Raw genomic sequence first — 45,945 nt, forward strand, 5'->3', positions numbered from 1 at the left:
CGGCCGCTGGTGGGTCCGGTTGATGCCGCGCCGCGCCCGTGCCGCCGGGCCGAGCCGGCTGACGTCGCGTCCGACGAAGCGCACCGTGCCGCGCTGTGGCCGTGTCGTCGCGCCGAGCACGCTGAGCAGTGTCGTCTTGCCGGCCCCGTTGGGCCCGATCAGGGCGTGTCGCTGACCGTCGTGCACGCACAGGTCCACGTCGGTGAGCGCGGCGAGGGAGCCGTACCGCACGCTGATCTTCTCGGCGCTCAGCAGGCAGTTCATACGCGCAGCTCCGGCGTCGCGTCGCGGTCGCGGGTGGGCGCGACGTCCGGTGGGCGCGGCGCGGGGACCGGACGCGGGCGGCGGGCCCGGGTGACGCCGGTGGGCAGCAGGTAGACCGTCGCCACGAACAGTGCGCCCAGCACCAGCGGCGCGTGTCCGGGCAGCACCCCGAACAACCAGTCGCGGACGGCGATGACGAGCGCCGCCCCGACCAGCGCGCCGCCGACCGACGCGGTGCCGCCGATGACGACGCCGAGCAGGAGCAGCGCGGAGGTGTCGAAGCCGAAGTCGGCGGGGGAGATGTACTGCTGGGCGACGACGAGCAGGGAGCCGGCGGCGCCGGCGATCGCCCCGGCGGCGACGTGCGCGCCGGACAGGTACAGCGGCACGCGGTGTCCGCTGGCCCGCAGCCGCATCTCGTCGTCGCGGCCGGCGCGCAGCAGCACGCCTGCCCGGGTCCGTAGCAGCAGCAGGACCGCGCCGACGAGTGTCGCCACGACGACGAGCGTGTAGAGATAGCGGGCCTGGTCGGTGGCCAGGACCGGCAGTCCCCAGAAGGGACGGACTCCGGCGATGCCGGCCAGGCCGTCCGTGCCGCCGGTCACCGACCGCCAGCGCCCGAGGACGGTCACGACGAGTTCACCGATCGCCAGGGTGATCATCAGGACGATGACGCCCCGGGCCGGGACGACCAACGGCAGGGTCACGGCGGCGAGCGTCGCCCCGGCCAGCGCCGCCACGGCGACCTGCACGACGCCGACGTCGGAGACCTGGCTGCCGAGCACCGCGCTGGCGTACGCGCCTGCGGCGTACGGGGCGGTCTGGCCCAGGGTGGGCATGCCGGCGACGCCGGTGAGCAGCGCCACGCTCACCCCGACCAGGCCCAGCGCCAGCGTCCGGGCGAGGATCGCCGCGGTGTAGTCGTCCACCACCCACGGCGCCACGAGCAGGCCGGCCAGGACGAGCGTCGCCACGGCGGCGCGTACGCGACGGAGCACCTCGTCCCTCACGTCGCCGCCCACCGCAGGGCCAGGCCCCGTGCCCGCACGGCGAGCACGGCGGCCATGGCGGCGAACAGCAGGAACGGGGCGGCGGACGGCAGCAGCGCCACGCCCAGGGTCTGGATCTCGCCGATCGCCAGCGCCGCGAGCAGGGTGCCCACCATGGACCCGAGGCCGCCGAGGACGACGACCACAAGCGACAGAAGCAGCACCGTGTCGGCGGTGTCCGCGCCGGGGCCGATGATGGGCGCGCCGAGGACCCCCGCCGCGCCGGCCAGCGCGCCACCGGCGGCGAGCACACCCACCCTGATGCGCGTCGGGCTCACGCCCAGGCAGGCGACCATCTCCGGGTCGTCCACGGCGGCGCGGACCAGCATCCCGGCCCGGGTCCGCCGCACCGTCAGGTAGAGCCCGGCGGCGAGCGCCGTGGCCACCACGATGAACACCAGCCGGTACGCGGCGTAGCGGTGCCCGGCGACCTGTACCGACCCGTCGAGGGCGGCGGGCACCAGGACCTGCGGATCGTCGGGGCCGAAGCCGGCGACGAGCAGGCTGCCGCCGGCCAGCGCCACCCCGAAGGTCAGCAGCGCCTGGGTGAGGTGGTTGCCGGTGGCGACGGGTGTGAGCAGGCCGGCGAGCAGCACACCCGCCGCCGCGGCGGCCAGCACGCCGACCCCCAGCGCGAGGGCCAGGCTCGCCCAGCTGCCGTCGAGTACCGCCGCGGCGGTGTAGCCGCCGATCGCGTAGAGCATGCCGTGCGCCAGGTTGAGGATGTTGGCGACGCCGAAACAGAAGACCAGGCCCGCCGCCGCCACGAAGACGAGCAGCCCGTAGGCGACACCGTCCAGCGCCGGGATGACGTACGGGTCGATCCGGTTCGGGCCGGCCGCCACCGCGATCACCGGCCGATGGTCGCGAGGTCACCCACGACGGTGTTGGACAGCGCCCGGCCGTCCTGGCGGACCTGACGCAGGTACCACTTCTGCACCGGCGAGTGGGTGACGGTGGAGAACTGCCACGCGCCGCGCGGGCTGGCGATCTGACCGAGCTTGCCGATCTGCGCGTTGATCGCCTCCGGCGTCGGGTCGTCCCCGGCGGCCCCGATGGCCCGGTCGAGCACCGCCGCCGCGTCGTACGACGCCAGGGCGTACGTCGTCGGCGACCCGTCGTGCTTGGCCTTCCACGCCGCGACGAAGCCACGGTTCTCGGCGTTGTCGAGGTCGGGGGAGTAGTTGAGCACCGAGAAGATGTCCCGGGCCGCCTCGCCCTGCGCGTTGAGCACGCCGCCCTCGGTGAGGAACCCCGCCGCGTACAGCGGAATGTCCTTGATCTCGGACTGCGCGTACTGCTTGACGAAGTCGACTGCGGCGCTGCCGGCGTAGAAGGTGTAGACGGCCTGCGCGCCGGACGCCTTGATCCGGGCGAAGTACGGCGTGAAGTTGGTGGTGGCCGGGAACGGGGTGAAGGTGGTCTTGCCGTCGGGGTTGGCGAGCGTCCCACCGGCCTTGGCGAACGCCTCGGTGAAGCCGCGCAGCTCGTCCCAGCCGCCCTGGTAGTCGGGGCCGATTGCGTACACCGAGCCCTTGACGTTGTCGCGGACGTGCTGGGCGATCGCGGCGCCCGGCTCGTCGGAGAGGTACGAGGTGTGCCAGACCCGGGAGACGTCCTTGATCTCCGGCCGGCCGTTGGAGCCGACGAGCGGGACCTTGGTCTCCTGCAGCAGGGGGTAGACGCCGGCGACCGAGCCGCCGCCGACGATGCCGGTGAGGGCGGCCACCCGGTCCTGCTTGAGCAGCTTGGTCGCCGCCGGCACGGCGGTCGCGGCGCCGTTGCCCTCGTCGGCGACGACCAGATCGACCTGCCGGCCGCCGAGCTTGCCGTCGTGCGTGTCCAGGTACAGCTCGAAGCCGTCGCGGATCTCCTTGCCGACGGACTGGTACGTCCCGGACAGCGAGGCGAGCAGACCGATCTTGATGGATCCGCCGCCGGTCGTGCCGGGCTCGTCGGCGGCGCAGGCTGTGCTCGCGGTCAGCACGAGTGCGAGCAGCCCGGCGGCGAGGGCACGGCTGCGCGCGGGGGTGGTGAGGGACATGTCGTCTCCAGGGGAAGGGGAGGGGTGTCGGTGGGGTCAGCGGCTGCGCGCGAGCGCCGCACGGGCCGCGGGGGTCAGCGCGTCGCCGATCCGGTTGGCCAGTTCCGTCATCTCGTAGGAGACCTTGCCCACGTCGCACTCGGGCGCGGCGAGCACCAGCAGCGACGCCCCGTCGTTGAAGGCCATGGAGAACATGAATCCGCCTTCGAGCTGGGTGACGTTGGAGATCACCGCCCCGGCGTCGAAGAACGCCGCCGCGCCCCGCAGCAGGCTGACCAGGCCGCTGCCGGTCGCGGCGAGCTGGTCGGCCCGGTCCGGTGGCAGGTCGCGGGTGGCGGCCACCATCAGGCCGTCGCTGGAGATGGCGATCGCATGGCTGACCTCGGTCGCGCGCTCGGCGAAGCTGTCCAGCAGCCAGCCGAGATCCTGGTGGTCGGTCACGTGCTCTCCCTGTCGGTCATGAGTTGCCGAGGTTGATCGGGGTACGCCGGCGGGCCGCCACCCCGCGCGCGTACGCGGCCATCGCGGTGGCGACCTGGGCCGGGTCCCGGTATTCGGAGCGTTGCTGTTGCTGGGGAACGGTGACGCCACCGGGCACCAGGTGCCGCTGCGGCTGTCGTTTGGGCAGGCCGGAGTTGGTGGTCGCGGCCACGTCGGGCGTGTGCGCCTGCGCGGCGGTACGCCAGGCGTCGTCGGCGGGGCTGGACCACTGCCGGCCGTCGGAGGCGTCGACGACATCGGCGTGGAACCAGTGGTTGACCTGTTCGAAGATGAGCAGCTCGTCGGTCGGCGCGTCACCGGGGTCCGCGCGGGGCGTCGGGCGGAACACGGGCGCCGCCGGCAGGGTCCTGGCCGCGGAGGCGTGCCCGGCGGTCGGCCCCGGCCGGTACGGCGGTGGTGCAGACGTGCGGGCGGCCCGCCGCGACAGCCGACCGGGTGCCAGCAGGTACTCCTCCGGCGGCAACGACCGGATGATCGCGGCGGGCAGGGTCGCCTCGGCGAGGGTGCCGCGGCGGGGGCCGCGACGCAGTTGGACGCCGGCTCCCAGGCGGGCGGCGAGCTGGCCCACGACGACCAGCCCCATGGCCCGCACGGCGGCGACGTCGATGGCGGGTGGCCGGGCCAGCAACTCGTTGAGCTGCTGCAACCGCTGTGGGGGCAGGCCCACGCCCTCGTCGCTGATCTGGATGATGACCCGGTCGCCGAGGCTGCGGCCGCTCACCCACGTCTCGCTGCCCGGGGGCGAGTACGCGGTGGCGTTGTCCATGAGTTCGGCGAGCAGGTGCACGACCTCGTCGACGGACTTGGCGGCCACGGCGACGTCGCCGTCGACCATGCCGAGGCGGATCCGCGCGTAGTGCTCGATCTGGGACAGGGCCGCCTGGAGCACCTGTTGCAGTGGCACGTCGTGTTGGCGTACCCGGCCCACGCCGACGCCGCCGAGCACGAGCAGGCTGGCGTTGATGCGGCCCATCCGGGTCGCCAGGTTGTCCAGGGTGTAGAGCTGGTGCAGGCGGTCGGGGTCGGTCTCGTCCCGTTCGACCCGGTCGACCTGGGCGAGGACGGCGTCGACCAGCCGCTGTTCGCGCCGGCTGAGGTGGATGAAGATGTCGGCGGTGTTGGCGCGCATGACGGCCTGTTCGGCGGCGGTCCGCACGGCGGCCTGGTGCACGGCGCTGAACGCCTGACCCAGCTCGCCGATCTCGTCGTCGCTTGAGGGTTCGAGGGCGGCGGTGGACTGTTGACGGGCCAGCTCGTCGGGGTCGACGCTGGCGCTGTCGGGGCGTTGCAGCCGGGCCACCACGGCGGGGAGCTGTTCGAACGCGACGGCGTTTGCGGCGTCGCGCAGGCGTCGCAGCCGGCGGGTGATCTGCCGGGCGACGGCCCAGGTCACCAGCGCGGTCAGCAGCAGCGCCAGCAGCACGCCGACCGCCTCGGCCACGGCCCTGCGGCGCTGGTCGGCGTGGGCGGCCCGCACGTCGTCGAGCACCGCGACGTCGACGCGCCCCCGCAGGTCGGCGAGGCGGGCGGCGCGCTGCTGTGTCGTGGACACCCAGTCGGCGGTCTCCAGGCGCAGTGGCGTGCCCGGCTGGGCGCGGGACACCTCGTCCTGCATCCGTTGCAGGGCGAGCGCCTCCTTGCCGCTGCCGGCCTGCTCCCACCAGATGCTCCACTCGGCCGGGGCGAGGGCCAGGAACGACAGGCTGGACTCGGTGTAGCTGGTGCGGGCCGCGGTGATGTCCTGCTGGGTGGCGGGGGTCAACTCGCCGGCCGCGACCGCGCGGAGCACGGCGACCTGCTGTTGGCCGATCGCCTCGGCGGTCTTCGACAGCGCCGCCGAGGCCCGGATCCCGTCGGCGAGCCGGGCGTTGACGACGCCGTGCGAGACGTTCTCCCGGAGGGTGATCAGGTCGGCGATCGCGATGCGGTAGCTGAAGGTCATCGCGGACACCGAGGCGTGCTCGGCCGTGCGGACCTGGGTGCGCAGCGGGGACAGGCCGTCCAGTGCCGCGTCGACGCGGCGCAGGAGCCCCGTGTCGGCGTCGGTGGGCACCCGGTCGCGCTGTCGGCGGTACCGCTCGACGGCGGCGTCGGTGGCGGCCAGCTCCACCCCGAAGGCGTCCTGCTGCTGTCCGTCGGGGTGGGTGAGCAGGTCGGCGGCGGCGGCCCGTTCGCGTTGCAGCCGGTACGCCAGGTCACCGGCCTCGGCGCCGAGGCGTGCCACGACCTCCAGGTCGCTGGCTCGGGTCGTCTGGCGCGCGCTCTCGGTCAGCGCGAGGCCGGCGAACCCGATGACGGCCACCAGGGGCGCCGCCACGATGAGCCGCATCCGCCCCGCGATCTTCCAGGCGCGTCGACCCCTCGGGTAGGGTCGGGCCGCGTGGGACCTCGTGCTCGACGCCAAGATTGACTCCCACGACTCGTCGATGACGGTCTATACGCACCTTGCCGAATGCAAGTCCCATTCCGCCGGAACGCAGGCTCGGAGGCCAGACCTGGCGGTGGTACAAACTGGCCGTACCAGCATCTGTACCCAGAGTCAGCGGGCGGTGGCGCGCGACGATCGGTCGCGGGGGCCCGCGCTCAGCGCTGATCGTCGAGGTGCTCGGGCGCGCGGCGCGGCCCGGAGTCGTCCGCCTCGGGTTGGCTGCTGAGCACCTGGCCGATCAGCTCGCGCAGCTCGTCGATGGCGTCCACCACGGCGCCCGGGTCGCGCGCGTCGCGCCGGCCCCGCTGGCGCGGCACGGGCGGATCGAGCCGCGCCTGCTCCGCCGATCGTGGGCCCCGCCGGCCGTCGGCCGCCAACTGCTCGGCCGCGACCTGCGGCCACAGGGAGGCCAGCAGGCCGCCGGTGTCGAGCACGTCGTCGCAGCGCACCGCGAACTCGTGGCTGCCGAAGCGGCGGCCCGACTCCACCGCGGCGACCGTCTCCCGGCTGAACCGCACCAGGTCCGCCAGGGCCCGCTGGGTCAGTCCCCGTCGGATCCGGCAGCTGCGCAGCTCCCAGCGGAACTGTTGGCTGGCCGCGGAGTGAGCGGCGCTCGGCGGGGGCGTGTGCTCCATGCGCTCACCTTCGTGGCACCCGCGAATCAGCAGCAGGCGTCAGATCGAGATTGGCCGATGGGCTGAACATTCATAGGGGGCAATTCTTAACCCTGGACACGATGGGTGTGAAGACGTGCGCCGAGATGGATCGCCGCGTAAAGCGCACGAGGCCACGCGCCCGACGCGCCCGAAGGCGTCGGGGTGCGTCGCGCGGAGCCCACCCGGGCCGCGTCGGTTGGCCCGCAGGTCAGCGCCACCGGCGTCCTCGTCGTCAGGCGGCCCGCGCCTCGGTGGCGGCGGCCGGGGCTGCCGTCGGGCCGTCGGCGGGCGCGTGAATATCGATTGTCGCGACGAGTGTGTGGTGTGCGCGAAACGAAACATTGGGCTTGAACGAACGGCTGTGCTCGGGTGCCAGTCGGAGGCCGGGAATGGCCTCGGCGAGTCGGGTGAGAGCCACACCGGCCTCCAGTCGCGCCAATGCGGCCCCGATGCAGAAATGCGGCCCGTGGCCGAACGACAGGTGGTCGGCGGCGTCGGGGCGGCGCGGGTCGAACCGGTCCGGGTGGGCGAACACCGCGGGGTCCCGGTTCGCCGCTCCGATCATCAGCAGGCAGCGCGCCCCCGCCGGAATGGTGGCCCCGCCCACTGTGACGTCGCGGCGCGTCACCCGCAGCCAACCGTCGATGGCGGGCGCGAACCGGAGGGTCTCGGTCACGAAGTCGGGCACGGATCGTGGGTCGGCGACGAGCGCGCGCCACCGCTGCGGGCGGGACAGGGCCTCGTCGAGCGCGTGGGCGAGCAGGCCGGCGGTCGTCTCGTGCCCGGCGACCAGGAGGTTGAAGGCGAGGCTCGCCACCTCGGTCACCGTCAGCACCGTGTCGTCGTCGTCGCGGTAGGTCAGCGCCCGGCTGATGAAGTCGACGCCGTCGCGGCCACTGTCGAGCCGCCGCCGCACCAGGTCCTGGCAGTACCGCCAGAACTCCAGCAGACCCCGGGCCAGGCGTACCTGCTCGTCCGGGTCGGGCTGCCCCCAGATCAGGGCGACCTGACCGTCCGCCCACCGCCGGATCTGGTCGACGTCGGCGTCGGGCACCCCCAGGATGTCCAGGATGACCAGCAGCGGAAGCTCGGTGGTGAACTCACCGACGAGATCCGCCCGCCGGCCCGCGCGGTCGACGAGTCGGGACACCAGCTCGTCGACGCGGCGACGGACGATCGCGCCGTACTCGGCCTCGGCCCGGTCCGCGGTGTTGGCGAAGGTGGCCCGCAGGGCGCGGCGGGTACGCGGGTGCGTCGGCGGGTCGGCGGCGGCCGTCGTGGGTGGCGCGTCGATCTGCACGATGACGCTCATCGCCTCCGGGCAGACCTCGTAGATCGGGGCGAGGGTGAGGGCGTTGCCGAACGTCGCGGTGTCGGCGAGGGCGTGCCGGACGTCCACGTGCCGGCTGATCAGCCACAGGCCCAGATCCTCGGCGTAGGGCACCCGGTCGGGGTCGTCGAGAATGCGTCGCCAGGCGCTGGCGGGGTCGGTGAGATAGACCCCGGAAAACGGATTCAACTGCATCGAACGCCTCCTGACGCGCCGTGCGAAACCAGCGGCGCTCGCATTCCGTACGTCGCCGAAGGCGGGCCGACAATGGTGCGCATCTGCCGCGCGTCCTTCACGGTGCGCCGGCCCGATGCGCAAGTCAAGATAGGCCGATATCTATTTGCCGGCCGTGCCAGTTGTCGGTCGCAGAACCATTCCGACCCTGGCCGTCCGCACCTTGCACCCCGGTGCTTGCCCGCTCCGTCCCCAGGCGCAACCCCGATCGCGTCTCCGCCATCCGCAGCGGCCGATGGGATTACCACATCGTGCAATCCTCATTTGCGACAACGATTCCGTGGCACCGAACGTGACGCCGGAGCGGGAGGCGCAACGCAGGGGACGGGCGCTCAGCCGTCGGCGCTCCGGCCCGCCGGCGTGGTCAGGTGGGTCAGCCAACCGCGCAGGCGCTCCAGCGCGCCCGTCGATTCGAGCAACGAGAGGCCGCCGCCCACCATCGCCACACCCGCCGTGGCGGCGACCATCCCGACCGGGTACTCCCGGGCCGGGAACGCCAGCAGGCCCAGCACGGTGACCGCCGCCCCACTGAGTGCCAGCAGCGCCCCGGCGAGGGCGTCCCGCCGCTCGGCGAACACGAAGACGAGCGTCACGCCCAGCCAGCACAGGCCGGCCACCGCGACCAGGACGGCGGTCACCACGGAGCCCTCGCGGGCCAGACCGACGCTGGCCGGAACGCTGAGCACGCCCAGCACGCCGGCCCGGGACCAGAACACGCGGGCCTGGCGCAGCAACGCGAGGCCGGCACTGTCCGCGCCGAAGAGGTGCCGGCGGTGGCGCAGGACGAGAAGGCCCAGCAGCACGGCGAAGGTCCCCAGGGTCACCCCGACGAACCGGGCCCCGGCCCGCTCGACACGGAGGGCGTCGGTGACGACGAACAGCCCCACGGTGCAGACGCTGATCCCCGCAAGCGAGGTCAGAGCTGTCGCCCGGTCCCGGGCGACAAGCGCGGCGCAGGCGATCGCCACGACCGACACCAGGGTGAGCGGCCCGGCCCACGACGACGGCGTCGTGACGGCCAGCGCGACACCGGCGACCGCTACGGAGAGCAGGATCCGGGGCAGCGCCTCGGCCAGCGGGGCGCGCTCGTCGAGTCGATTGTGGCCGTACACCACCGCCACGACCAGGATCACCGCGCCGACGGCTACCGGTGGGAGAACGGTGGCCAACTGGTTCAGGGCCACGGCCGAGCCCGCCGGGCCCAGCCACCCGACCAGCCGCAGCCGCCACCGCCCCGTCCCGGCCCGCGGCGGGGAGGGCTGCGGTTCGCGTACGGACGACATGCCGCCAGCCTCGCACCCGGGCACCAGTCCGCACGAGTGCTCGCCGCCGGCCGAGGTGCGGCCGGCGGCGAGCGAGGGGATACGGATCAGGAGTAGGGAAGGCGCAGCACGGACTGGTTGCCGACGCCCAGGGTGGTGGGGTTGTTGCCGATGGCCGACCAGACCTCCACCCGGACCGTGCCGTTGCTCAACGTGCCCAACGAACCGGTCGCCGAGGCCAGGCCGGCGGCCTGGGTGTAGTGCTCGTAGCCGGCGACCGGGTCGGTGGCGAAGTAGCGCCACGTCTCCGTCCGGTCCCAGCTGCCGTTGCCGGTCAGGTCGTAGGACACGCGCACCTGCACGCCGTTGCCGACGGCCGCGCCGGCGTCGAGGAACAGGTCGAACGTGGTCTGCGCTCCGGAGTAGGCGAGGTTGAGGCCGGTCGCCGTGAAGACCTGCGGGTTGGTCGGCGTACCGTCGTGGTTTCCGTTGGCGGCCGCGACGGTGGTCGTGGCCGCGCTGCCGGCGGCGCCCAGCCCACCACCGGACAGCAGGTAGCGCGTGGGCGAGCCCGAGCTCGGCGGCGGCGTGGTGGGTGCGGCAGTGGTGGGCGGGGGAGTCGTCGGCGGGGCCGTGGTGGGCGGCGCGGTGGTGGGTGGCGCGGTGGTCGGCGGGGTCGTGCTCGGCGGCACGCCGCCGGAGGCGTTGCCACCGCTCCAGGTGTACGCCCCGGTGGTGGCCGTCCGGCCGGCCGCCACGGTGAGCCGGGTGCCGGTGGAGAACGTGACCGTGATCGGGTTTGCCGTCGGGTTCGACGCCACGTAGGTGCGTGCCCCGTTGCGGGAGAAGACCGCGCTCAGCGGGTGGTTGGCGGTGACAGTCGTGTCGACGGTGCCCAGCGCCGCCAGGTTGCGGATCCAGTGGAAGGTGTGTGCCCGGCTCTCTCCCTCCTCGGGGGTGTAGCCGGGATTGGCGCGCAGGTTCGCCAGGGCCGCGTCGCCGTCGCCCAGGGCCTGGAACTGCCAGAGGATGTCCTGCCACACCGTCGGCTGCCCGCCGTTGTTGCGGACCAGCTCGGCGTAGTTGGTGCGCACGTACGCCGGGTTGTTGCCCAGGTAGAGGTGCCCGCCGGTGACCGGCAGCAGGTTGATGCCCTGGATCATCTCCGGCTCGCCGCTGAACCAGGTGGCGTACGCGCCGCCGTCGCCCCAGACCATGCCGACAGTCGAGTGCCCGAAGGCGGCGGGGAAGTTCTGGTCGCCGGCGTCGAACCAGTACTCCTGGATGGCGGCGGCCTGCGTCGTGTAGAGGAAGATGCCGGCGTCGCGTACGGCGGTGTCGCCGGTGACCTGCCCCCACTGGATGAGGGCGTTGGCGAAGTTCATCCCCTCGGACGACGACTCCTGGTTGTTGCCGGAGCCGAACGAGCCGTGCCCGGAGGCCCAGTCGTGGCCGGCGTAGATGTCGAAGTCACGCAGGTAGGGAAAGCGGGTGTCGTCGCGGCGGTAGTTGTTGGCGTCGCGGATCAGCAGGTCCACCATGCCGCCGTAGCGGCTGGTCGCGGCCCACGACGGGTCGAACTTGGCGAGGGTCGCGGCGGCGGCGATGAAGTAGCCGTAGTGAAAGTGGTGGTCGTTGAGTTCCTGGTCGGAGCCGTACGACGCCGGGTAGCCGATCAGGGTGCCCCAGTTGGCGTCGTAGTAGAAGAGCCTCTGGGTCTTGCCGCTGGACGCGGTGAACCAGTCGGTGAGGGTGCTACGGATCGCGTTGAGCGCGCTGTCGCGGGTGGCCGTGTCGTTGACCAGGTCGGCGACCTCGGCGAGCCGGGCGGCCCGGCCGAGCCCCTTGCCGGTCCAGTACGTGTCGTTGCCCCGCTGGTCCATCGGGTTGCCCCGGGCGGCGGCCAGGTGGCCGGTGAGCGTGGCCAGGTCCGCGCCGCTGCCGTCGCCGACGGCCGGCAGTTCGGGCAGGACACCCTGGAACGCCATGGCGGTGCGGAACTGGTTGACGCCGGTGAGGACCTTCATCCGACCCCGCGCCGACGGGTAGGTGGGCGTGATCGGCGTCGAGCCGGCCAGCGACTTCCACTGGTGCGGGTAGAGGCTGACCACTGTCTGCGTGGCGGTCCCCTCCCGGGCGGTGGTGGTGAACGCGTACGTCGTGCTCAGGCCGTTCGTCGACGGGTCGTACGAGTAGGAGACCCGGGTGCCGGTGACGTGGGCGTGCGCGTACCGGCCGTAGGTGGCGGCCAGGTCGGCCCGCTCGGTGGCGTTCGCCGTCGGGGGCAGCAGGGCGACGGAGAAGTAGCCGCGACCGGCGAGGGTGGAGGAGATGCGACCGCCGCTGACGGTCCAGGTCGCGCCGCTGGGGGCGTACGCCACGTAGTCGTGGCCGTTGACCCGGAAGCCGATGGTGGCGCCGCTGCTGGACCAGACGTCGGGGGTGCCGGACGTGCCGATCACCGCGTCGCCGCCGCTGGCCTGGAAGTACGCGAACGGCAGGCCGTGGCCGATGGTGGCGCGCAGGGTGCGGGTCCCGTCGCTCCAGTACGGGCTGACCGTCCAGTCGGTCCAGCCGTCCACAGTGACCTGGGGTGCGGCGAGCCCGGCCACGCCGACGCGGATGTCCTGCACGTACGGGTAGTGGTACTCGCCGACGCCGGTCGCCGTGCCGCTGATGGCGGGTGTGGAGTTGGCCGAGAAGCCGAGACCGTCGGTGAACGTGTCGTACGAGGTGGGGTGGGCGTGCAGTGGCTCGCTGAAGGCGCAGTCGGTGCGCTTCCACAGCAGCGAGGACCACCAGTCGTTGGTGGGAACGGCGCCGGCGGGCGCGTTGGCGGTGGCGTACTGCCGGGGGTTGCTGGACATCGCGCCGCAGCCGGTGGGGAGCGCGCCGACGGGGGTGGTGGTGTAGCTGCCGGCGCCCACGGGCGCGGCCTCGGCGGCGCGGGTGACGGGGATCGTGAGGCCACCGACGACCAGGGCCAGGGCGGTGGCGGCTGCCAGGGCCCAGCGGCGGTGGGGGACGGGAGGTTTCATGGTGCCTCCATCGCGCGTCCCGGTACGGACCGTGCCGACCCGGGCGCGTAGCGTCTGAATTGTGGAAAACGTCGATCGAGAGAGCGCTCTCTCAGCCGGCACGGTAATCGACCGTCGAGATCCCCGTCAATGTGTCAGTCCGGTTGCGTGCTGATGTCGCAAACTGATCGCCCGCTGTGCCGGCTACCTCTCCGCCGCGCCGACCCCGTCCAGGTCGGCGTGCAGCGCGTCCGGCGCACGCATCCGCCACGCGTCGGTCACGAGTTCGCTCAGGCGCTCGACGTCGACGGCCACCAGGCGCAGCAACACCAGCGGCAGTCCCTCGTACCCGGAGGTCGTGAAGAAGACCTCGGGTTCGCCGAGCAGGAGGGCCTGCTTCTCGGCCTCGTCCCCGACGAACAGCACCGCGATGTCGCGCCGGATCACCCGCGGCCTGCCGGGCCTGCGCTCGGGATAGGACCAGACGAAACCCTTGTCGGCCACCCGGAAGTCGAAGCCGTCGCTCTGGATCTCGACCGTGTGGGGCAGGGACAGGGCCAGGCGGCGTACGTCGTCGGCGTCAGCCACCGAGACCCCGCACCGCGCGTGCCATCAGCATGCGCCGAGGTTACGCACCGGGACCGACAGCCGTCGGGCGGGCCGCCCGACGGTGGCGTCAGCCGGTCGCGACGGACAGGTCGACTGCCGTCGCGCCGAGGACCGCCCGGTCGCCCTCGCGCTGGACGTAGCCGATCACCGTGGCGCGGCGACTGTCGAGATTCGGCGGCGTGGCCAGCTCCACCCGGCCCTGCTCGGCGTTCAGGGATACCGAGGCGAAGGCGCGCACCACGTTGTCCTGCCGCAGCGTCCGGCCGGCGTTCTCGCCGCGGGCAATCTCGCTGTCCAGGCCGCGCTGCACGACCGCCACGTTGACCACGGCACGTTGCGGCAGCGGCCGCACGCGATAGTCCACTGCCATCCCCTGTCCGCCGTCCGCGGCGTCCGACACGGACAGCGTGAGGGGCGCGGTGACTGTCGACGTCAGGGCCGACGCGATGGCGCTCGCCGCCCGGCGACGGTCGGAGCCGACGAACTCCACGGTGCCGTTGACGATCATCTGCGGCGTGTAGAGCCCTCCGGTGCCGAACCCACGCGCGTACGCCTCCTGCCGCGCGGTGTACGCCGCGTCCGCGAACTGGTCGGGCCAGCCCAGGTCGTCCCAGTAGTCGACGTGGAAGCCGAGGGCGAAGACGGGCTCGCCCCGCGTCCGGGCGTCCTGGTCGATCTCGGTCAGCAGCTCCTCGGCCGGAGGGCAGCTGTTGCAGCCCTGCGAGGTGAACAGCTCCACGACGGCGACACCGCCGCCCGTCGCCGAGGACGGCGGATCCGGCGAACGGGCAGGGTCCGACCCGTGGGGCGACGGGTTCGTCATGGCGTCTCCTCCCAGAGCTGCTGGCGACCCCTGCGATTCCCGTTACCGCACCGACAACGCCTGGTCAGCGGGGCCGCGAGGGCCGATGGGTGCGTCCACGGCCGGCGGGTGCCGCACTACCACGAATCCACCGTCGCGCCCGGCGGTGCCACTTACGGGTAAACACCATCGAAGCGGCGTACTCCTCCGATAGCGTGCCAATGAGAGGAAACCTCGTATTCCTTCCACAAAGCGGCTAAGGAGTCAGGAATGAAGCGCAGCGTAGCGCTAGCGGCGGCCCTCCTGGTGGGCCTGACCGGTGCCGGAACGCTCCCCGGAGCTGCCTTCGCCGACGGCGGCGGCCCGGCCGGCAACCACGACGAGCGCGGGGGAGGTGGAAACCACCAGGACAGCGAGGGCGCGGTCTTCGTCCAGACCAACAAGGCCGAGGGCAACACCATCAAGGTGTACGACCGGGACGAGGACGGCCGCCTCAGCAAGGCCGGCGAGTACGAGACCGGCGGGCTGGGCGGCTTCACCATCGGCGCGCCCCTCGACGCGCTGGCCTCGCAGGGCTCCCTCGTCTACCACAAGGGGCTGCTCTTCGCCGTCAACGCCGGCAGCAACACCGTGACCGTCTTCCGCGTGGACGGCACCCGGCTGCACAAGCTCCAGGTCATCTGGTCCGGCGGTCTACTGCCGGTCAGCATCGCGGCCCGCGGTGACCTCGTCTACGTGCTCAACGCCGGCGGCGAGGGCTCGGTGCAGGGCTTCGAGCTGCACAAGGGGCGCCTGTCGCGCGTCGAGGACGCCAACCGGTCGCTCGGCCTGCACAACGGCAACCCGCCCGCGTTCGGGACGGCTCCGGCCCAGGTCAAGATCGACCCGGACAGCGAGTTCGTCCTGGTGTCGACGAAGGGCGCCAACGTCATGTTCAGCTACGAGATCGGTCGCGACGGCGAGCTGGCCCGCAACCCCGTCGTCAGCGACGCGGGAAACACGCCGTTCGGCTTCACCTTCGACACCGAGGACTCGCTGCTGGTCACCGAGTCGGGCGCGAACGCGGTCAGCCGGTTCGAGCTCGACGACGACGGCACGCTCGACCAGGTCGGGCCGTCGGTGCCCAACGGTCAGCAGGCGCCGTGCTGGATCCAGCGCGTGGGCGACTACTTCTTCGTCGCCAACGCCGGTAGCTCCACCATCAGCTCCTACCGGGTCGACGACGACGGCAAACTCCAGCTCGTCAAGGAGGTCGCCGCGGACACCGGTGGCGGGTCGATCGACATGACCACCAGCGACGGCTTCCTGTACGTGCAGAACGCCACCGCCGGCAACGTGCAGGGCTACGAGGTGCACGACGACGGCTCCCTGAGCCTCGTCACCACCGTCGAGGGCCTGCCGAAGTTCGCCGACGGCATCGGCATGGAGGGCATCGCCGCCTCCTGACGGTCGGCACACCGCTGGTCCCCGTCGATCCCGACCGGGACCAGCGCTGGTTTCGGCGGTGCCCGGTCCGGGGCAGAAGAGCGTCGCTGACGACAACACCTTCGGAAGGGACGGCCTCGTGGAAATCCAGGGCTTCTTCACCGCGATCATCATCGGCCTGGTCATCGGCGCCCTCGGTCGGCTCGTGGTGCCCGGCAGGCAGAACATCTCGATCGTGCTCACCCTGGCGATCGGCGTGCTCGCCGCGATCCTCGGCACCCTCGTGGCCGGTGGGCTCGGCGTCGACGAGACCGCCGGCATCGACTGGATCGAGCTGCTCCTGCAGGTCGTGTTCGCCGCGATCGGCGTGGCCGTCACCGCCGCCGCGTACGGCCGCCGCCGCCTCTGACGTCCCCGGGCCGGCCCGCTCCGCCCGGCGCGGAGCGGACCCGCCCGCGCGCCGCGGTGACCGCGGGTGGCCGCCACGGGTGCTGTGCTTGGATGGTCCGGTGCAGTTCACCGTGACAGAGGCGCCGACGCGGGAGCGGTTCGAGGCGCGCGACGAGACGGGCGCGGTCGCCGGGGTCGTCACCTACCAGCTGACCGGCGCCATCATCGCCTACACCCACACCGAGGTCGATCCCGCGTACGAGGGCCGCGGCGTCGGGTCGACCCTGGCCCGCGCCGTCATGGACGACGCGCGGGCCAGGCGACGCACCGTGGTGCCGATCTGCCCGTTCCTCGCCGAGTGGCTGGTCAAGCACCCGGAGTACGAGGACATCGTCGTGCGCTCCACCCGAAAGGTGAAGTAGCGCCGGCTCGACGCCGGTCGCTGAGCGGGATGGCCCGTGTCTCCACCGGCTGGCCTCTCATTCTCCCTGGTCGTCGGTGCGGTGGCGTTCGATCGTCTCGGCGATCCGCTTGATCCGGCGGAGTCGGGCGTCCCAGGCGTCGCCGACGGCGGTCAGTTGGGCGACCGCGCGGGCGAGCTGCGCCTCGTCGACCCGGTAGTGACGCTCACGACCCGCCGCCGCGGAGTGGATCAGGCCGACCCGGTCCAGGACGGCCAGGTGCTTCGAGACGGCCTGGCGGGTGACGGGCAGCCGCTCGCTCAGCGACGTGGCGGTGCCGGGCCCGCCGGCGAGCAGCAGGTCGATCATGCTGCGCCGGGTCGGGTCGCCGATCGCCGACCACAGGGCGTCGTCCACCGCCGTGGTCATGACGCGGCGACCAGCTTCGCGACGTACACGCCCAGGGCGGGGACGTAGTGGTTCCACCCGCTGACGTGGTCCTGGTACTGCTTCTCCAGGACGGCGACCTCCCAGCCCATCTCCCGGAAACCGGTCTCCGTCATGCGGATGCGGGTCCCGGCTCCGATGGGGACCAGGTCGAACGTGACGAACAGCGACTGCCCGCCGCGGTCGGGCTCGGTGAAGCACCACCGGAAGGAGAACCGCTTCGGCGGGTCGACGTCCACGACGGCGAGGTCGACTGTCGTCGTCTCGCCGGTCTGCGCGTCACGCCACACCAACTCGCCGGGCGCGCCCTCGACCGGTTCGAACCGTGCGTCGTCGGGCCACCACTCCCGCACGTGCTCGGGCTGGCTGATCACCTCGAAGACCACCTCGGGTGAGGCGTCCACGTCGATGTCGCGTTCGATGACTCCGTACTCCATGCGTACCACCCTTTCGCAACCTTTGGTTGCGTAAGGCTATGCCACCCTGGCGCGTCGCGCAACCCTTTGTTGCGCTTTCGGGGACGGTTCCGGGCCGGCGCACAGGAAGTGCGACGACGGTACGGTTCATGATGGGTAGCCTGTCCGGCCCGCAACGTCCCCCGGGAGATCCGAACGATGACAGCGTCCTCCTTCCGTGCCCTGCACCACGACCGCGCCCCCGGTGACCCGCTCGTCCTGCCCGGGCCCTGGGACGCGGGCAGCGCCCGGGTCTTCGCCGACGCCGGCTTCCCGGCGCTCGCCACGCCGAGCGCCGGTGTCGCCGCCTCCCTCGGCTACGAGGACGGCGCCACCCCGCCCGCCGAGATGTTCGCCGCGGTGGCGCGCATCGTCCGGGCCGTCTCCGTGCCGGTGTCCGCCGACGTGGAGGACGGCTACGGGCTCGCACCCGGCGAGCTGGTCGAGCGGCTGCTGGAGGCGGGCGCCGTCGGCTGCAACCTGGAGGACTCCGAGGGGCACGCCACACTCAAGGACCCGCAGCGGCACGCGGACTGGCTGGCCGAGGTGCGAGCGGCGGCGGGTGACGCGCTGGTCATCAACGCGCGCGTCGACACCTTCCTGTTCGGTTCGGGCGACCCGGCCGACGCCATCGCCCGGGCGAAGCTGTACGTCGCGGCGGGCGCCGACTGCGTGTACCCGCTACTTGCGCCCACCGAGGTCCTCCCGACCCTGCGCGAGGGCATCACCGGCCCCCTCAACATGGCCGCCGGCCCGAGCCCGGACTCCGTGGCCGAACTGGCCCGGCGCGGCGCCACCCGGATCACGTTCGGCCCGGGCATGCAGCGGTACGCGATGGGCGCGGTCAGCGACCTCGCGGCCAACCTGCGCGCCTGAGGTCGCGGCCAGCCGGTGTGCCCGAGGTCGCGGCCAGCCGGTGTGCCTGAGGCTGCGGCCAGCCGGTGTGCCTGAGGCTGCGGCCAGCCGGTGTGCCTGAGGCTGCGGTCGACCTGCGCGGCTGCCCTCGCGGTCGCCGCTCCCGAGGTGTTGTCGGCCGCGCCGGAGGCGTGCGTGCCGCGCCGCACGCGCACGGCCCGCGCGTGCGTCCCACGCCCACGCGTTGCGTCCCACGCCCACGCGTTGCGTCCCACGCCCACGCGTTGCGGTCCACGCCCACGCGTTGCGGCCCACGCGGGTGTGCCGCGCGCCCGGCGGTCAGGCGTCGGCGCGGGCGGCCAGGGCGTCGACGAGGCGGCGGGCGGAGCCGGCCAGGTTCCACCGGCCGGCCAGCTCGAGCAGCCGTTCCGGGTCGGCGGCGGCGGTCGGCAGCGCGGTGGGCAGCTCCGGCAGCGCCACGTCCAGGGCGACCCGGACCACTGTCGGCGCGACGGCCAGATAGTCGCGGGCACCGGCCAGCTTGGTGCGCAGCCCCGGGGCGAAGGACGAGTCGGAGTCGTCCAGCGCGGCCAGGATGCCGTCGATGCTGCCGTACCGCTCGATGAGCCGCGCGGCGGTCTTCTCGCCGACCCCCGGCACGCCGGGCAGGCCGTCGCTGGGGTCGCCGCGCAGGGCGGCGAAGTCGGCGTACCGGTCGGCCGGCACGCCGTAGCGGGCGCGGACCGCCGCGTCGTCGCAGTCGTCGAGCTTGGCCACGCCGCGCCCGACGTAGAGCAGCCGCACGTCCCGGGTGTCGTCGATGAGCTGGAACAGGTCCCGGTCGCCGGAGACCACCTCGACCGGGCCGGGCTGGGTCACCGAGAGCGTGCCGAGCACGTCGTCGGCCTCGTAGCCGGTCGCGCCGACGGCGGGGATGCCGACGGCCTCGAGGACCTCCAGGATCATCGGCACCTGCGGGGAGAGCGTGTCGGGCACGACCTCGCCCCCCTGCGGGGCCACCCGGTGCGCCTTGTACGACGGCAGCAGGTCGACGCGCCACGCCGGCCGCCAGTCGTAGTCCAGGGCGCACACCATCCGGTCGGCCCCGCGGCCGCGGATGAGCGTGGCGAGCATGTCGAGGAAGCCGCGCACCGCGTTGACGGGCTGGCCGTCCTCGGTGCGTGCGGCGGACTCGGGGATGCCGAAGTAGGCCCGGAAGTAGAGGCTGGGTGCGTCGATCAGCAGGATCGGGGATCGGTGTGCCACGCCCGACAGCCTGGCACAGCCCCCCGACGATCAGCGGTACGCCCGGCCGCCCGGCGGCGTCAGCGCCGCTCGTCGGGTCGGTAGACGGTGGCCCGTCGGGCGAGGTGCTGCACGACGTAGCTGGTCACCAGCAGCAGGATCGCCACCAGCACCTCGACCCAGGCGGCGACGCCGTCGGCGACGGTGAGCCCGATGACCAGCAGGACCAGCCCGACGAGCGCGAGGACCCCGGCCCACAGTTGCCGGCGGCGGCGGGTCGCCGTCCGGTTCGCGTCGTTCGCTGTCACGTCGGCCCTCCCGGTCGCGGCCACCCGCGCGGGCGTCCCGAACCCAGGCTATGGCCCGCCGAAGCCGCCCGAGCAGGGAAATGGCCGTGCGGGTGGGGCCAGGTACGGCGCAGACTGCCGGGGTGGCGTTCCTTCCCGGCCTGGTGCTGGCCCGCCGGTACCACGACGAGGTGGTCGCGCCGATCCTGCGCGGTCGTCTCCCCGGCCTGCGGTACGCGGCGGGGCTGCTCGACGGTGGCTCGGAGGTGCTGGGCCTGGACACGGCCCGGTCCACCGACCACGACTGGGGCCCGCGCGTGAACGTCTTCGTCGGGACGGCTGACGCCGCGGCGATCCCGCGGATGAGCGCCGTGCTGGACGCCGACCTGCCGGCGGACTTCCTCGGCTGGCCCACGCGTTTCGCTGGCGACGACGGACGACTGGGCGTCGCCGACGCCGCCGGAACGCGGCACGGGGTCACCGTCGACGAGGTCGCCGGTTGGTGGCGCCGCCGGCTCGGCTTCGACCCGATGGCCGGTGTCGGCACGACGGACTGGCTCGCGAGCCCGACCCAGCGGTTGGCGGAGGCGACCGGTGGTGAGGTCTTCCACGACGGCCTCGACGGGGCGTTGACCGCTCGACGGGCGGCGCTGCGGTGGTACCCGCCGGACGTGTGGCGGTACGTCCTGGCCGCGGTGTGGACGCGGATCGCGCAGGCTGAGCACCTGCCCGGCCGGTGCGCCGAGGTCGGCGACGAACTGGGCAGCCGGATCGTGACCGGCGGCATCGCTCGTGACCTGCTCCGGCTCGGTCTGCTGCTGCGTCGACGCTGGCCGCCGTACGACAAATGGCTCGGCACGGCCTTCGGCCGGCTGCCCGGCGCGGCACCGGCGGTCGCGGCGCTGGCCGAGGCGACCGGCCCGGGCGACTGGACCTGCCGCCAGGCCGGCCTGGTCGAGGCGCTGGAGACCATGGCCCGGTGGACCGACGAGACCGGTCTGGCCGCGCCGGTACGCGCCCGTGCCGTGCCGTTTCACGGCCGGCCGTTCCTGGTGCTGCGTGCCGAGCGCGTCACCGCCGCGCTACGCGCCGCGGTGACCGACCCGGCGCTGCGCGACCGGCCGCCGCTGGGCGCGGTCGATCAGTACGTGCACAGCGTCGACGTGCTCAGCGACGCCACCCGAATTCGCGGGGTCGCCGACGGCCTGTGGTCGGGTACGGTCACCGACCGATGATGACGGCCGGACGCGGGCCCTCGTCGCGGTCGTGGTCGCTGAGGTCGCGCAGGTGGCGGACGGGGGAGAGCACCAGCATCAGGGGCGCGCAGATGAGGGTCGCCGCGAAGACGAACAGGGTGGCGCGGGCGCCGAGCGGGCCGGCGAGCGCGCCGGCGACCAGCCCGCCGACCGGGATGGCGCCCCAGGAGACGAACCGCACTGTCGCCATCACCCGGGAGAGGAGTTCGGGTGGGCTGGCGATCTGCCGGTACGTCCGGGTGGTCACGCTGAGCACGACCGTGCCGAGGGAGAAGACGATGCTGCCGGCGGCGAAGGCGACGTAAGCCGGCCAACCGGTGCCCCCGGGGATCAGGAACGCTCCGGCGACCGTCGTGAACCCGGCGGCGACCAGCGCGCGGGCGCTGCCGAGCCGCGTGGTGATGCGGGTGGTGAGGGCCGCACCGACGAGCGCGCCGACACCCTCGACGGCGAGCAGGACGCCGACCAGGCCGGCCGGCGCGTGCAGCTCGCGGACCAGGTAGAGCGGGTGCAGTGCGAACTGCGCGCCGCAGACGAAGTTCATGGCCGTGGCGGCCCCCATGCACGGGCCCATGACCGGGTGGTACGCGACGTAGCGCCAGCCCTCGCGGATCAGCTCACCGACCGGCGGCCACTGCGCGGGCGCGTCGACGCGGCGCGCGGGCAGGGTACGCAGCAGAGCCGCCGAGACGAGGTAGCTGGCCGAGTCGACGAGCAGGGTGGGCACCGCGCCGAGCGCCTGCACGGCGAGCCCACCGAGCGATGGGCCGCTGAGCAGGGTCGCGGCGTGGGTGGCCGAGGTGAGGCTGTTGCGCGACTGCAACTGCTCGCGCTCGACGATGCTGGGCAGGAAGGTCGAGTTGGCCACGTCGAACAGCACGTTGGCGAAGCTGACGACGAGCGCGGTCACCACCAGGTGGGTCACGGTGAGCTGCCCCCACCACCAGGCCAGCGGGATCGACGCGACGGCGAGGGCGCGGGCCAGGTCCGCGCCGACCTGGGTGCCGCGCAGCGGGAGGCGCTGCACGATCACACCGGCGGGCAGGCCGATCACGATCCAGGCGACGTAGCTGGCCGAGGCGATCAGACCCATCTGCCAGGCGGAGGCGTCCAGGACGGTGAGCGCGGTCAGCGGCAGGGCCACCGCGCCGACCGCCGACCCGACCAGACTGGTCGTGCCGGCGGTCCACCAACGCCAGAACACTCCGGCCCGTTCGTCGACGTGCATGTCGTCGGCCCCCGTCCGTCGCGCCGATGCGTTCCAGGTGTCAGTGCGTTGCCGTTGGCGGCATGTGCCGTCCCTGGTGCGTTCCAATCTGGAACGGACTATAGTCGTGGCGGGTCGGAGGGAGGAAGAGGGTGCGACGAGACGATCTCGCGGACGCGGACTGCGGCATCGCGCAGGCGCTCGGCGTGCTGGGGGACTGGTGGACGTTCCTCATCGTGCGCGACATCGCCGGCGGCACGACCCGCTTCGAGGCGCTCCAGCGCGAACTGGGCGTCAGCCGGCGGGCGCTGACCGAACGCCTCGCCGCCCTGGTCGAGCACGGCGTGCTGGAACGCCGCCCGTACTCGGCGCACCCGCCCCGGCACGACTATCTGCTCACCGCGAAGGGCGAGGGGCTGTTGCCGGTGCTCATCGCCCTACAGGACTGGGGAACGAGGCACCTGATGGGTGACGGAGAGTTGACCGCGACCGCCGACGACGCCTCGGCCGAGGCGCGACGGGTACACGCGCTGGTGGGCCGACGGCTGCCGGAGGTCGCCCTGGCCGGCACCGACGGCCGGCCGGTCGCGTTGACCGCGCCGGACGTCTGGAGCGTCCTGTACCTGTTCCCGGGGGCGTACGCGCCGGGAACGCACGCCTACCCGCCGGGCTGGGCCGAGATCCCCGGCGCCCGGGGCTGCACTCTCGAATCGACGACGTACGCCGACCGGTACCCGGCCTTCGCGGCGGCCGGGGTACGGGTGCGCGGGATCAGCACCCAGCGGCCGGATGAGCTCGCCGAGTTCGCCGCGTACGCTCGGCTGCCGTTCCCGTTGCTGTCCGATCAGGACGTTCGACTCGCCGCGGGGCTGCTGCTGCCGGTCTTCTCCGCCGGCGGGGTGACCCGGTTCAAGCGACTGACGATGCTCATCGACCCGACGTCGGTGGTGCGGGCGGTGCAGTTCCCGGTCACCGATCCGGCCGGCTCGGTCGACGAGATGCTGGCTCTGGCCCGCGACCCCGCGGCGATCCCCGGCTGACGCGGCGGCGTCGACCCACGGACGATCCCCGGCCGACGCGGCGGCGTCGGCCGGGGATCGCGGCGTCCGGTTCGGGGTCAGGCGGGGAGGGTCCAGCGCTGGTTGGCGCCGGCGAAGCAGTCCCAGATCTGGAGTCGGGCGCCGTCGGCGGAGCTGTTGTCGGTGACGTCCAGGCACTTGTTGGACTGCGGGTTGCGCAGGGTGCGGTTGGACTGCGCCTGCCAGACCTGCGCGCCGCTGCCGTTGCAGTCGTACAGCTGCACCTTGGCGCCGTTGGCGGTGGAGCCGCTGGCGATGTCGGCGCACTTGCCGAGGGCGCGCAGCGTGCCGTCGCTGGCGACGGTCCAGGTCTGCGCGTTGGTGCCGTTGCAGCCCCAGAGCTGGATGGCGGCGCCGTTGGCGGTGCTCGCGGAGGCCACGTCGACGCACTTGCCGCCGAGGCCGGTGATCTGGCCGGTACGACCGGACGGCGGCGGGGTGGTGCCGCCCATGATGGTGTCGTACATGGCGCTGACCAGCGAGGTGGAGCCGGTGGTGTCCTGCGACAGCTCCCAGTTCATGACGCCGCCGGCGTTCGCGAGGGCCCACTGCGTCTTGCGCTTGACGGTCGGGACGCCGTTGTAGCACTGCTGCGCGCCGCCGGCGGTGGTGCAGTCCCGGTTGGCGTTGGCCGGGTCCAGGGCGACGAGCGCCGAGTACGTGTAGTAGCCGGGGCGGCTGTAGAACGGGATGCCGAGGACGGCCTTGCTGGCCGGCAGGCCGCGGGACTTCCACAGGTTGATGCTGTTGATCGACCAGTCGTAGTTGGAGTGCGGGCTGCCGCCGTCGTACGCCATGATGTTGAGCCAGTCGACCTGGCCGAACACGGCCGTCGGCACGCCGTCGAGGTAGTAGCCCTCGGAGACGACGGCAGCGGTGAGCAGCTTGCCGCGGCTGTGCATGGCGCTGCCGAGCTGGGTCATGACCTGGCTGTAGTTGTTCGCCGAGGCGCCCGGGTCGGGGTACTCCCAGTCGATGTCGACGCCGTCGAGGTTGTACTGGTTGACGAAGTTGACCAGGTTGTTGACGAAGGCGCTCCGGCTGCCGGAGTTGCCGGCGAGGGCCTCGAAGGCCGAGTCGTTGCCGTCGTTCCAGCCGCCGACGGCGATCGAGACCTTGACGTTGTTGGCGTGGGCCTGGGAGACCAGCGAGGAGAGCTTGCTCGGGTTCTCCACCGCGCGCAGGCTGCCGTCGTTGTTGGGCAGCACGAAGGCGTAGTTGATGTGGGTGAGCTTGTTGTACTGGATCGTGTTGACGTTGCCAGCCCACGAGGGCATGTAGCCGACGCTCTTGAAGTTGTTCGGCAGCACCACGGCCTGCGCGGCGGTGGGGACGAGGGTGACGGTGGCGGCGGCGGTGGCCAGGGCGAGCAGGCCGGCGGCGAGGGCGCGGCGCAGTGGTGAGGACATCGGGGGCCTTCCCGTGGGCGGGGGACGACGCCCGCCCGCGCAGGGTTGTCGCGGGCGGGAATTGCGGGACGCAGGAACGGGTGGGCCTCGAGGCAGCCAAATCTTAAAGAGTGTTAACTGTCCCCGTCAATCAACGCCGGTGGATTTCCTCGCCTGGGCGGATGCGGGCTTCTGGGGATGCCCAAACGACCGTTAAGCTCACGGGGTGGGAACCGATGAGTTGTACCCGCCGGACCGGCTGATCGCGGCGCAACGCGCCACCGCCGCCGCCGGCCTGGACGCGCTGCTGCTCACGCCCGGCTCCGACCTGCGCTACCTGACCGGGTACGACGCCCACGTGGGGGAGCGGCTGACCTGCCTGGTGCTGCCCGCCGAGGGCGTGCCCACGCTCATCGTGCCCAGACTGGAACGTCCGGCCGCGGAGGCGGCGCCCAACACCGGCGTCCGCATCGTCGACCACCCCGACGGCGTCGACCCGTACCCCCTGGTCGTCGCCGCCCTCGACGGCCCGCCGGCGGCGGTCGGGCTCGCCGACCGGATGTGGGCCGAGCAGGTCCTCGCCCTGCGCGCGGCGCTGCCCGGCGCCGCGCAGCGGCTCGCCGGTGAGGCGCTGCGCGAGCTGCGGATCCGCAAGTCCCCGGCCGAGGTGGCGGCACTGGCCGACGCCGGCGCGGCCATCGACGAGGTGCATCTGCGGATGGGCCGGTGGCTGCGTCCCGGCCGCACCGAGGCCGAGGTGGCGGCCGACATCGCGGCGGCGATCCGCGACGCCGGGCACGTCAGCGTCGACTTCGTCATCGTGGCCGCCGGACCGAACGGGGCCAGCCCGCACCACGGCACCTCGGACCGGCCGATCGGCGCCGGCGAGCCGGTGGTGGTCGACATCGGCGGCACGATGCCGTCGGGCTACCGCTCGGACTGCACGCGCACCTACGTGGCGGGCGGGCCGGCGCCTGCCGACTTCGTCGACTACTACGCGGTGCTGCACGCCGCCCAGGGTGCGGCGGTGGCGGCGGTGCGCCCCGGGATCACCGGCGCGACGGCCGACGCGGCAGCCCGGGAGCCGATCACCGCCGCCGGTTACGGCGACGCGTTCCTGCACCGCACCGGGCACGGCATCGGCCTGGACGGCCACGAGGAGCCCTACCTGGTGGCCGGTAACGACCGGCCCCTGGAGGCCGGCATGGCGTTCTCCATCGAACCGGGCATCTACCTGGCGGGCCGGCACGGCGCCCGCATCGAGGACATCGTCGTCTGCACGACGGACGGCGTGCAGCGGCTCAACACCACCCCCACGGAGCTCATCGCGCTATGACTGTCGACCGGATCCTCCCCACCGACGAGGCCCACGACCTGCTGGACCTCGCCACCGAGCTGGCCGACCGCGAGCTCGCGCCGAAGGCCGCAGGCTTCGAGGAACGCGCCGAGTTCCCCCGCGAGGTGCTGCGCACCATCGGCCGCGCCGGCCTGCTCGGCCTGCCCTACGCCGAGGAACACGGCGGCGCCGCGCAGCCGTACGAGGTGTACCTGCAGGTGCTGGAGATCCTGGCCAGCCGGTGGCTCGCGGTCGCCGAGGCGGTGAGCGTGCACACCCTGAGCTGCTACCCGGTCGCCGCGTTCGGCACCGCCGAGCAGCGCAAGCTCCTGCCGGACATGCTCGGCGGCGAGCTGCTCGGCGCGTACTGCCTCTCCGAGCCGCAGGGCGGCTCCGACGCGGCGGCGCTGAGCACCCGCGCGGTCCGCGACGGCGACGCGTACGTCGTCTCCGGCACCAAGGCGTGGATCACGCACGCCCGGGTGGCCGACTTCTACAACGTCTTCTGCCGCACCGGCGGGCCCGGCCCGAAGGGCATCTCCTGCCTGGTCGCCGACGCGGGCACCGCCGGCATCGCGCCGCAGGCCGCCGAGCGGACCATGGGGCTGCGGTCGTCGCCGGTGGCGCAGATCGCGTTCGAGGAGGCGCGGGTGCCGGCCGACCGCCTCGTCGGCGGCGAGGGCGCGGGCTTCACCATCGCGATGTCCGCGCTGGACTCGGGTCGCCTCGGCATCGCGGCGTGCGCGGTCGGTCTCGCCCAGGCCGCGCTCGACTACGCCGTCGGCTACGCCCGGGAGCGCCAGCAGTTCGGCCGGTCCATCATCGACTTCCAGGGTCTCGGTTTCCTCCTCGCCGACGCGGCCACCCAGATCTCCGCCGCCCGCGCGCTGACGCTCGCGGCGGCCCGGCTGCGCGACGCCGGTCGGCCGTACTCGATCGAGGCGGCGAAGGCGAAGCTCTTCGCCTCCGACGTGGCGATGCGGGTGACCACCGACGCCGTGCAGGTGCTCGGCGGCGCGGGCTACGTCAGCGATCACCCGGTCGAGCGGTACATGCGGGAGGCGAAGGTGCTGCAGATCGTGGAGGGCACCAACCAGATCCAGCGGTTGGTGATCTCCCGGGCGCTCGCCAAGGGCTGAGACGGCGGGGTCAGCGCGGCGGTCGTCGTCGCCGTCGGGCCGATTTCCCGGTAGGTTGCACGCCGTGGAGGAGATCGACCGCGCCATCGTCGCTGCGCTGACCGCTGACGGCCGTCTGTCGTACACCGACCTGGCCGAGAAGGTGGGGCTGTCGGTGTCCGCCGTGCACCAGCGGGTGCGCCGGCTGGAGCAACGCGGGGTGCTCAAGGGGTACGCCGCCCGGGTGTCGTTCGAGGCGCTGGACCTGCCGTTGACGGCGTTCGTGGCGATCCGGCCGTTCGACCCGTCGCAGCCGGACGACGCGCCGGAGCGGCTGGCCCACCTGCCGGAGATCGACTCGTGCTACTCGGTGGCGGGGGAGGACTTCTACCTGCTGCTGGTGCGGGTGGCCAGCCCGGCGGACCTGGAGCGGGTGCTCCAGGAGATCCGCACCTCGGCGAACGTGACGACCCGGACGACAGTGGTGCTGTCCACGCCGTACGAGAACCGTCCGCCGAAGATCAGTGCCGGGGCGCCGAGTCGGTCGCGGTCCCGGGCGCCGGAGGAGCCGGCTGGTTCCACCGCAGGATGACCTGCCGACCGTGCTCGTGACCGAGCGCGCTGACCGTTGCGGTGTCCAGGCGTAGCCGTCCCCCGGCGGACGGGGGCAGCCCGATCCAGCGGGCGCCGAGCACCCGCAGGCTGTGCGCGTGGCCGACAAGCGCCACGGTGCCCCGGTCGAGCAGTGGCGTGACGCGGGCCAGCACGCGGTCGAGCCGGTCACCCACCTGCGCGGGTGACTCCCCGCCGGGACAGCCGTCGGTCCAGATGTTCCAGTGCGGATCGTCGTCGTGGATGTCGACTGTGGTGCGGCCCTCGTACTCGCCGTAGTTCCACTCGCTGAGGTCCTCGTCGACCGCGTCGACGGTGAGCCCGGCCAGCTGCGCGGTGCGCAGCGCCCGGGAGCGAGGGCTGGACAGCACGGTGACGAAGCGCCGGCCGGCCAGGAACGCGGCGAGGGTGCGGGCCTGTCGCTCGCCGTCGGGGGTCAGCTCCAGGTCGGTGTACGAGGTGTGCCGCAGGCTGGCGCTCCAGGTGGTCTCGCCGTGCCGGATCAGCAGGAGCTCTCCCATGAGGCCAGTTAACCATCGCGGCGGGGTCGGCAGAGCGGCCCTCCCTCAACCTATCTTCCTAGGATGCCTTACGCGGTGTGGGCCGCCCAACACCACCGGTTTCGGCACCGGGAGAGCGGGCAACCGAGCCTCGACAACCGCCAGACCGAGGAGGCGCGATGAGCTTCACCGAGAAGGCAAAGAACAAGGTCGAGCAGATGGCCGGTGCCGCGAGAGAGCGCGTCGGCGACATGACCGACAACGAGTCGATGCGTGGCGAGGGCGCCAGCCAGCAGGGTGACGCACGTGCCAAGCAGACCGGTCAGAACATGAAGGATGCCGGCAGCAAGATCAAGGACGCTTTCAACAAGTGACCTGAGCGGTCTGCGGGTCCCCGGGCGCACCGTCGCCCGGGGACCCGACGCGTGCGGCCGCTAGGGTCGGCGCGTGACAGTGCTCCGTTCCCTGGTGTTGTTCGTGCTGGCAGCCCTGGCCGAGATCGGTGGCGCCTGGTTGGTCTGGCAGGGGTGGAGGGAACAGCGCGGCCTGTGGTGGATCGCCGCCGGAGTGGTCGCGCTGGGCTGTTACGGCTTCGTGGCCACGTTCCAGCCGGACGCGAACTTCGGCCGGATCCTGGCCGCGTACGGAGGGGTGTTCGTGGCGGGCTCGTTGGGCTGGGCGATGGTCGTGGACGGTTTCCGGCCGGACCGCTGGGACCTGGCCGGCGCCGCGCTGTGCCTGCTGGGCGTCGCGGTCATCATGTACGCCCCGCGCGCTGGTGGGCTCGCGGGGCAGTGAGCGTTCCTCGCGTCTGCGATGATTCGCGGCGTGATCCGACCCGGGCTTCGCCCGTTCTGGTGTGGCGTACTGGTGGTGGCTGCCGTTGTCGGCGCTGCCGGGTGCACGGCGTCCCGGGTGCCACCGCAGGAGCAGCCGGTCTTCGTCGGGTCGTCCGCCTCGTCCGCCGTGCCGTCGGCCGGCGCCGCCGTATCGCCGGCGACGCCGACGGTTTCCGGCAGGCCGCAGGGCGCTCCGACGTCGAGGGGTCCCGGTGCGTCGCCGGTGGTTCCGACGCCTACCGTTCCCGGGGCGTCGCGGGTGGGGACCAGGGCGCCGGTGGTCGATCACGGGCCGCGGACGGGTGACAGGGTCGCGTTGACGTTCGACGCGGACATGACCGACGGGATGCTTGCCAACCTGCGCGCCGGCCGGGTGCGGTCGTACGCGAACCTGCGCATCCTGGACCTGCTGGAGCGGGAGCAGGTGCCGGCGACGTTCTTCCTGACCGGCAAGTGGGTGCAGCGCTATCCCGACGTGACCCGGCGGATCGCCGGGAATCCGCGCTTCGAGCTGGCCAACCACACGTACGGGCACGCGGCGTTCACCGCCGACTGTTACGACCTGCCGCGGCTGCCGGTCGACGAGCTGGCAGCCGACGTGGCGAAGACGTTCGAGGTGATCGAGCCGTACGGCGGCCGGCAGACCAGGTACTTCCGCTTTCCGGGGCTCTGCCACGACGCAGCGGCGCTGGACGCGCTGGCGCCGCTGGGCGTGACTGTCGTCGACGGTGACGTGGTGAGCGGTGATCCGTTCGCGAAGGCGTGGAAGCCGTTGGTGCGTGCGGTGCTGGACCACGTACGCCCGGGGTCGGTGGTGATCATGCACGTGACCGAGGCGAACGCGGCGATGACGGATGAGGCGTTGCCGCACATCCTGGCCGGGCTACGGGAGCGCGGGTTGACGCCGGCGCCGTTGTCCGAGGTGCTGGCCAAGGGCTGAGGGTCAGCTTTCGCGGACGTCGTCGACGGTCAGGACGATCTTGCCGCGGCGGGATCCGCGCTCGGCCGTCCGGTGCGCGTCGGCCGCTTTCGCCAGGGGGAAGGCAGCTTCGATCGGCACCCTGAGCCGGCCCTCGGTGAACAGTTCGGCTGCGGCGGGCAGTCCGTGGCGGCCGTCGGGTTCGCCGGCCAGTTGTCCCATGGACAGGCGGACGCCGTGGGTGGGGGCGGTGAAGTCGGCCAGGGTGAGCACCGCTGTCGGGTCGCCGGTGAGGTGGAGCAGTTCGGCCAGGGACCCGGCGCCGGCGACGTCGAGGGCGCGGTCGATCCGGGTCGCTCCCACGGCGTCGAGGCGGTTCGTGAGGTCGGGGCCGTAGGTGACGGGTGTCGCCCCGATCTGGCGGAGGAGGTCGTGGTTGTCGGCGCGGGCGGTGCCGATGACGTGGACGCCGCGAGCGGCGGCGAGTTGGACGGCGATGCTGCCGACACCGCCGGCGGCGCCGTCGACGAGGAGTGTCATGCCGGGCCGTAGGTCCAGCAGGTCGAGGGCCCGGGTGGCGGTTTCGATGCTGGTGCCGGCCGCGCCTGCCTGGGTCCACGGCATGGTGGTGGGCTTGTGCGTCCAGAGCTGGAGGACCGCGGACTGTGCGCTCGCGCCGCCGAGTCTGGCCAGTTCGACGATGCCGAAGACATGGTCGCCGAGGGTGACCCCGTCGACGTCGTCGCCGATCTCGTCGACGATGCCTGCCGCGTCGACGCCGGGGATGTGGGGCAGCGGCAGGTGGGCGCTCATCGGGGTGCGGCCGGAGCGGAGGCCGATGTCGACGGGGGAGACGCCGGCGGCCTGGACGCGGATGCGGATCTGGCCGGCCCGGGGGTGTGGCGCGTCGGTGGTGCCGAGGTGGAGTACCTCGGGACCGCCGAACCGGTCGTACTGCACGGCGAACATCAAGGGCTCCTCTACCTGGGGTGACGTGGTGGTGGTCGTACTGTAGGCATGGAAACGGAGCAGGCGTTCCGCTGTGGGGGCAAGTGAGAGGAAGGCCGGCCGGAGATGACTCAGATGCGGCGTGCCGATGCCCGGTCCAACCGTGATCGGGTGGTGGCGGCGGCACGGGAGGCGTTCGCGGCGGCGGGGCTCGAGGTGCCCATGCGGGAGGTGGCGCGACGGGCGGGGGTGGGTGTGGCGACCCTGTACCGGCACTTTCCGACGCGTACGGAGTTGGTCGCGACGGTCCTGGCCGAGCGTGTGGCCGACTGTGGTGTGCAGATGCGCCGCGCGCTTGACGATCCGGATCCGTGGCGGGCGCTGGCCGGGGTGGTGCGTGTGTTCGCCGAGCGGCAGATTCATGATCGGGCGCTCAACGAGGCGTTGTTGGGGCCGGGTGCGGTGGGTGCGGCGTTTCAGGAGGAGCGGCGGGAGCACGCGCAGGCGTTGAACGTGCTTGTGGTGCGGGCCCGGGCGGCGGGGGTGCTGCGCGGCGGCGTCGACGCGGACGACGTCCGGGCCGGCCTGTTGGCCATCGCGTCGCTTCGGCGGTTGCCGGCAGCGACGAGCGCCCGGGTGATCGGTAGGGTCGCCGATCTGGTGCTCGCCGGTATCCGCGCCTGACCGGTGCGGGCTGTCACGGTTGTGGTCGCACCGGACATGGACTGGACGTGAGCTCAGGGACAGAGCATGGCGAGGACCGCTTCCGGCGGGTCTACGCCGAGGCTTTCGAGTCGTTGTTGGCGTACGCGTTGCGTCGTGTCGCGCATCCGGAGGACGCGGCCGACGTCGTCGCGGAGACCTTCCTGGTGGCGTGGCGTCGCCGGCAGGACATTCCGGACGGCGGTGAGGCGCGGCTGTGGCTGTACGGGGTGGCCCGGCGGGTGTTGGCCAATCAGCACCGGGGTGGCGTTCGCCGGCAGCGCCTCGGTGAGCGGTTACGCCAGCAGCTCGTCGTTTCGGTCGCCGATCCGGGGAGTGAGGTGCCGGAGCGGCTTGCCGTTCGGGCGGCGTTGGCGGGCCTGGCCGAGGTGGACCGGGAGGTGCTGATGCTGACCGTGTGGGAGGGTCTGCGGCCGCACGAGGTGGCTGCGGTGCTGGGGGTGGCTCCTGCCGCGGTCCGGACCCGGCTGTCGCGGGCGCGGGCGAGGTTGCGGGGGTTGGTCGGTGACGATCCGGGGCCGCCCGGACATGTGCTGGATGTGTTGACCGCGCCTACCCGTACGGAGGACTGATGAGCGGCGATGAGCGTGTTGACCGGCTGGTTCGGGATGCCGACCCGGGTGCGCTCGATGGCGTCGGGGACCTCGCAGGGGTGAAGCGAACCCTCTTGGAGGAGATCGTGTCGGAGTCGGGGGTCGAGGGCGGTGCCGGTATTGCGCGGCGGCGGTTGCGGGTGCGTCGCTTCGCTGGCGTGGTGACGGCGGCAGCGGTGCTCATGAGCGTCGTGCCGGCCTCCATGGTGTTGCGGGGGCAGGCCGAGGGCGGTGGGGTCTCTCCGATTGTCACCCCGGCCGAGGGTGTGGTCTTTTCGCCGTTGGCGCTGGCGGCGGCGGAGCGGAACCCGCGGCTGCTGATCGATCGGTCTGGTTGGAGGGTGACGGATCTGTCGGGGTTCACCGAGGAGCTGGGCATGATCCGTTTTCGCCGGGGTGAGCGGGAGTTGGAGATGAACTGGTATCCGGCGTCCGGTTATGCGGGTCGTTATGCCGATCGACTCCTGGTGAATCGGCCGAAGTCGGTGCGGATCGATGGCTGGCCGGGTGACCTGTTCGAGTATTCCGGAAGTGATTTTGCGGTGCTGACGCGTCCCCGCGAGGACGTGTTCGTGGAGATGAGGACCTCCGGGGACTGGTCGCGTAAGGAATTCGCTCGGGTTCTCGCGGACATCGTCCGGGTGGACGCGCGGACGTGGTTGGCCGCGCTTCCGGCGGAGATGGTCATGCCGGTGGGGGAGCGGGCGGCGAAGGTGCTCGTCGATGTGCCGCTGCCGCCCGGGTTCGACGTCGCGGCGCTGGAGGACATCGGCGTGAGTGACTCGTACCAGTTCGGTGTGGATGTGACGTCGCGGGTCGGCTGCGGGTGGATCGCGGAGTGGCAGCGGGCGCGGTCGAGTGGGGACGAGGCCGGGGTGCGGCGGGCCACCGAGGCGTTGCGGGGCAGTCACGGGTGGCGGGTGCTGCGGGACCTGGACCGGGCCGGTGACTGGTCGGAGGTGTTCTGGGAGTACGCCGACGAGGTCGCGGCGGGGACTGTGCGGGCCGGGTACGTGCAGGCGCTGGGCTGCCGGTGACGGGGGACGGCGACACCCCTGGATGGTGCCGGGGGTGTCGCCGTCGGTGGGTCAGTCGTCGCGGTGGTCGTCCCACCACTGTTGGCCGCCCTCGGGGAGGGTGTCGATCGGGTCGTAGTAGGCGTAGCGCTTGTTGAGCGCCTCCAGGTCGGCGGACTCGATGGAGGTGCGGTAGTTCTTGGTCCAGTAGGAGATGCCGCGCTCACGGTCGTAGTCGGTGAGCATGTGCACCCAGCGCTTGCCGACGAAGGGCACGTCGCAGACGATGCGCGGCGTGGCGTAGCCGGGCAGGTAGCCCATGATGTCGTGCTGAAGCTGCTGGGCGTGCCAGACCGGGACGCGCCAGTGTTCGGCGTTGGGGATCATGTCGCACATGTAGAAGTAGTACGGCAGGATCCCGGCTTCGCCCTGGAGCGCGAAGCAGAGGTCGAGCAGTTCCGGGGTGGTGGCGTTGACGCCGCGCATGAGGACGCCCTGGTTGCGGACGTCGCGGACGCCGACGTCGAGGGCGGTCTGAGCGGCCTTGGCGACCAGTGGGGTGAGCGACTGGGCGTGGTTGACGTGGGTGTGGATGGCGAGGTTGACGCCGCGGCGGCCGGCGGTGCGGGCGACGCGCTCCAGGCCCTCGACGACGTCGGGTTGCAGCCAGTGCTGGGGCAGGCCCATGAGGGCCTTGGTGGCGAGGCGGATGTCGCGGACCGTCTCCAGTTCCAGCAGGCGCATGAGGTACGACTCGAGGTTGCGCCAGGGGACATTGGCGACGTCCCCGCCGGAGACGACGACGTCGCGGACGCCGGGGTGGGCCTTGAGGTAGGCGATGTGCGCGTCGTAGCGGTCGACGGGCTTGAGGGTGAGCTTGAGTTTGTCGACGGCGGGGGTGGAGTTGCCGACGAGGTCCATGCGGGTGCAGTGGCCGCAGTACTGGGGGCAGGTGGAGAGCAGTTCGGCGAGGACCTTGGTGGGGTAGCGGTGGGTGAGCCCCTCGGCGACCCACATGTCGTGCTCGTGGAGGCTGTCGCGGCTGGCGTAGGGGTGTGAGGGCCAGTCGGTGCGTCGGTCGGAGGCGACCGGGATCATGTAGCGGCGGATGGGGTCGGCGAGCAGTGCCTCGGTGGTGAGGGTCGCGAACGGCACCATCGTGTTGATCATTTGTGGTGGCACCAGCATGGACATGGTGGCCATGGCCGACTGGTCGGCCTCGAGGTCGGCGTAGAAGGTGTCGTCGATGAGGTCGCCGAAGACGGCGCGGAGCTGCTTGACGTTCTTGACGCAGTTGACGCGCTGCCACTGGGCGGATTCCCACTGGTCGCGGGTGACGTGGCGCCAGCCGGGGAAGCGCGTCCAGTCGGGTTCGACAAGGGGGCGGCGGTGGTACTCGTAGGGCTGCCCGGCGGCGGGGGCGTGACGGGGTGGAGGGATGGTCTCCACCGGTTGGGTCTGGGTCACGGCCCCTCCTCGGTGCTGCTGCTGATCATCGAAGCCCGAAGGCTACTGGAAAATATTCGGTACAGAAACTAGTCTGCCGTAAGTTTTCCCGTTACGCGAGCCCTGGCCGGGGCTTCGGGCGGCTGGGCAGGGGAGGTCGGCGTGACGTCACCGGTGGGACTGCACCGCGTCGTGCAACCGGCGGGGGTGCTGCCGCAGGCGGCGTGGCGGTTGGACGCGTCCGCCGCGATCGCGCCGAACGAGGTGCGGATCCGCGTGCAGCGGCTGAACCTGGACGCGGCGAGTTTCCGGCAGTTGTCGGAGAAGCACGGCGGCGACGGGGCTGCCGTACGCGCCGAGGTGCTGGAGATCATCTCCACGCGGGGGAAGATGCAGAACCCGGTGACCGGCGTCCGGTGGGATGCTGATCGGCACTGTCGAGGAGGCCGGTCGGCGGTCCCCGCTGGGGCTGAAGGCCGGTGCGCGGGTCGCCACGCTGGTGTCGCTGACGTTGACGCCGCTGGTGATCACCGACGGGCTGGCCCGCTGGGACGGGCGCAGCGAGCAGGTGCCCTGCGACGGGTGGGCGATCCTGTTCGCGCGGTCCATCGCCGCGGTGCTGCCCGACGACGAGGACCCGCAGTTGTCCCTCGCCGTGCTGGACGTGTGCGGGGCGCCCGCGCTGACCGCCCGGGTGGTGTCGCGCTACGTCCAGGAGCGGGGGCGTGTCGGTGACCCGACGCCGGTGCGGGTGGCGGTGATCGGTGGGGCCGGCAAGAGCGGGTCGCTGTCCCTGGCCGCGGCGCGACGCGCGGGCGCCGCGCGTACCGTCGGGGTGGTTCCGGTGGCGGCGGAGCGCGACGCGCTGACGGCCGCCGGCCTGGCGTCGGTGGTGGCGTTGGCCGACGCGCGCGACCCGGTGGGGTTGTCGACGGCGGTGACCACGGCGCTGGGCGCGCCGGCGGACGTGACGGTGGTCTGCGTGGACGTGCCGGGGTGTGAGCACGGTGCGGTGCTGGCCACCGCGGACGGCGGCACGGTGATCTTCTTCTCGATGGCGACGAGCTTCTCCGCGGCGGCGTTGGGCGCTGAGGGGTTGGCGGCGGACGTGACGATGCTGGTGGGCAACGGGTACGTGCCGGGGCACGCGGAGTTGGCGTTGGGGCTGCTGCGGGCCGAGCCGGGGGTGCGTCAGCTGTTCACGGCGCGGATCGCGGCAGACTGAGGTCATGACGAACCCCTCGACGTTGTACCGCGGCGGCGTGCTGCACTGCCCCGCCGACCCGAGCGCCACCGCGCTGCTGGTGTCCGGTGGGCGGATTGCCTGGTTAGGGACCGACGGTGACGCGCCGCCGGCCGAGAAGGTGGTGGACCTGGGCGGGTCGTTGGTGACGCCCGCGTTCGTCGACGCGCACGTGCACGCCACCGACACCGGGTTGGCGTTGTCGGGGCTGGAGTTGTCCGGGGTGCGCTCGGCGGGGCAGTTGCTCGACGCGGTGGCCGGGTTCGCGGCGGGGTTGCCGGCGGACGCGGTGGTGCTGGGGCACGGCTGGGACGAGTCGGGTTGGTCGGATGCGACGTTGCCGGACGCGGCGGCGTTGGACCGGGCGGCCGGTGGTCGGCGGGTGTACCTGTCGCAGGCGTCGATCCACTCGGCTCTGGTGTCGTCGGCGTTGCTGGCGGCGTGTCCGCAGGCGGTCGACGCGGCGGGGTACGACGCGTCGGGCTGGTTGCGGCGCGACGCGCACCACGTGGTGCGGGCGGCGGCGCAGGGGTCGGTGACGCGGGCGCAGCGGGTCGCGGCGCAGCGGGTGGCCCTGGCGCACGCGGCGTCGTTGGGTATCGCGGCGGTGCACGAGTGCGGCGGTCCGGAGATCTCCGACGAGGAGGACTTCACCGGCCTGCTGGGCATCTCGGGTGCGGGGTTGCCGGAGGTGTACGGGTACTGGGGTGAGCTGGGTGGCGCGGCGCGGGCCCGGGAGTTGGGCGCGGTGGGCGCCGGTGGTGACCTGTTCGCCGACGGGGCGTTGGGGTCGCGCACGGCGCACGTGTCGCAGCCGTACGGCGACGGTGACGGCTGCGGGCACGGGTACCTCAGCGTGGAGCAGGTGCGTGATCACCTGGTGGACTGTGCGGCGCACGGCCTGCAGGGCGGGTTCCACGCGATCGGGGACGCGGCGATCGGCACGGTGCTCGACGGGTTCGCGGCGGCGGCGTCGACGCTGGGTGTGGAGCGGCTGCGCGCGGCCCGGCACCGCATCGAGCACGCGGAGATCATGAACAAGCGGATGATCGCGCGGTTCGTGGAGTACGGGATCGTCGCGAGCATGCAGCCGGCGTTCGACAGGTTGTGGGGTGGCGCGGGTCGGATGTACGAGGCGCGGCTGGGGTTGGACCGGTCGTTGGAGTCCAATCCGATGGGCGCGATGCACTCGGTGGGTGTGGCGTTGGCGTTCGGGTCGGATTCGCCGGTGACGCCGCTGGACCCGTGGGGGTCGGTGCGGGCGGCGGCGTCGCACCACAACCCGGCGCAGCGGATGGGTGTGCGGTCGGCGTTCGCGGCGCACACGCGGGGTGGGTGGCGGGCGGTGCACCTGGATGTCGAGGGTGTCCTCGCCCTGGGCGCGCCGGCGACGTTCGCGGTGTGGTCGACGCCGGCGGGGGTGGAGCGGGGCCTGCCGGTGCTGGTGGCCGAGGACCCGGAGGCGCGGGGTCCGGACGATCCGACGCCGCTGCCGGTGTGCCGGCGGCTGGTGCTGCGCGGTGAGGTCATCTATGAGGAAGGGTCGCCGTGACCGGGAAACTTGATCTTGATCCGGTGTTGGTGGCGCGGGCGCGGGAGTTGGCGCGCCGGGCCGGGCAGCCGGTGGTCGACCTGGCCCGCAGCCACACGACGGTGTCGGTGGAGCGGGCGGTGCTGCGGTTGGCCGGGGTGAGCGGTGCCGACCCGGACGGCATTCCGTGGGTGAACCGGCTCGTGGACGCGGTCGTCGCGGACGTGGGGTTGGGGCACGGGGTGGCGGTGCCGGTGTTCGACGCCCTCGCCCGCGAGGGGATCACGGATGTGACGTTGCTGGCGCAGAAGGCCGCCGCCGGGTCGGTGCGCTTCGCGCTGCCCACCGGGCGGGCGGCGACGGCGGCCCGGTCGGCGGCCCGCAGGGCGGTCGGCGCGGGTATCCGGCGCATCGACCGGCGGCGCGCGGAGCGCGACCGGCTCATCAAGCGCCACGGTGACCCAAAGCAGCGGCCGTGGATCTACCTGATCGTGGCGACCGGGGACATCTACGAGGACATCCCGCAGGCGCAGGCGGCCGCCCGGGCCGGCGCGGACGTCATCGCGGTGATCCGCTCCACCGGGCAGTCGCTGCTGGACTACGTGCCCGAGGGAGCGACCCGGGAGGGGTTCGCCGGCACGTACGCCACGCAGGAGAACTTCCGCCTGATGCGGGCGGCGTTGGACGAGTCGTCGAAGGAGCTGGGCCGCTACGTGCGGTTGACCAACTACGCGTCCGGGTTGTGCATGCCGGAGATGGCGACCCTGGCCGGGCTGGAACGCCTCGACATGATGCTCAACGACTCGATGTACGGGATCCTGTTCCGCGACATCAACCCGGTCCGTACGTTCGTCGACCAGCGGTTCTCCCGGCAGGTCCACGCCCGCGCGGGGATCATCATCAACACCGGTGAGGACAACTACCTCACGACGGCCGACGCGGTCGACGAGGCGCACACGGTGACGGTGTCGCAGCTGCTCAACGAGTTCTTCGCGCACGAGGCGGGCCTGGCGGACTGGCAGTTGGGCCTGGGGCACGCGTTCGAGATCAACCCGGAGGTCCCGGAGTCGTTCCGCCTGGAGTTGGCGCACGCGCTGCTGGCGCGGGAGTTGTTTCCCGACGCGCCGCTGAAGTGGATGCCGCCGACGAAACACATGACCGGTGACGTGTTCCGGGGCAACCTGCTCGACGGGTTCTTCAACCTGGCGGGCGCGCTGACCGGTCAGGGCATCCTGCTGGTGGGGATGATGACCGAGGCCGTGGTGACGCCGTGGCTGTCGGACCGCGACATCGCGCTGCAGAACGTGCGCTACGTCCTGGGCGCGGCCGGTGGGCTGCACGAGGACTTCGTGCCCGCGCCCGGCGGGTTCATCCGCCGCCGCGCCAACCAGGTCCTCGGTGAGGCCCTGGACCTGTTGGAGCGCATCGGGGAGCAGACGCTGCTCACGGCCATCGCGCAGGGCACGTTCGGGATCATGAAGCGGCCCGCGGACCGCGGCAAGGGACTGTCCGGGGTGGCGGCTCACGACGGCGACTACTACAACCCCGCCACCGAGATCCTGGAAGGGCCGGCCGCATGAGCGCCGTCGAGACCAGCGCCACCGGCGCCGAGAAGAAGATCGTGCGGCCGTACGGGGACACCACCGGCGACGGGATGGTGCAGGTGTCGTTCACCCTGCCGGTGGCGCACGACAAGCGGGCCGAGGGCGCGGCGGTGCAGTTGGCCAACAAGATGGGCATCGACCCGGCGATGGTGGTGCACGCCAAGCCAATGGGTGACGGGTTCACGTTCTTCGTCGTGTACGGGCGCGTCAACCACCTGGTCGACGTGGATGCGGTGCAGGTGGTGGAACGGGACTTCGCGCTGCTGAGCGCCAAGGAGGTCAACACGGTCGTCAAGCAGCGGCTGCGGCGCAAGCTGTCGGTGGTCGGGGCGTGCATCGGCACCGACGCGCACACCGTGGGCATCGACGCGATCCTCAACGTCAAGGGCATCGCGGGGGAGAAGGGCCTGGAGTACTACCGGGAGTTGAAGGTCACCAACCTGGGCGCGCAGGTGAGCGTGCCGGAGCTGGTGGAGGCGGCGAGGGTGGAGAAGGCCGACGCGGTGCTCGTGTCGCAGGTCGTCACCCAACGCGACGCGCACCTGCACAACACGCGGGAGATGTCCGCGGCGTTCCGGGAGGCGATGCCGGCGGGCCGCCGACCCCTGTTGATCGTCGGCGGTCCCCGCTTCGACGAGTCGATGACCGACGAGTTGGGCGTGGACCGCATCTTCGGTCGCGGGACCACGCCCGGCGAGGTGGCCAGCTACCTCGTGCACGCCCTGATCACGCAGCGGAAGGCGAACGCATGACCGACACCAGGCTCGGGTTGACGGTGACGCACCGGCGGTACGTGCCGTACTCGCACGCCCACTACGCCGGCAACCTCGTCGACGGGGCGTACGCCCTGGCGTTGTTCGGCGACGTCGCCACCGAGGTGTGCATCCGCACCGACGGCGACGAGGGTCTGTTCGCCGGCTACGCCGATGTGCGGTTCACCGCGCCGATCCACGCCGGCGACGTGGTGGAGGTGACCGCCCAGGTGACCCGGGTGGGCAGCCGCAGCCGCACCCTGGAGTTGAGCTGCGCGGTGGTGTGCCGGGGCCGCCCGGACCGCTCCGCGTCCGCCGCCGAGGTCCTCGACCCGCCGATCGTGGCGGTCACGGCGACCGGCACCGTTGTCGTACCCGCCGAGTCGTGACCCTGGCGGTCTGCGCGGACGTCGGCTCCACGTACACCAAGGCGGCCGTGGTGGACCTGACCGCCGGTGTCCTCGTCGGCGCGGCGGCCGCGCCCACCACGGTGGGCAGCGACGTGCTGCACGGCCTGGACGCGGCCGTCGCGGCGGCCACCGCCGGGCTCGGGGTCCGCGACGTGCCGTGGTACGTCTGCTCGTCGGCCGGCGGTGGGCTGCGGCTGGCCGTGCTCGGCTACGAGGCCCTCGTCACCGCGCAGGCCGGCCGGCGGGTCGGGTTGTCCGCCGGCGCGCACGTGGTGCACGTCGCGGCCGGGCGGCTCGGCGCGGCCGACCTGACGGCGTTGCGGGCGGCCCGGCCGGACGTGGTGCTGCTCGTCGGCGGCACCGACGGCGGTGACGCCGACACGATCACCCACAACGCGACCCGCCTGGCGCGTGCCCGCTGGCGGGTACCTGTCGTCCTGGCCGGCAACACCGACGTGCGCGCGGAGCTGACCGGGCTGCTGGAGGCCGCCGGGGTGCCGGTCACCGGAGCGGACAACGTGCTGCCGCGCATCGGGGTGCTCGCCCCGGCGTCGGCGCGCGCCGCCATCCGCGCGGTGTTCCTGCGCCACGTCATCGGCGGCAAACGACTGTCGAAGGGCGCCCGGTTCGCGCGGCTGGTGCGGGCCGCCACGCCCGACGCGGTCCTCACCGGCGTGGAGGTGCTCGCCGACACCCTCGGCGGGGACCTCGCCGTCGTCGACGTGGGTGGGGCCACCACCGACGTGTACTCGGTCCTCACGCCCGACGAGCGGGCCACCGGGCCGGGCCGGGAGGTCGCGGGCAGCCTGTGGCGGGCCCGCACCGTCGAGGGCGATCTGGGCATGCGGTGGAGCGCCCCCGGCGTCGTACGCGCCGCCGCCGAGGAGCGACTGCTCAGCCCCGACGAGGCCGACGACCTGACCGCCGCCGCCGACCGGCGGGCCGCCGACCCGGCGTTCCTGGCCGCCGACGACGCCGAACGGGCCGTGGACCGGCGCATCGCCACCCTCGCGGCGACTGTCGCGCTGCGCCGGCACGCCCGGGGCGCCGCCACCGGGGAGCGGGCCGGGCGGGACCTGCGCGACGTGCGGCTGCTGGTGGGCTCCGGTGGGGTGCTGCGACACGCCTCCGGCCCGGCGTCCGGGCAGGTCCTGGCGGCGGTCCTGGCCGATCACGCGGGCGGGTGGGCGCTGCCGCGCGCCGCCCGCGCGGTCGTCGACGTCGACTACGTGCTGGCCGCCGGTGGGCTGCTCGCCGAGGAGCACCGGAGCGCCGCGGGGGCGCTGCTGCGCCACCATCTGGGCACGCAGTGAGACACGCCGACCCGACACGCCGTGGCGCAACACACGACAGGCCGGGGGTGGGTTGACAGGAGACGGGGTGCAGCACGTACCGTCTTTGAGTCCTACCACGGGAAGCGGCTGTTGTTCGCTTCGTCCCTTCGTCCGCTGGCCGAGCGACATTTTTGAGCGTCATCGTCGCGGCGGCCAGGTCCAGCGGGCGGGGGTCGGCGGGGCGGCGCGAACCGGTCGCGGTTACCGGTGTACGGGCAGGGTGAGGTGCACGGCCAGTAGACAACGGCCCGGCGGGGGCAGCCAGTCAACCGCCTGGTCGGTCCGAAGGTCGGCGTGCCCCATCCTCGCCGCACCGGCCGGGGAGGGCCTGGGAGCATCGGGGCGCGGCGCGAGCCGCGCCCCGATTTCATGCCCGCCGGGTGGTGTGTCCCCGGCAGCCCGACGCGGTCGAGGTGCCCGCCGGCCAGGTAGCCTTCGCCAGGTGATCGAGGAAACGCTGCGGTGACGACGCTGGACCGGGACGAGACCCAGGCCCCGGCGGCCCCACCGAACCCGGCCGCCGCCGCCGGGCGGCCGCTGCCGCTGCGGGTCGCCGCGCCGATGGCCGTCGCCGCCGGGCTGGCCCTGCTGCTGGCGTTCCCGCCGTACGGGGTGTGGCCGCTCGCGCCCGTCGGCGTGGCGCTGCTGGCCGCCGCCGCGCACCGGCGACGGTTGCGCGCCGGCGCCGGCGTGGGCTTCCTCACCGGGGTGGCCCTGTTCGCGCCGCTGCTGGCCTGGACGAACCTGCACACCGGTTACCTGCCGTGGGCGCTGCTGTCGCTGCTGCAGGCCGGCTACCTGGCGCTGCTCGGCGCCGCCACCGCCTGGGTGTCACCGCTGGCCGACCGTGGCCGCTGGCAGTGGCCGGCGCTGACCGGCCTGCTGTGGGTCGGGCAGGAGGCGCTGCGCGACCGCACCCCCTTCGGCGGGTTCCCGTGGGGCCGACTCGCGTTCACCCAGGACGACTCGCCGCTGCTGCGCCTGGCCGCGCTCGGCGGCGCGCCACTTGTCACCTTCGCCGTGGCCCTCGCCGGTGGCCTGCTCGTCACCGCCGTCTGGCGGGGCTGGGCGGCCCGCCGCGCCGCCCGGCCCGAGTGGTGGCTGGCGGTGGCCGTACCGGCCGCCGTGGCCGTGGCGGTGGGCGCGGTGAGCCTGCTGACACCCGTCGCCGCCGCCGGCGGCGGCAAGGCCGTCACCGTGGCGATCGTGCAGGGCAACGTGCCGCGTCTCGGGCTGGACTTCAACGCCCAACGCCAGGCGGTGCTCAACAACCACGTCGACGCCACCCTGGAGCTGGCCGCGCGGGTCGCCTCCGGCGCGCAACGCCAACCCGACCTGGTGGTGTGGCCGGAGAACTCCAGCGACATCGACCCGCTGCGCAACCCCACCGCCGGCGCCCGCATCTCGCAGGCCGCCGACGCGATCCGCGCGCCGATCCTGGTCGGCGCCGTACTGCTCGGCCCCGGTCCCGGTCAGGTCCGCAACGCGGGCATCCTGTGGCGACCCGACACCGGCGCGGACATGGCGCAGCTGTACACGAAACGCCATCCGGTGCCGTTCGCCGAGTACGTGCCGCTGCGCGACGTCGCCCGCATGGTCAGCGACCAGGTCGACCTGATCCGCAGCGACTTCGTGCCCGGCAGCACCCCGGGCGTGGTACGCGCCGGCCCGGCGGTGCTCGGCGACGTCATCTGCTTCGAGGTCGCCTACGACGAGGTGGTCCGCGACACCGTCACCGGCGGCGCGCAACTGCTCGTCGTGCAGACCAACAACGCCACCTTCAACGCGGCCGAGGCCCGCCAGCAGCTGGCCATGGTGCGGCTGCGGGCCGTGGAGCACGGCCGGCCGGCGTTGATGGCCTCCACGGTCGGGGTGTCCGGGTTCGTCGCCCCCGACGGGCGGGTAAGCGACGCCACCGGGTTCAACACCCGGGAGGTCGTGGTGCGGCAGCTCCGGCTCGACAGCGGGCGCACCCTCGCCACCCGCCTCGGCTGGTGGCCGGAGGTCGCCCTCGCCGGGCTGGCCGTGGCCGCCCTGGCCGGCGCCGGCGTGCTGCGCCGCCGCCAGCGGGTGGTCCCCGGATAGCAGCAGCCGGTACGCCGGCGGGAGCGGAGGAACCGTGATCCAGGCGACCGATACGATCCGGCGTCCGGACGAGGTGCCCGGCGTGGGCCGCGTGCTGGTGGTGATCCCCACCTACAACGAGGCCGCCAACATCGCGGCGATCGTCGGCCGGGTTCGCCGGGCCGCCCCCGCCGTGCAGATCCTCGTCGCCGACGACAACAGCCCCGACGGCACCGGCGCGATCGCCGACGCCCTCGCCGACGGCGACGCGCACGTGCAGGTGCTGCACCGCGAGGGCAAACAGGGCCTCGGCGCGGCGTACCTGGCCGGGTTCGGGTGGGCGCGTGAGCGCGGCTACCACGCGGTGGTGGAGATGGACGCCGACGGCTCACACGCCCCGGAGGACCTGCCGGCGCTGCTGGCCGCCGCCCGCGACGCCGACGTGGTGATCGGGTCCCGGTGGACCAGCGGCGCGCGGGTCCTGAACTGGCCGCTGCGGCGGCTGCTGCTGTCGCGCTGCGGCAACCTGTACGCCCGTCTGGCGCTGGGCATGCCCGTGTCGGACGCCACCGGCGGGTACCGGGTGTACCGGATCAGCGCCCTGGACGCCATCGACCTGGGCTCGGTGTGCTCGCAGGGCTACTCGTTCCAGGTGGAGCTGTCGCGGCTCGCCCACCGGGCGGGGGTGCGGATCGTGGAGGTGCCGATCACGTTCGCCGAGCGGGAACACGGCGACAGCAAGATGAGCCCGCGCATCGTCGCCGAGGCGCTGTGGCGGATCACCCGCTGGGGTGTGCAGGACCGGCGCCAAGCCGTACGCCGGGGCCTGCACGGCACCCCCACGGGTCAGGTGCGGTGGCCGTGAGCGCGGCCGTGTCATGCTGGATGTGCGGTACGTGTCGGTGTGCCGCGGGATGGCGATGAGGTGAGATGCGCCGAGGACTGAGGTTCGTGCCGGTCGCCCTGCTGCTGGCGGTGCTGCTGGAGTTGGCGGTGTTCGTCGGTGTGGGGCGGGCCGTGGGGTTCGGCGCGGCCGTGCTGCTGGTGTTCGCCGCGTCCCTGCTGGGGCTGGTGCTGCTGCGCCGCGAGGGGATGCGCGCCTGGCGGGGGTTCCGCGACGCCGCGCGGGCCGGGCAGCCACCGGGACGGCAGGTGACCGACGGGCTCGTCGGGTTGGCCGGTGCGCTGCTGCTGGCCGTGCCCGGCCTGGTCAGCGGTCTGGTCGGGTTGTTGCTGATGGTGCCGCCGCTGCGTCGACTGGCCCGCTCCGGGGTGCAACGCACCGCCGAGCGGCGGGTGTCGTCGATGGTCGCCGGTGACCTGTTCGGCCCCCGTACGGTGCGGGTGCGCCAGGGCGCGCCGCAGCCGCCGCCGCGTCCGGAGCCGGAGCAGCCGGTGGTCGTCGACGGCGGCCGGGCCATCGAGGGTGAGATCGTCGAACCGGGCCGCAACTGAACCGACACGCACACACACGACGGCGCCCCCGGGGAAACCCCGGGGGCGCCGTGTCGTGCGGTGCGGCTCAGGCGCGGCCGCGGCGGGTCCGAACCTCCTGGAGGCGTTCGGCGAGGATGTCCTCGAGCTCGGCGATCGAGCGCCGCTCCAGCAGCATGTCCCAGTGGGTACGCGGCGGCTTGGCCTTCTTCTGCTCCGGCTCGTTGCCGTCGACGAGTCGGGCGACGCTGCCGTCGAACTTGCATTCCCAGGTCGTCGGGACCTCGGCGTCGACGGCGAACGGCACCTCGAACTGGTGGCCCTTGGCACAGAGGTACTCGCGGGTCTGACGCGGCGCGAGCTCCGTGTTGCGGTCGGATTCGTAGCTGACCGCGCCCAGGCGGCTTCCGCGCAGCATACGCTCGCCCATGATCGACTTCCCCTCGTTCGTGGTGCTGGTCTTCTGGGTGTAACGGTGGGTTCCCGTCGCCCCATTCCCGCCCGAGGGCGTGAGGCGTCCACGGGTGAGCCGGACCCAAGGGTAGCCGGCCGAAACGATGACGCCACGTCGGTGGCGTGTTGCGACTGCCACCGGGGATGTTAACCGCCCGAGCGCGGTCAAGGTTGCGCCGGTATCGCACCCTGATCGGAAGCACCCGCCGCAGCAGGGGCCGCGGCGCCCAGCCGCGCCAGCGCCAACGCCAGGTCGCTGACCTGGTCGCCGAGCTGCGCCACCCGCCGCTGTGCCAGGTCACGGTCGGCCTCGGCGGCGTCGAGACGTACCGTCAGGGCGGCGAGCCGGCCCTCGGCGGTGGCCGCGGCCTGCCGGGCGGCGGTCAGGTCGGCGGCGAGGGCGTCGCGCTGCGCGGCGGTGGCGGTCAGCTCCGCGCGC

The 45,945-nt window shown here is 72.9% G+C and carries 45 protein-coding genes and 2 pseudogenes (1 of these 47 cut by a window edge); 24 read left to right on the forward strand and 23 right to left on the reverse strand.

All coding sequences use genetic code 11. The annotated features are described in order from the left end of the window. The 12 genes from MILUP08_RS17465 to MILUP08_RS17515 form a co-directional block, all read right to left on the reverse strand. A protein-coding gene (locus MILUP08_RS17465; protein ID WP_007460013.1) for an ABC transporter ATP-binding protein crosses the window boundary here: on the reverse strand, positions 1-264 show its 5' portion. 480 nt of this gene lie to the left of the window's left edge; the window shows 264 of its 744 coding nt (coding positions 1-264); its start codon is at positions 262-264; the stop codon falls past the left edge of the window. Further along, complete coding sequence (locus MILUP08_RS34675; RefSeq protein ID WP_007460016.1) at positions 261-1,274, reverse strand: branched-chain amino acid ABC transporter permease; 1,014 nt, start codon at positions 1,272-1,274, stop codon at positions 261-263. The genes MILUP08_RS17465 and MILUP08_RS34675 overlap by 4 nt, the downstream gene beginning before the upstream one ends. After that, entirely contained in the window at positions 1,271-2,167 is an 897-nt protein-coding gene (locus MILUP08_RS34680) for a branched-chain amino acid ABC transporter permease (RefSeq protein WP_007460017.1), read from the reverse strand. The genes MILUP08_RS34675 and MILUP08_RS34680 overlap by 4 nt, the downstream gene beginning before the upstream one ends. After that, positions 2,164-3,357, reverse strand: coding sequence for an ABC transporter substrate-binding protein (locus tag MILUP08_RS17475; protein WP_007460019.1), 1,194 nt, complete (start codon positions 3,355-3,357; stop codon positions 2,164-2,166). Before MILUP08_RS17475 ends, MILUP08_RS34680 begins: the two co-directional genes overlap by 4 nt. Before the next feature lie 36 nt (positions 3,358-3,393). Next, the gene (locus MILUP08_RS17480; protein WP_007460021.1) at positions 3,394-3,798 is read right to left on the reverse strand and encodes a roadblock/LC7 domain-containing protein; all 405 of its coding nucleotides are present in this window, start codon (positions 3,796-3,798) and stop codon (positions 3,394-3,396) included. Between the two features lie 16 nt (positions 3,799-3,814). Then, the gene (locus MILUP08_RS17485) at positions 3,815-6,187 is read right to left on the reverse strand and encodes a sensor histidine kinase (RefSeq protein ID WP_007460023.1); all 2,373 of its coding nucleotides are present in this window, start codon (positions 6,185-6,187) and stop codon (positions 3,815-3,817) included. A gap of 254 nt (positions 6,188-6,441) precedes the next feature. Next, positions 6,442-6,921 carry a helix-turn-helix transcriptional regulator gene (locus tag MILUP08_RS17490; RefSeq protein ID WP_007460025.1) on the reverse strand — a complete coding sequence of 160 codons (480 nt, stop codon included), beginning with the start codon at positions 6,919-6,921 and terminating at the stop codon, positions 6,442-6,444. A 253-nt stretch (positions 6,922-7,174) separates the two neighbouring features. Beyond that, positions 7,175-8,467 (reverse strand): cytochrome P450, encoded by a 1,293-nt coding sequence (locus tag MILUP08_RS17495; protein WP_007460028.1) that lies wholly within the window; start codon positions 8,465-8,467, stop codon positions 7,175-7,177. A 371-nt stretch (positions 8,468-8,838) separates the two neighbouring features. Continuing rightward, positions 8,839-9,789, reverse strand: a complete 951-nt coding sequence (locus MILUP08_RS17500; protein WP_007460030.1) for a hypothetical protein — start codon at positions 9,787-9,789, stop codon at positions 8,839-8,841. Between the two features lie 86 nt (positions 9,790-9,875). Continuing rightward, positions 9,876-12,806, reverse strand: a complete 2,931-nt coding sequence (locus MILUP08_RS17505) for a glycosyl hydrolase (RefSeq protein WP_007460032.1) — start codon at positions 12,804-12,806, stop codon at positions 9,876-9,878. A 183-nt stretch (positions 12,807-12,989) separates the two neighbouring features. Then, positions 12,990-13,373, reverse strand: a complete 384-nt coding sequence (locus MILUP08_RS17510; RefSeq protein ID WP_007460033.1) for an MmcQ/YjbR family DNA-binding protein — start codon at positions 13,371-13,373, stop codon at positions 12,990-12,992. Positions 13,374-13,461: 88 nt separating this feature from the next. Next, a complete protein-coding gene (locus tag MILUP08_RS17515) occupies positions 13,462-14,217 on the reverse strand; it encodes a DUF1223 domain-containing protein (RefSeq protein WP_007460034.1) in 756 nt (251 codons plus the stop codon). 249 nt (positions 14,218-14,466) lie between these two features. On the opposite strand from MILUP08_RS17515, the gene MILUP08_RS17520 reads away from it, so the two are divergent. The 3 genes from MILUP08_RS17520 to MILUP08_RS17530 all read left to right on the forward strand — a co-directional run bounded on the left by MILUP08_RS17520 (position 14,467) and on the right by MILUP08_RS17530 (position 16,433). After that, a complete protein-coding gene (locus MILUP08_RS17520; RefSeq protein WP_007460035.1) occupies positions 14,467-15,642 on the forward strand; it encodes a lactonase family protein in 1,176 nt (391 codons plus the stop codon). Positions 15,643-15,760: 118 nt separating this feature from the next. Continuing rightward, entirely contained in the window at positions 15,761-16,030 is a 270-nt protein-coding gene (locus MILUP08_RS17525) for a GlsB/YeaQ/YmgE family stress response membrane protein (RefSeq protein ID WP_039908234.1), read from the forward strand. Positions 16,031-16,130: 100 nt separating this feature from the next. Beyond that, the gene (locus MILUP08_RS17530) at positions 16,131-16,433 is read left to right on the forward strand and encodes a GNAT family N-acetyltransferase (protein ID WP_007460037.1); all 303 of its coding nucleotides are present in this window, start codon (positions 16,131-16,133) and stop codon (positions 16,431-16,433) included. Positions 16,434-16,490: 57 nt separating this feature from the next. On the opposite strand, the gene MILUP08_RS17535 is transcribed toward MILUP08_RS17530, so the two are convergent. Continuing rightward, positions 16,491-16,841, reverse strand: coding sequence for an ArsR/SmtB family transcription factor (locus MILUP08_RS17535; protein ID WP_007460038.1), 351 nt, complete (start codon positions 16,839-16,841; stop codon positions 16,491-16,493). Then, positions 16,838-17,296, reverse strand: a complete 459-nt coding sequence (locus MILUP08_RS17540) for an SRPBCC domain-containing protein (protein ID WP_007460039.1) — start codon at positions 17,294-17,296, stop codon at positions 16,838-16,840. The genes MILUP08_RS17535 and MILUP08_RS17540 overlap by 4 nt, the downstream gene beginning before the upstream one ends. Before the next feature lie 177 nt (positions 17,297-17,473). Between MILUP08_RS17540 and MILUP08_RS17545 the strand changes: the two genes are divergently transcribed. Then, positions 17,474-18,190 carry an isocitrate lyase/PEP mutase family protein gene (locus MILUP08_RS17545; RefSeq protein ID WP_007460041.1) on the forward strand — a complete coding sequence of 239 codons (717 nt, stop codon included), beginning with the start codon at positions 17,474-17,476 and terminating at the stop codon, positions 18,188-18,190. Between the two features lie 318 nt (positions 18,191-18,508). Here the strand turns inward: MILUP08_RS17545 and MILUP08_RS17550 are convergent, their stop codons facing one another. Together MILUP08_RS17550 and MILUP08_RS17555 are read right to left on the reverse strand one after the other, a co-directional pair. After that, positions 18,509-19,435, reverse strand: coding sequence for a 5'-3' exonuclease (locus MILUP08_RS17550; RefSeq protein ID WP_007460042.1), 927 nt, complete (start codon positions 19,433-19,435; stop codon positions 18,509-18,511). Between the two features lie 59 nt (positions 19,436-19,494). After that, the gene (locus MILUP08_RS17555) at positions 19,495-19,722 is read right to left on the reverse strand and encodes a hypothetical protein (protein ID WP_007460043.1); all 228 of its coding nucleotides are present in this window, start codon (positions 19,720-19,722) and stop codon (positions 19,495-19,497) included. Positions 19,723-19,844: 122 nt separating this feature from the next. On the opposite strand from MILUP08_RS17555, the gene MILUP08_RS17560 reads away from it, so the two are divergent. Then, positions 19,845-20,936, forward strand: a complete 1,092-nt coding sequence (locus MILUP08_RS17560; protein WP_063827223.1) for a DUF4037 domain-containing protein — start codon at positions 19,845-19,847, stop codon at positions 20,934-20,936. On the opposite strand, the gene MILUP08_RS17565 is transcribed toward MILUP08_RS17560, so the two are convergent. Further along, positions 20,923-22,185: an MFS transporter gene (locus tag MILUP08_RS17565; protein WP_007460045.1), complete on the reverse strand. Its 1,263-nt coding sequence runs from the start codon at positions 22,183-22,185 to the stop codon at positions 20,923-20,925. The genes MILUP08_RS17560 and MILUP08_RS17565 overlap by 14 nt on opposite strands. 131 nt (positions 22,186-22,316) lie before the next feature. On the opposite strand from MILUP08_RS17565, the gene MILUP08_RS17570 reads away from it, so the two are divergent. Then, positions 22,317-23,204 carry a winged helix-turn-helix transcriptional regulator gene (locus MILUP08_RS17570; protein WP_007460047.1) on the forward strand — a complete coding sequence of 296 codons (888 nt, stop codon included), beginning with the start codon at positions 22,317-22,319 and terminating at the stop codon, positions 23,202-23,204. A 77-nt stretch (positions 23,205-23,281) separates the two neighbouring features. Here the strand turns inward: MILUP08_RS17570 and MILUP08_RS17575 are convergent, their stop codons facing one another. Next, positions 23,282-24,652 carry a glycosyl hydrolase family 18 protein gene (locus tag MILUP08_RS17575; protein WP_007460048.1) on the reverse strand — a complete coding sequence of 457 codons (1,371 nt, stop codon included), beginning with the start codon at positions 24,650-24,652 and terminating at the stop codon, positions 23,282-23,284. A 205-nt stretch (positions 24,653-24,857) separates the two neighbouring features. On the opposite strand from MILUP08_RS17575, the gene MILUP08_RS17580 reads away from it, so the two are divergent. From MILUP08_RS17580 to MILUP08_RS17590, 3 genes are all read left to right on the forward strand, one after another. Continuing rightward, complete coding sequence (locus MILUP08_RS17580; protein WP_007460051.1) at positions 24,858-25,967, forward strand: M24 family metallopeptidase; 1,110 nt, start codon at positions 24,858-24,860, stop codon at positions 25,965-25,967. After that, positions 25,964-27,106, forward strand: coding sequence for an acyl-CoA dehydrogenase family protein (locus MILUP08_RS17585; RefSeq protein ID WP_007460053.1), 1,143 nt, complete (start codon positions 25,964-25,966; stop codon positions 27,104-27,106). Before MILUP08_RS17580 ends, MILUP08_RS17585 begins: the two co-directional genes overlap by 4 nt. A 64-nt stretch (positions 27,107-27,170) precedes the next feature. Continuing rightward, positions 27,171-27,677, forward strand: coding sequence for an Lrp/AsnC family transcriptional regulator (locus MILUP08_RS17590; protein ID WP_007460055.1), 507 nt, complete (start codon positions 27,171-27,173; stop codon positions 27,675-27,677). Here MILUP08_RS17590 and MILUP08_RS17595 read toward each other — a convergent pair. After that, positions 27,607-28,218 carry a histidine phosphatase family protein gene (locus tag MILUP08_RS17595; protein WP_007460057.1) on the reverse strand — a complete coding sequence of 204 codons (612 nt, stop codon included), beginning with the start codon at positions 28,216-28,218 and terminating at the stop codon, positions 27,607-27,609. The two genes, MILUP08_RS17590 and MILUP08_RS17595, sit on opposite strands and share 71 nt — an antisense overlap. Positions 28,219-28,376: 158 nt before the next feature. Here MILUP08_RS17595 and MILUP08_RS17600 point away from each other — a divergent pair, with 158 nt between their 5' ends. The 3 genes from MILUP08_RS17600 to MILUP08_RS36760 all read left to right on the forward strand — a co-directional run bounded on the left by MILUP08_RS17600 (position 28,377) and on the right by MILUP08_RS36760 (position 29,976). Continuing rightward, positions 28,377-28,571 carry a CsbD family protein gene (locus MILUP08_RS17600; protein WP_007460059.1) on the forward strand — a complete coding sequence of 65 codons (195 nt, stop codon included), beginning with the start codon at positions 28,377-28,379 and terminating at the stop codon, positions 28,569-28,571. A gap of 73 nt (positions 28,572-28,644) precedes the next feature. Next, on the forward strand, positions 28,645-28,995 hold the full coding sequence (locus MILUP08_RS17605; protein WP_007460061.1) for a YnfA family protein: 351 nt from the start codon (positions 28,645-28,647) through the stop codon (positions 28,993-28,995). Between the two features lie 318 nt (positions 28,996-29,313). Beyond that, complete coding sequence (locus tag MILUP08_RS36760; protein WP_007460065.1) at positions 29,314-29,976, forward strand: polysaccharide deacetylase family protein; 663 nt, start codon at positions 29,314-29,316, stop codon at positions 29,974-29,976. A 3-nt stretch (positions 29,977-29,979) separates the two neighbouring features. Here MILUP08_RS36760 and MILUP08_RS17615 read toward each other — a convergent pair whose 3' ends face one another. After that, positions 29,980-30,924: an NADP-dependent oxidoreductase gene (locus tag MILUP08_RS17615; RefSeq protein ID WP_007460067.1), complete on the reverse strand. Its 945-nt coding sequence runs from the start codon at positions 30,922-30,924 to the stop codon at positions 29,980-29,982. Positions 30,925-31,038: 114 nt separating this feature from the next. Here MILUP08_RS17615 and MILUP08_RS17620 point away from each other — a divergent pair, with 114 nt between their 5' ends. The 3 genes from MILUP08_RS17620 (at position 31,039) to MILUP08_RS17630 (ending at position 33,256) form a co-directional block, all read left to right on the forward strand. Then, a complete protein-coding gene (locus tag MILUP08_RS17620) occupies positions 31,039-31,587 on the forward strand; it encodes a TetR/AcrR family transcriptional regulator (protein ID WP_007460068.1) in 549 nt (182 codons plus the stop codon). Between the two features lie 47 nt (positions 31,588-31,634). After that, a complete protein-coding gene (locus tag MILUP08_RS17625) occupies positions 31,635-32,198 on the forward strand; it encodes an RNA polymerase sigma factor (protein WP_007460070.1) in 564 nt (187 codons plus the stop codon). Between the two features lie 80 nt (positions 32,199-32,278). Further along, a complete protein-coding gene (locus MILUP08_RS17630) occupies positions 32,279-33,256 on the forward strand; it encodes a hypothetical protein (RefSeq protein ID WP_144056953.1) in 978 nt (325 codons plus the stop codon). Positions 33,257-33,307: 51 nt separating this feature from the next. On the opposite strand, the gene MILUP08_RS17635 is transcribed toward MILUP08_RS17630, so the two are convergent. Beyond that, the gene (locus MILUP08_RS17635) at positions 33,308-34,702 is read right to left on the reverse strand and encodes a KamA family radical SAM protein (RefSeq protein ID WP_007460073.1); all 1,395 of its coding nucleotides are present in this window, start codon (positions 34,700-34,702) and stop codon (positions 33,308-33,310) included. Between the two features lie 141 nt (positions 34,703-34,843). Between MILUP08_RS17635 and kdd the strand changes: the two are divergent. The 9 genes and pseudogenes from kdd (at position 34,844) to MILUP08_RS17680 (ending at position 45,074) form a co-directional block, all read left to right on the forward strand. Beyond that, positions 34,844-35,906: pseudogene (gene kdd, locus MILUP08_RS17640) on the forward strand (L-erythro-3,5-diaminohexanoate dehydrogenase). A 4-nt stretch (positions 35,907-35,910) separates the two neighbouring features. Then, positions 35,911-37,476: an amidohydrolase gene (locus tag MILUP08_RS17645; RefSeq protein WP_007460079.1), complete on the forward strand. Its 1,566-nt coding sequence runs from the start codon at positions 35,911-35,913 to the stop codon at positions 37,474-37,476. Continuing rightward, positions 37,473-39,035 (forward strand): lysine 5,6-aminomutase subunit alpha, encoded by a 1,563-nt coding sequence (gene kamD, locus MILUP08_RS17650; protein ID WP_007460081.1) that lies wholly within the window; start codon positions 37,473-37,475, stop codon positions 39,033-39,035. The genes MILUP08_RS17645 and kamD overlap by 4 nt, the downstream gene beginning before the upstream one ends. After that, positions 39,032-39,811, forward strand: coding sequence for a lysine 5,6-aminomutase subunit beta (gene kamE / locus MILUP08_RS17655; protein ID WP_007460083.1), 780 nt, complete (start codon positions 39,032-39,034; stop codon positions 39,809-39,811). The genes kamD and kamE overlap by 4 nt, the downstream gene beginning before the upstream one ends. Next, entirely contained in the window at positions 39,808-40,200 is a 393-nt protein-coding gene (kal, locus tag MILUP08_RS17660) for a 3-aminobutyryl-CoA ammonia lyase (protein WP_007460085.1), read from the forward strand. The genes kamE and kal overlap by 4 nt, the downstream gene beginning before the upstream one ends. Beyond that, positions 40,197-41,534, forward strand: coding sequence for a glutamate mutase L (locus MILUP08_RS17665; protein WP_007460087.1), 1,338 nt, complete (start codon positions 40,197-40,199; stop codon positions 41,532-41,534). The genes kal and MILUP08_RS17665 overlap by 4 nt, the downstream gene beginning before the upstream one ends. A gap of 483 nt (positions 41,535-42,017) precedes the next feature. After that, positions 42,018-43,640, forward strand: coding sequence for an apolipoprotein N-acyltransferase (lnt, locus tag MILUP08_RS17670; RefSeq protein ID WP_007460089.1), 1,623 nt, complete (start codon positions 42,018-42,020; stop codon positions 43,638-43,640). 55 nt (positions 43,641-43,695) lie between these two features. Next, entirely contained in the window at positions 43,696-44,484 is a 789-nt protein-coding gene (locus MILUP08_RS17675; RefSeq protein WP_039908239.1) for a polyprenol monophosphomannose synthase, read from the forward strand. 65 nt (positions 44,485-44,549) lie between these two features. Next, complete coding sequence (locus tag MILUP08_RS17680) at positions 44,550-45,074, forward strand: FxsA family protein (RefSeq protein WP_007460092.1); 525 nt, start codon at positions 44,550-44,552, stop codon at positions 45,072-45,074. A gap of 67 nt (positions 45,075-45,141) precedes the next feature. Here MILUP08_RS17680 and MILUP08_RS17685 read toward each other — a convergent pair whose 3' ends face one another. Further along, entirely contained in the window at positions 45,142-45,483 is a 342-nt protein-coding gene (locus tag MILUP08_RS17685) for an RNA polymerase-binding protein RbpA (protein WP_007460094.1), read from the reverse strand. Between the two features lie 188 nt (positions 45,484-45,671). Beyond that, positions 45,672-45,945, reverse strand: a pseudogene (locus MILUP08_RS35960) (hypothetical protein); the annotation flags it as partial.

Source organism: Micromonospora lupini str. Lupac 08, from assembly GCF_000297395.2.
Classification (GTDB): Bacteria; Actinomycetota; Actinomycetes; order Mycobacteriales; family Micromonosporaceae; genus Micromonospora; species Micromonospora lupini.

Excerpts from the sequence above, each read along its gene's own strand:
- MILUP08_RS17680 (WP_007460092.1), top strand. The coding sequence starts at position 44,550 with ATGCGCCGAGGACTGAGGTTCGTGCCGGTCGCCCTGCTGCTGGCGGTG.
- MILUP08_RS17645 (WP_007460079.1), top strand. The coding sequence starts at position 35,911 with ATGACGAACCCCTCGACGTTGTACCGCGGCGGCGTGCTGCACTGCCCC.
- MILUP08_RS17600 (WP_007460059.1), top strand. The coding sequence starts at position 28,377 with ATGAGCTTCACCGAGAAGGCAAAGAACAAGGTCGAGCAGATGGCCGGT.
- MILUP08_RS17615 (WP_007460067.1), bottom strand. The coding sequence starts at position 30,924 with ATGTTCGCCGTGCAGTACGACCGGTTCGGCGGTCCCGAGGTACTCCAC.
- MILUP08_RS17685 (WP_007460094.1), bottom strand. The coding sequence starts at position 45,483 with ATGGGCGAGCGTATGCTGCGCGGAAGCCGCCTGGGCGCGGTCAGCTAC.
- MILUP08_RS17495 (WP_007460028.1), bottom strand. The coding sequence starts at position 8,467 with ATGCAGTTGAATCCGTTTTCCGGGGTCTATCTCACCGACCCCGCCAGC.
- MILUP08_RS17620 (WP_007460068.1), top strand. The coding sequence starts at position 31,039 with ATGCGGCGTGCCGATGCCCGGTCCAACCGTGATCGGGTGGTGGCGGCG.
- MILUP08_RS17575 (WP_007460048.1), bottom strand. The coding sequence starts at position 24,652 with ATGTCCTCACCACTGCGCCGCGCCCTCGCCGCCGGCCTGCTCGCCCTG.
- MILUP08_RS17545 (WP_007460041.1), top strand. The coding sequence starts at position 17,474 with ATGACAGCGTCCTCCTTCCGTGCCCTGCACCACGACCGCGCCCCCGGT.
- MILUP08_RS17475 (WP_007460019.1), bottom strand. The coding sequence starts at position 3,357 with ATGTCCCTCACCACCCCCGCGCGCAGCCGTGCCCTCGCCGCCGGGCTG.
- MILUP08_RS17515 (WP_007460034.1), bottom strand. The coding sequence starts at position 14,217 with ATGACGAACCCGTCGCCCCACGGGTCGGACCCTGCCCGTTCGCCGGAT.
- kal (WP_007460085.1), top strand. The coding sequence starts at position 39,808 with ATGACCGACACCAGGCTCGGGTTGACGGTGACGCACCGGCGGTACGTG.
- MILUP08_RS17500 (WP_007460030.1), bottom strand. The coding sequence starts at position 9,789 with ATGTCGTCCGTACGCGAACCGCAGCCCTCCCCGCCGCGGGCCGGGACG.
- MILUP08_RS17520 (WP_007460035.1), top strand. The coding sequence starts at position 14,467 with ATGAAGCGCAGCGTAGCGCTAGCGGCGGCCCTCCTGGTGGGCCTGACC.
- MILUP08_RS17485 (WP_007460023.1), bottom strand. The coding sequence starts at position 6,187 with ATGCGGCTCATCGTGGCGGCGCCCCTGGTGGCCGTCATCGGGTTCGCC.
- MILUP08_RS17490 (WP_007460025.1), bottom strand. The coding sequence starts at position 6,921 with ATGGAGCACACGCCCCCGCCGAGCGCCGCTCACTCCGCGGCCAGCCAA.
- MILUP08_RS17535 (WP_007460038.1), bottom strand. The coding sequence starts at position 16,841 with ATGACCACGGCGGTGGACGACGCCCTGTGGTCGGCGATCGGCGACCCG.
- MILUP08_RS17540 (WP_007460039.1), bottom strand. The coding sequence starts at position 17,296 with ATGGAGTACGGAGTCATCGAACGCGACATCGACGTGGACGCCTCACCC.
- MILUP08_RS17565 (WP_007460045.1), bottom strand. The coding sequence starts at position 22,185 with ATGCACGTCGACGAACGGGCCGGAGTGTTCTGGCGTTGGTGGACCGCC.
- MILUP08_RS17505 (WP_007460032.1), bottom strand. The coding sequence starts at position 12,806 with ATGAAACCTCCCGTCCCCCACCGCCGCTGGGCCCTGGCAGCCGCCACC.
- kamE (WP_007460083.1), top strand. The coding sequence starts at position 39,032 with ATGAGCGCCGTCGAGACCAGCGCCACCGGCGCCGAGAAGAAGATCGTG.
- MILUP08_RS17595 (WP_007460057.1), bottom strand. The coding sequence starts at position 28,218 with ATGGGAGAGCTCCTGCTGATCCGGCACGGCGAGACCACCTGGAGCGCC.
- MILUP08_RS17585 (WP_007460053.1), top strand. The coding sequence starts at position 25,964 with ATGACTGTCGACCGGATCCTCCCCACCGACGAGGCCCACGACCTGCTG.